Genomic DNA, 57,671 nt, shown 5'->3' on the forward strand with positions numbered 1-57,671 from the left:
GTCCCCCCCCCGCCCACCCCCCCCCCCCCCCGCCGCCCCCGCGGCCCGCCCCCCCCCGGCGCCCCCCCCGCCGGGCCGCCCGGCGCCCCGCCCGTCAGGCCATGGCCTTCTCCAGCGCGGCGAGGTAGCTGCGCATCAGGTGGTCGCGGATGCCCTCGCCGTCCGGCGAGAACGCCGCCGCGCCCAGGCCCTTGGCCCGGTCGGTCAGCCCGACGACCAGCCCGACCTTCTCCTTGATCCGGCCCGAGGAGTCGATGTGCCGCAGCGCCTCGACGTGGGTGAAGGCGGGCTCCGGAGGCAGCTCCGGCACGATGTCGTTGCCGTGGACGAAGCGGAAGGTGCGCCCCCGCAGGCCCTTGTCGTACGCGGCGGCGAGCAGCCGGTCGCAGGTGCGGGGCTGGCCGAAGGTGTAGACGCCGTCGGCCGCGAGCCGGGGATCCTCCAGGTCGAGCCGGGCGGCGACGAGCATGGCGAGGGCGCCGCCGAGGCTGTGGCCGGTGAACCAGACCGTCTGGTCGTCGGTCCGCAGGTCGGAGACGGCCTTGGCGACGTCGGGGTAGATCGATTCCAGGGCCTCGGCGAAGCCGTAGTGCACGTAGCCCGTCCGGGCGGGACCGGGCCAGGGCGGGGTGGTCGCGTCCGTGAGCCAGTCACGGATCCGCGCGGGTTCGGTGCCCCGGAACGCCGTCACGATCATGCCCTCGCCGCCCATGGTGTAGGCCTGGGTGTCCTGCAACGGGAACGGCGGGGTGAACCGCGTCTGGTGGTGACGCACAGTGTCGAAGCCCCAGGCGTGCGCCTGCTCCTCGATGGTGGCCTCGTCCTTGTAGGCGAGGTCGGCGGCCTTCGCCATCCAGTACGCGTGCGGAAGGCTGTAGCCGGTGACGTGCTGGTCGAAGGCGGTGGGCACGGCCATGGGGGATGCTCCTGTCGGTTCCCGGACGGGACAGCGGATCGGCCTCCAGAGCCCGGCCCCCACCCACCCCCGACTGCACACCGTGACACCCTGGCAACCACGGGCGACGCTACCCCGCCCCCACTCCGCCAGCGACCCGACCACCCGCCCCCCGCCGCCGTCCGCTCCCATGACGCTGGCCTCCCGCCGGCGCGCCCCACCGAGGCGTGCAGGAGTCCGCGTTCGTCGCGGGTCGGGCCGCCTCCCCGCACAAGCGGGCTCCCGCCGCCCTCGGGGGCCTCACCGACCGCGGCGTCAGTCGGCCTGCAAGCGGCGGGCGATCCGCTGCCGGGCCGTGATCGCCCGTGGGTCGCCGTAGCCGTCCAGTAGTGCGAGCGCCTCCGTCCAGTGGCGTCGCGCCGCCTGCGGGTCGTCGGTGAGCACGGTCGCCGCCAGGGCGTCGAGAGCGAGCGCCTCGTGCCAGGGGTCGCCGAGTTCGTGCTGGGTGGTGGCGGCGCGGCGGAGGAACGCGGCGGCTTCCGAGGTGCGGTCGAGATCGCGGTAGGTCTCGCCGGTGCCGTGCCAGGCCAGGGCTTCGCGGCTGCGGTCGCCGAGGCGGCGGTGGAGGACGGCGGCACGCTGGTAGGAGTCGAGGGCGTCGGCGGGTTGACCGTCGGACCGTTGGGCGTCGCCGAGGGTGATGAGCCAGAAGCCTTCCAGGCGGTGGTCGCGCAGGTTCAGGGCGATGTCCAGTGCGGCGTGTGCCGAGGCCAGCGCGCCGGCCGGGTCGCCGCCCTCGCGCCGGACGTCGCTCAGCAGGCGCAGGGCGTTCCCCGCGCCCCGCTCGTTCTTCAGCGCGCGGTGGGCCGTCAGCGCCTGGCCGACGGTGGTTTCGGCCTGCGGCAGACGTCCGGCGCGGTAGTGGGTGCTGGCGAGGTTGGAGAGGGTGGTCGCCTCCCAGTGGGCCTCGCCCAACTGCCGGAAGCCGGCGAGTGCCTGCTCGAAGTACCCTGCCGCGTCTTCCAGTTGCCTTCTGTGCAGGTGGACCAGTCCGAGCAGGTTGAGCGAGTGCGCCTCGTCGAGCCGGTCGCCGAGCTCGCGCCACAGCACCAGCGCCGCCCGGTGACATTCCAGGCTGTCGTCGAGGGAGTTGACCCGGGTGTGGGCCATGCCGAGGTCCGTGAGCAGCAGGGCGCGGGCGGTGTCGTCGGCGAGGCGTTCGGCGGCCGCCAGTCCGAGCCGGCCCGCCACCGGCCAGTCCGCGCCCGGGGCGGAGGGGGCCTGGGCGTTCCAGAGGACGGCGGCCAGTTGCCAGGCCCGCCGGTCCTCGCCGGCGGCGGTGGCGGCGTGGACGGCCTGGAGGAGGCTGCCGCGCTCGCGTTCCGCCCAGTCCACGGCGGCGTTGTAGTCGGCGAAGGCCGTCGGCCGGACCCCGCCGGGCGCGGGGTTCAGCGGTAGCCGGGCCTCGGCCGGCCGCAGCCACTGCTGGGCGGCGTCGGCGGTGTGCAGGTAGAAGTCGAGGACGCGGCGCAGGGCGTCCTGGCGCTGTGCGGGCGTCTCCTGCTGCTGGGCCTGGTCGGTGGCGTAGGCCCGCAGGAGGTCGTGGAACTGGTAGCGGTCGGGTGCGCTCTGTTCGACGAGGTGGGCGCCGACGAGGGAGTCGAGGAGCTGCCGGGTGCGAACGGGGGTGAGGTGGGCGAGGGCGGCCGCGGCGTGGAGCCCGAAGTCGGGACCGGGATGGAGGCCGAGCAGCCGGAACAGGCGGGCGACCTGGTCGGGCAGCGCGCGGTAGGACCAGGCGAAGACGGTGCGGACGGAGTCGGCGTCCTCGTCGTCTCCCACGCTCAGGGCGTCCCAGAGGGCGGATTCGTCGCGCAGGTCGTCGATCAGCTCGTCCAGGCCCATGTGCGGCAGGCTGGCGGCGCGTTCGGCCGCGATGCGCAGGGCCAGCGGCAACCGGGCGCAGAGGCGGGCCAGTTCGGCGAGCTCGGCCGGGTCGTCCTGGGGCCGGTGCCCGGCGGTGACGGCGCGCAGCAGGGCGACGGCCTCGGCTTCGGGCAGGGTCCGCAGGGTGAGTCGGCGGGCCCCGTCGCGTACGGCGAGGCCGGAGAGCCGGCTGCGGCTGGTGACCAGGACGAGGCTTCCGGCACTGCCGGGCAGGAGCGGCCGGACCTGGTGCACGCTGGCCGCGTTGTCGAGGACGACCAGGACGCGGCGCTCGGCGAGCAGGGAGCGGTAGAGGGCGGCGGCCGCGTCGGGGTCGTGCGGAACGGACCGGGCGCTGACACCGAGGGACGTCAGGAACCGGTGGAGCGCCTCCTGGGCGGTGACGGGCCGGCCCGGGTCGTAACCGCGGAGGTTGACGTACAACTGGCCGTCGGGGAAGCGGTGGCGGGCCTGGTGAGCCCAGTGCAGGGCGAGTGAGGTCTTCCCGGCACCGGCGGTTCCGGCGATGACCACGACGGCGGCGGAGGTGGCCGCGGCGGTGCCGGCAACGGCGTCGGCCGACGGGTTCGGGTCCTCGCCGGCCAGGGCGGCGTCCAGCTGCTGGAGTTCGTCCCTGCGGTTGACGAAGCCGCGCACGTCCGCGGGCAGTTGGCGGGGCGTCGGGGTCGGGTTCGGCCGGTCGGGTCCACCGTGGAAGTGAATGCCTCCGCTCACGTCCCTGGCCTGCACCACGTCCTGGGCGGAGGACCCGGACACGCTGGAGCGCGTGCTTCCGGGCCCGTCGGCGCTCCCGCCGTACTCGTCTGCCACAGCGCTCCGTTCTGTGCGGGTTCCCGTGTCGGTTCCTACGCGGGCGGGAGGAGGTGTGCCACCTCGCGATCGACGTACGCCAGGACGTCTTCACCTGCCCCGTGGAGATCGGTGATGTAGTTCTCCCACCGGCGGACGAGGTCGGGGTCGGTGTATCTGACCGCCCCGACGGGAATTCCCTTTTCTGAATATCGGACCTGATAGAGCGTACGACCGCCGAGAATGACAATTTCCGGCAGCTGGTCGAATTCCTCGGAATCGGCCAGCATCGCGGCGCCGACGATGCGGATCCGCTCGCCGCATTCGGCTCGGATCCGCAACGAATGCAGCTCCCACTGGAGGTACGTCGTCAGCGGCTGCTCGACCACCCGTACGCGGTGGAAGAAGGACTGCCGCTCCTCGTCCTCCCGGCCGATCTCGCGCAGCGCCTCGCGCCGGCCCTCCAGGAGGCGCAGCGCCTCACGCCAGTCACCCCGCCGGGCGGCCTCCCAACTCGGACTGCCCTGCTCCTCGAAGTGCTGGCGCCGCTCCAATTTCCAGGAATCCCGGCCGCGCACGATCGCGTCCCGCTCACGGAAGTCGCGCTTGTACTCGTCCCGGGTGAGGACCTCGCCCCACTCGGGACGCAGCTCGGGAGCACGTTGAGCCGGCAGCCGATCAGGCATCCGCGATGTCCGCTTTCGCCGCGCTGAGCATGATGCCCGGGATGACGACGAGCCGCTCCCCCGGCCCCAGGGCGACGTCCCCGGGGAGTCGACCGGGTGTCCCTCCTTGAGGTCCCGGCCACGAGGGGCCGACTTCCCATCCACGGTCCATGGCTGCCCCCATTTGGCACTTTCTCGGCACCGAGCTACGTTTCCACATCTTACAGTTGATGGTGAGTCAGAGGCATGCTCAGCACATTCGCCGCATAGTCATAGACGATCATCCTCACGGCACGGAGGGGTCTGCTTGCGACCGGGTGGGGCCTCCTCTCTGCGAAGCCCTGAAGCCCGCGGCCAACCGAGCCCCAAGGCCCCGGAGGTGCCCCCGGCCCGCTGTCCCCGGGCTCAGGGCGTGCGGGTGCCGTTGAGGCAGGCGAGAACGGCGAGGACACGCCCCGGACGCGAGACAATGGTGAACCCCCATGCCACCAGGAGGACGCCGTGAGCGACAGGATCCCGCGTGACCGCCAGGGCCGGTGGCACGGCCGACGAGGCGTCGGTTCCCGCGGGCCCACCAGGGTGCCCACGCATCCCCGGATGCCACTGCCGGATGAGACCGTCGCGCCCGAGGAGCCCGGGCAGCAGCCGTCGGGCGCGGGTGTCAGCGGACGCGGCGGAGCACCGTCACCGCCGCCGGACCACCCGAACCCGCTCGCCGACCCGCACGCCGACCCCTCGGAGTAGCGCGGACCGCCCTCCACCGACCGTACGGTTCGGTTCCGGCACGACCCCGTGCGCCGCCGCGGCTCAGGCCCACGGTGGCCGGCCCCGGCCGTCCGCCCACAGGGCGAGCGCCTGCCGGTCGACGGCGCGGATGCCCACCTGGGTGCAGAACGCGGCGGCGGCCTTGGTGAACGAGCTGGTCGTCACCACGGCGGCCAGGTCGCAGTGGTGGACGTCGCGGTAGGTGCCGTTGACCTTCTGGACGTCCTGGGAGCCGACGGAGGTCCTCGGCCCGTACCGCTTGGCCTGGATGAGGATCCGCTGCCCGGTGGGGGTGGTGGCCAGGACGTCCGCCGCGAGGTCGCCGGCCCCGCCGACCACCTTCACCGTCGTGCAGCCGTCCCGGCGGCACAGGTCGGCCAGCGCGTGCTCGAAGGCCTTCGGGGTCATCGCCAGGAACGGTCCGATGTGCCGCAGTTGGGCGGTCCGCGCCTCCGACTCCCGTTGCCGGGCCCGCATTCGCGAGCGGAGTGCGGCGACGCCCGCGCCCGCGCCGACGGCCAGCACCGCGGCGACCAGCAGGAGGTGTTGGGCCAGCCAGCGGACCACCAGCGAGACCAGAACGACCGCGATCAGCGCGACGGCCCCCAGCAGCGGCGCGTTCTGCTTCATCCGCCGCACTCGGCGGGCGGTGGTCGGCCGGCGTCGCCGAACCGGACTGCGGGCCACGGCACTCCCCCCTCACGCCACGGTGTGCGGACGAGCCTAGAAGCCGCCGTGTCGGTGCGCGTGCGATCCGGGCGAACTCCTGCGGCCGGACGGCCGAGTTGACCGAATCCCGGCAGTCGGCGGCTGAACCCCGGCCGCGCCGCCACTCCGCCCCTCCGCCAGCCCCGCGCCGCCACTCCACCGCGCCCCACCGCGCCGACCTGCGACGCAGTACGGACTTTGCCGTTTCTTGACTATGCTGCACTGCCGAACCGCCGGCTCGGGCCGTGCCCCTGCGGCGGGGGACGGCTGAGGGCCTTCACCCGCGCGGCGACGACCCCTCGCAGCGGATGTCGCCGCGTGGAACCAGCCGCGTGGAACTAGTGGAACGACTGGAAGGCGCCCCCACCATGACCCGTCTCTCCTGGCTGTCGCGGGCCGCGGCGACCGTGCTGCTCTCGCTGGAGACGGTGGCCGTGGTGTTCTACTTCTGCATGGTGGTACCGCTGTTCTACAACGGCATCGGCTTCGAGGACGAAGTGGCGCCGAGGTCGAAGGTGGTGCCGCACCTGATGGCGCTCGGCGGGTTCACGATGGCGGGGATCAACGGGTTCGCGGTGCGCGAGCTCTGGCGCCCGCTGCCCGACGGCGGGCGGGGCCTGGCCCTGGCGACGGCCGGGGTGCAGGTGGTGCTGCTGGGGTACGCGGCGCTGTCGGGCGACTACCTGTTCGCGGTCTTCGCGGTGGCGGTGCTGCTGATGCTGGGGGCGGTGGCCGCGTCCGGGCACCGGAGTGGTGCGCAGCGCGGAGAACGGCGGTGAACGCGTCGAAGGACCCGGACGGCGCGCGGCTCACTCCGGACCGATCCGCCCCCGCACGCGTTCCTCGACGTACTCCTTGAACCGTCGCAGGTCCCCCTTCACCCGCTGGTCGACCACTCCCCTGGCCTCGGCGGCGGCCTGCTTCCCCGGGCCCTCGGGCCGGAAGTCGACGGCCAGGGTGACCCTGGTGTGGCCCGCGTCGAGCCGCCGGAAGGTGACCACGCCGTTCCGGTCCGCCTCCCCGTCCGAGGTCCGCCAGGCGATCAGTTCCTCGGGTTCCTGGTCGACGGTCTCGGTGTCGAACTCGCGGGTGACGCCGTCGACACTGGTGCGCCAGTGGTTGTGGCGGGCGTCCAGCCGGGTCACCGAGTCGACGCCCTCCATGAAGCGCGGGAACTCCTCGAAGTGCGTCCACTGGTGGTAGGCGGTGTGCAGGGGGGCGGCCACGTCCACGGACTCCTTCACCGTGTTCATCAGGGCCTCCTCGTACGGTGCGACCTGCGCGTTCGCGGCCGTACCCTACGCTTTCCCGCCCGGGCCCAGCGCAACCGTCCGGCTCGGCCGCGCCCCACCGGGCCCACCGACCCTGCCAGCCCCGTCAGCCCCGCCGCCGCCACCGACCCCGCTACGAGCCGCCCCGCTCGCCGGGCCCGGGGCGCGGCCCGTCGCCCTCGGCCAGGTGCCGGGCCACCGTGTCGAGGTCCGTGCCCAGCCGCTGGGCGGCGCCGACCAGCAGGCCCAGGGCGGCGTGCGGGGTCACGTCGAACCGCTCGGCGGTGATGCCGATGGCGAGGCCGGTGGCGTGTCGGCGGTCCAGCAGGTCGGCCACGGCCCTGGACAGCGCGAAGCGGTCGAGGGCGGCCGACGCCTGGAGGGCGAGCACCTCCACCAGTCCGAGGGCCGGGGAGCCGGGTTCGACCGGCGTGCGCAGGTAGGCGCTGAACACGGTGCAGCCGTGCGGGTGGGTGCGCAGGTGGGCGGCGGCCACGGCCCGGACGCCGCAGCGCCGGGCCCGGTCGGCGAAGCGGCCCGGTCGCGCCGGGTCCAGCCGGACCACGACCTGCCCCTCGCCCTGGTGCCGGAGCCGCGGCAGCGGGCCCGCGTCGGCCCCGCCCTGCGCGCGTTCGAGGGCGAGCAGGTAGGACGGGGTCGCCGCGAAGGTCTCGACCGAGCCGTCGTCGTGCCAGGTGCTGACGGCCGCGCCCACACAGTCCGGGACCGTGACCCGCGTCAGCTGCACCACGTCGTGCAGGCTCGGGAGGGGCCCGGACCGCAACCGCTCGCGGGCGGCGAGTTCGCCGAGTTCGGCCAGCAGCGCCGCGCGGGCCCGGTCGCCCGCCGGCACCCCGGCCGCCGCGGCGGCGGCGTCGGCCGGGCCCTGCCGTTCCAGCAGCAGGCGGGCCCTGGCGACCGCGCGGACCGCGTCGGCCTCCCCGGTGTAGATGCCGATCGTGTAGCAGACGTCGCGCAGCCGCTGCCCGGCCTCCGGCGAGCTCGACGGGGACAGGGCCTCGTACTCCGCGACCAGCCGGCCGAGTGCAGCGACATCCACCATGGGCATGAGCACCTCCGTGTGTTTACGGAAAGTATGCGCCGATCACGCAGCGAAACCGCGCCGGTGGTCCCCCCACCTGCTGCGGTCGGCCCGGCGACCGACTCCGCGGCCGTCCGGGACACACCCCGGCGACCGGGTTTGCCGGGCCGTCGCCCGGCTAGCCGCCCTGGTATGGACATCACACCCCTGCACACCCACCCGTGGTCCCGCCGGCTGCGCCGGGCCCTGGACGCCCCGGAGCACTGGGACGTCCTCGACGCCGCGGCCCGTCCGCTCGCCGGAGCGGTCGAGGCCCTCCCCCTCGGGCCGTACCGCGACGCCCTGCGCGGCGTCTGGCTCGGCCACCCGCTCCACCCCGCGATGGTCCAACTGCCGATCGGCTTCTGGACCTCCGCCGCTGTGCTGGACTACCTCCCGGGCGGGCACCGGTCCGCCGACACCCTGGTGGCGGCCGGACTGCTGACCGCCGGCCCCACCGCCCTCACCGGCTGGGTGGACTGGGCCCGGCTCGACCCGCCGCGCCGGCGCACCGGCCTGGTGCACGCGCTCGGCAACACCACGGGCGTGCTGCTGTACGGCGGCTCGCTCCTGGCCCGCTGCCGGGGGCACCGGGCCCGCGGGCGGCTGCTCGGCCTGGCCGGGGCGACCGCCGTCTCGGTCGCGGCCGCGCTCGGCGGGCACCTGGCCTACCGGCAGACCGCCGGGCCGGACGAAGCCGCCGCCGCGCCCCGTCTGGCACCGGCCGACTGATTCCGCCTCGGCGCCGAGCCGGACGCCGTGGCGGGCTCAGCCGGCGTCCTCGGGCACTCCCCCGCCCCAGCCGGGGGCGTCCCGGTCCTCGAGTTCCTCGCGCAGCCAGGCCAGGGTGGCGCTGAGCAGCCGGGAGACGTGCATCTGGGAGACGCCGATCCGCTGGGCGATGCGGGACTGGGTCCAGCCGTCCCAGAAGCGGAGCTTGAGGACGGTCTGTTCGCGTTCGGGCAGTCGGGCCAGCAGGGGGCGTACGGCGATGCGGAAGTCGGCGAGTTCGATGCCGGGGTCGCAGCCGCCGAGGCGGTCGAGCAGGGCGCTGCCGGTCTCGTCGGTGTCCTGGTCGCGCAGGGCGTCCAGGGAGTTGGGGCGGTAGACGCGGGCGGCGGTGAGGCCCTCGGTGGCCTGTTCGAGGGTGAGGTGCAGGTCTTCGGCGATCTCCTCGGGCCGGGGCAGGCGGCCGAGCCGCTGTTCCAGGCGGTCCGAGCCGCGGGCGACGGAGAGGTAGAGCTCCTGCATGCCGCGCGGGACCCGGACGGGCCAGGAGGTGTCGCGGAAGAAGCGCTTGATCTCGCCGGTGATGGTGGGGATCGCGTAGGTGACGAACTCGACGCCGCGTTCGGGTTCGTAGCCGTCGACGGCCTTGATCAGGCCGATCGTGCCGACCTGGAGGATGTCCTCCATGTCCTCGGCGCGGTGGCGGAAGCGGGCGGCGATGAAGCGCACCAGCGGCATGTTGAGCTCGATGATCGTGCCGCGCACGTAGCTGTAGGCGTGGCTCTCGCGGGCCAGCCCGGCCAGCCGGCCGAACAGCGCGTCGCTCAGCTGGCGGGCCTCGAACTTCCCCATCCGGCGCAGTTCCGCCGCCGACGGCCTGCGCGGCAGGCCGGGCGGTGCGTCGCGCGGCAGGTCAGGCGGTACGTCGGGCGGCAGGTCAGGCGGTACGTCGGGCGGAACGCCCGGGGGCGGGGCCTCCCGGCCGGCTGCTGCTTCCAGATGGATGGACACTTGATCGCTCCTGGCGTCGGGGTACACGCCCGCCGACACACGCGGATCCGCACCTCGTGCGTCGCGGACTTCTTCCCCAGGACCCGTGCCCGGCTTCCTCAAGCGCGGTCCCGGTGGCACCGTCCAAGGCGCCGGAGCAGCCGGAACGGTCACGGCCGCTGCACCAGTGGTCCTACCCCGGGAAACCCTTCCGACTCACGTTCCGGGTGTCTTCCTGCCCGGGTTCGCGTGATCGCGCATGTGGTTCGGCACGCCCGCTCGCGCCCGCGCAGCCTGGGCTGCGCGGGCGCGCGCGGGTGTGAGCGGGCGCGAGCGGACTCACCCACCGAGCGGGCCCGGCCGTCCCGGCTCGGCCGGCCGGGACGGCTCCTGGGGCCGCCGCGGCTGGACGAGGTCGACCAGCTGCATCATGCCGAGGTCCTCATGCTGGAGCTGGTGGCAGTGCAGGACGGTGCGGCCGGTGAAGTCCTCGAACTTGACCAGGAGGGTGACGGTGTCGCCGGGCCTGCCGCCGGCCAGGTCGACGGTGTCCTGCCAGACCGGCGGGTCGAGCCGTTCGCCGTTGCGGTGGGTGACGAGGACGTGGTTGGTGTGCAGGTGGAAGGGGTGGTGGAAGGCCGGCATGGTGTCGTCGGTGTGCACGGTCCACCGCTCGACGGTGCCGAGTTCCAGGGTGTGGTTGGCGTGTTCGGGGTGGAACAGGCCGTAGGCGCGGTCGCGGGTGAGGTCTCCGCCGGGGTCGGCCGCCGGGGTCGGGTGGCTGCCGAGGATGCGGTAGGCGTGGGGGAACGGCTGCTCGAAGACGTTCGCGTCGACGTGGAAGACCACCTTGCGGTCGCCGCCGGGGTCGGTGATGTCCTTCTCGTCGAGGAACGGCTTGCCCTGCGGGAGCGCGGTGGGCAGCTCCATCGGCGGCTGTACGGCCTCGCCCGCCACCTCGATGGTCATCAGCGGGACGCGCACGCCCTTGGCCCGCAGTTCGTACGTCCCCGCCTCGCCGCCCCGGACCAGTACGTCGGCGCGGTTGCCCACGGCCAGGGACACCGTCTCGGTGGCGACCGGCGCGGGGAAGGTCACACCGTCCATCGCGATCTGATGCAGGGTCAATTTCTTTTCACGACCTACGACTTGGAGTGCGAGGGTGGTGAAGCCGGTCGCCGCGACCAGGCGCCAGCGCTGGACCTCGCCGGGGCGCAGCGCGAGGGTGGGGTTGACCGCGCCGTTGACGGTGAAGGTGGACGGGGTGCCGGTGAGCGAGTTGTCGGCGGTGAACTCGGGGACCTTCCCGTCCCTGAGCTTGAGTTCGTTGACGCAGACGACGAGGTCGGCGGCGGCCTTGATCTGCGGCACCTCGTCGACGTCGCCCTCGACGACGATGACCCCGGCCATCCCGCCGACGATCTGTCCAGCGGTGGCGCCGTGCGCGTGCGGGTGGTACCAGAAGGTGCCCGCCGGGTGGCCGGGCGGGATCTCGACGGTGGTCAGGTAGCGCGGTTCCGGGGCGCCGGCCGCGGCCTCGTCGGCGGTGCGCGGCGGGAACAGGCGCAGGATGTTGTCGGCGTCCCCGGAGGGCGAGACGTGCAGGCCGTGGGTGTGCAGGTTGAAGGTGTTCGGCTGGTGCGGCCGGTTGTGGTCGCCGTGGTGCGGCGGGTTCGGCGGCAGGCCGTTGACCTGGGTCAGCCACAGCGCGTCCCCGGCGCGCACCCGCAGCGTCGGCCCCGGGATGGTGCCGTTGTAGGTGCGGGTGGTGACCGTCCCGTGGCCCGGGACGGCGGTGTCCGTGAACCGTACGTCGAGCACCTGGTCGAGCACCGCCCTCGACCCGTCGGAGGCGGTGCGCGGGCTCCGGACGGCCGGCTGCGGGAAGGGGGCCGCCGCTCTCGCGGGCGCGGCGAGGATCCCGTCGGAGCCCGCCACGAGGACGGCGACTGCGGGAACGGCTTTGAGTACCGATCGTCGACTGATTCCGACTTTTTCTCTCATAGCCGGGCAATCTAGGTCGCCTTCCGCTGGCCCACGGTCAGGCACACCGCAGGCCGACGAGGGGTTGGGCCTTCCGTACCACGCTACGAACGCTCCGGGTGGGTCAGGTTGGCGCCGTCCCGGGGGTCGAAGACGTGGATGCGCGCCGTGTCCACCCACAGCTCCAGCGGGCTGTCCTCGGCGGCCCGGGTGGCGGTGTTCAGCCGGGCCACCACGCGGTGCCCCTGCATGCCGGTGTCGGCCCGGCCCGAGTCGGCGGCGAGCTCGGCGAGTTCCTCGGTCGCCGCCGGTCCGCCCTCCTCCGCGAAGTGGACGTAGACGTCCGAGCCGACCGACTCCCGGACCTCGACGGTCACGGTGACGGTGACCCCGCCGGTGTGCGCCTCGGCCAGGGCCGCGTCCTCGAAGTCCTCGGGGCGGATGCCGACGATCAGTTCGCGCGGCGCGTCCGCGCGCTCCAGGGCGCGCCGGGTGCGGTCGTCCAGCGGCAGGTCCCCCAACGAGGTGCGCAGGGCGCCCTGCTCCAGCGCGGCGCCGAGGAAGTTCATCCCGGGCGATCCGATGAACCCGGCGACGAAGAGGTTCACCGGCTCGTCGTACAGCTCCTGCGGCGACCCGACCTGCTGGACGACGCCGGAGCGCATCACCACCACCCGGTCGCCGAGCGTCATCGCCTCGACCTGGTCGTGGGTGACGTAGACGGTGGTGGTGCCCAGCCGGCGCTGGAGGGCGGCGATCTGGGTGCGCATCTGCACCCGGAGCTTGGCGTCCAGGTTGGACAGCGGCTCGTCCATCAGGAAGGCCTTGGGGTCGCGGACGATCGCCCGGCCCATCGCGACCCGCTGGCGCTGCCCGCCGGAGAGGTTGGCCGGCTTGCGGTCGAGGTGCTGGGTGAGGTCCAGGATGCGGGCGGCCTCCTCGACCTTGGCGGCGACGGTCGCCTTGTCGACCTTGGCCAGGCGCAGCGCGAAGCCCATGTTGTCGCGCACGCTCATGTGCGGGTAGAGGGCGTAGCTCTGGAAGACCATCGCGATGTCCCGGTCCTTGGGCGCGCGGTCGTTGACCACCTCCCCGGCGATCCGCAGGGTGCCCTCGGTGATGTCCTCCAGCCCGGCGATCATGTTGAGCGTGGTGGACTTGCCGCAGCCCGAGGGGCCGACCAGGATCACGAACTCGCCGTCGGCGATGGTGAGGTCGACGTCGCGCACGGCGAGGGCGCCGTCCGGGTAGCGCTTGGTGATGCCCTCGAGGACGATCTCGGCCACGATCCGCCTTCCTGGTCCGCCGGGTGGGGCGGGCTCAACCGTTGAAACCTCAGTGCGGGAACTCGGGTGCTCGGACACGGGAACCCCGTGGGGCCCTCAGCCCTTGACGGCGCCGGCGGTGAGCCCGGCGACGATGCGGCGCTGGAACAGCAGCACGAAGATCACGATCGGGATCGTGATGATCACGGCGGCGGCCGCGATCGAGCCGGTCGGCTGCTCGAACTGGGAGCTCCCGGTGAAGAAGGCGATCGCCGCCGGAACCGTCCGGGCCGAGGTGGTGGAGGTCAGCGAGATCGCGAACAGGAAGTCGTTCCAGCAGAAGATGAAGACCAGGATGCCGGTGGTGAACACGCCCGGTGCCGCCAGCGGCGCGATGACCAGCCGGAACGCCTGCCAGGGCGTGGCGCCGTCCACCTTGGCCGCCTTCTCCAGGTCCCAGGGGATCTCCCGGAAGAACGCCGAGAGCGTGTAGATCGCCAGCGGCAGCGAGAAGGTCATGTACGGGATGATCAGCCCCGCCCAGGTGTCGAACAGGCCGAGCGCCCGCTCGATGTCGAACAGCGGCGAGACCAGCGAGATCGGCGGGAACATCGCGATCAGCAGGGACACCCCGATCAGCAGCCGCTTGCCGGGGAAGCGCAGCCGGGCCACCGCGTACGCGGCCATGGTGCCGAGCACGACCGCGATCGTGGTGGCGATCACGGCGATGCCGATCGAGTTGACCAGGGCGCGGGTGAACTCGGAGGTCTCGAAGATGCCGCGGTAGTTGGCCAGGGTCCACTGGCGGGGCACGAAGGCACCGTCGGAGAGGGTGCTCGGGTCCTTGAAGGAGAGCGCCACGATCCACCACACCGGGAAGAGCGCGTAGAGCACCACCACCAGGTTGGCGATGCCCCAGCCGGTGAGGCTCCGGGCGTGCCGGCCGCTCATCGGTGCTCCGGTTCCGCGCCGGGCGCGGCCGCGCCGAACAGCTTGACGAAGGCCAGCGCGATCAGGGCCACGCAGACGAAGATCAGCACCGAGATCGCCGAGCCGATGCCCAGGTTGAGCGCGGTGAAGAGGTTGTCGTAGCCGAGGATCGACACCGAGCCGGTGCCGTTGGAACCGCCGGTCAGCACGTAGATGTTGTCGAAGATCCGGAAGGCGTCCAGGGTGCGGAAGAGCAGGGCGACCAGGATCGCCGGCTTCATCAGCGGCAGGATCACCAGCCGCAGCCGCTGCCCGAAGCTCGCGCCGTCCACCATCGCCGCCCGGACCGTCTCCTCCGGGACGAGGGCCAGACCGGCGAGCAGCAGCAGCGCCATGAACGGGGTGGTCTTCCACACCTCCGCGAGGATGATCAGACCGATGGCCGGCCACTGCTCCGTCAGCGGGGCGCTGCCCTCCGGCAGCAGGGCGGCCAGGTAGCCGGTGCCCGGCGTCCAGGCGTACTGCCAGGAGTAGGCCGCCACCACGGTGACGATCCCGTACGGCACCAGCACCGCGGTGCGCACCGTGCCGCGCCCGAAGAGCGTCCGGTGCATCACCAGCGCGAGCGCCAGGCCGAGCACCAGCTCGACGGCCACCGACACCACGGTGATCAGCACCGTGACGCCGAGCGCCTGCCACCAGAACGGCGAGGTCAGCACCGCACCGTAGTTGGCCAGCCCGACCCAGTGCGCCTGCGCCGGGAAGCGCAGGTCGTAGCGCTGGAGGGACAGGTAGACGGCGTAGCCGATCGGGTAGGCGGTGACGGCGAGCATCACGATCACCGCGGGGGCGCACAGCAGCAGGCCCAGCCGGCGTTCCTGGCGGGCCCCGCGCGAGGGCCCGGCCGCCGGCGGCGCGGCCGCGGCGGCGGCCTCGGTGGACGGTGTCACGGGATCAGCCCCTTCGAGCCGAGGGCGTCCTCGATCTGCCCGCGGAGGTCGGCCACGTCCTTCTCCGGGTGGATGTCGGCGGGCGGGGAGAGGGTGTGCGAGACGGCGATGGAGACGTTCTGGTAAGCCGGGGTCTGCGGGCGCACGCTGGCGGAGTCGAGGGCGGCCAGCACGTCGGCCGCGAACGGGTAGCTGGCGGTGAGCTCGGCCGCCTCGTACAGGCTGCGCAGCGAGGGCGGCAGGCCGCCCTTCAGCGCGTTGGTGAGCTGGTTGTCGCGGTCGCGCAGGCAGAGGGTGGCCTCGGCGGCGAGGTCGGGGTGCCGGCTGTAGGAGCCCACCGCGAGGTCGATCCCGCCGATGGTCACGCTGGCGGGGCGGTCGGCGCTCACCGCGGGGTACGGGGCCCAGCGGAAGTGCGGGAACAGCTCGGGCTGGTTGGCCTTCATCGAGGGGTAGACGAAGGGGTAGTTGAGTTCGAAGGCGGCCGTCCCGGACTCCATCGCGAGCCGGTTCTGGTCCTCCATCTGGTTCGGCAGCGAGGGGTCGGCGGCCACGGACGTCGCCAGGTCGTGCATCACCCCGGCGGCCGTGACGGCGGGTGCCCCGAGCGAGGGCGCCTGCGCGTCGGGGGTGAGGATCGTGCCGCCCGCGCTGGTGACCAGGGTGTTGAACCAGACCGTCAGCCCCTCGTACTGGGCGCCCTGGATCTCCACGAAGTGCGGCTTGCCCTGGTCGGCCAGCTCCTGCGCCCGGGAGAGCATCTCCGCCCAGGTCCTCGGCGGGGCCGGCACCAGGTCGTCGCGGTACCAGAGCAGCTGGGTGTTGGAGTTGTACGGCACGGCGTACAGCCGGTCCCGCCAGGTCGCGGTGCGCACCGCCGCGTCGAGGGTGTCGGCGGTGGCCCGCTCGCGCATCCCGCCGGTCCACTCGCGGATCCAGCCGGCCTCGGCGAACTCGGCGGGCCAGGTGACGTCCAGGCCCAGGATGTCCACGTCGGCGTCGTGCGCCGCCATCCGGCGCACCAGCTGCTGGCGCTGGCCGTCGGCGCCGCGGGGCAGCTTGTTGTAGTGGATCGTGTAGCGGCCGCCGGACTGCTGCCCGCAGCGGTCGGCGGCCTGCTGGAGGGCGCCCGAGTCGTCCGGGAAGTTGTACCAGTTCAGGGCGACCGGGCCGGTGCTCCCACCGTCACCGCAGCCCACCAGGGCGGAGGCGAGCACGGCCAGTCCGGCGGCGGCGCTCGCCCACCGCGAGCGGAGATCGGGGACCCTCGGCATCGTTCTCCCGCGCTGGGACGGACCGGTCCGGCCGACCCTAGCCGGGCTCCCCCGCCGGGCCCGGGCGTCGCCGCGCCGCGGGCCGGGCGACCAGCCGGACGGCCGAACCGGGCCCGGGGCCGGGAGGCGCGGGCCGGAGCCAGTGCCGGGAAGCGCCGGGAGGATCCTGGCCGCCGGGAGGCGCCGGCCGGGGCCCGCGCGGATACTGGGCGCACACGCAGAGACCTCCGACCGCGCCGGAACCCGAGGAGCCACGCCGTGACCGGACCCGTCGCCGCCGGACCCGTCGTCGTGGGATTCGACGGCTCGCCCGAGAGCCTGGCCGCCGCCGCCTGGGCCGCCCGCGAGGCGCAGCGCCGCGGCCTGCGCCTGGACGTCCTCCAGGCCTGGCCCCGGCCGAAGCACCTCGCGCCCGGCAGCGAGCCGGGCGACCACCCCGCGCTGGCACAACTCGCCGAGCGCGAGGGCGAGTTGCTTGCCATCGCGCCGGAGGTGACGGTCGCCGCCACCTCCGTGGCCGGCGACCCCGTCGAGGCACTGGAGGCCGCCGGGCGCACGGCCTCCGTGCTGGTGCTCGGCTCGCGCGGGCTGGGCACGCTGCGCGGCTTCCTGGTCGGCTCGGTCAGCCAGGAGGTGCTGCGGCGGGCGGCCTGCCCCGTCGTGCTGGTCCGGGCCGGCGGGGACGAACCGGACGGCGCGGTGACGGTCGGCCTGGACCTGGCGCACCCGGCGGACAAGGTGCTGGCCTTCGCCTTCGAGGCCGCCGCGCTCCGCTCGGCGCCGCTGCGCGTCGTCCACGTCTGGTCCCCGCCGGCCGGCAGCGAGTACATGTCCTACGGGGCGATCGGCGGGCTGGAGCGCGAGGTCTCGGCCGTCGAGGACGACGGGCTCGCGCGGGCCCTGGAGCCCTGGCGGGCCCGGTACCCCGAGGTGGAGGTGACCACCGAGCTGATCCGCGGCAAGCCCTCCGTCGACCTGGTGGACGCCACCGCGACGGCCCGGCTGCTGGTCGTCGGCCGCCGGATCCGGCACCTGCCGCTGCGCCACCACCACCTCGGCCCGGTGGCGCACGCCGCGATCCACCACGTGCACTGCCCGGTCGCCGTCGTCCCGTACGGCTGACCGGCCCGGGAGCACGGGAGAGCTCGGCGGCCCGGGACGTCAGCGGGGCCCGGACGTCAGCGGGGCCCGGACGTCAGCGGGCTCGGGGGGCGAGGCCGACCGGGCAGACCACCGGGGTGCCGTGCACCGGGTCGGTGAGGATCACGCTCTCCACCCCGTACAGCTCGCGCACCAGCTCCGGGGTGACGATGTCGCGCGGGGCGCCCTGGGCGGCCACCCGGCCGTCACGCATGGCCACCATGTGGTCGGCGTAGCGGCAGGCGGTACTCAGGTCGTGCAGGACGAGGACGACCGTGCGGCCGCGCCAGGTCAGGCCGCGCACCATCTCCAGCACCTCCAGGGCGTGGCCCATGTCCAGTGCCGAGGTGGGTTCGTCCAGCATCAGGATGTCGGTGTCCTGGGCGACGGCCATGGCGATCCAGGCGCGCTGGCGCTGGCCGCCGGAGAGGGTGTCCAGCGGACGGTCGGCCAGTTCGTGCAGGTCGGCGGCGGTGAGCGCGTGCTCGACCGCCTCGGCGTCGGCCGCGGACCACTGCCGCAGCAGGCCCTGGTGCGGCTGGCGGCCGTAGCGGACCAGGTCACGGACGGTCAGCCCGTCCGGGGCGGTGGCGGACTGCGGCAGCAGGCCGATGATCCGGGCGATCGCGCGGGTGGACAGCGAGGTCAGCGGCCTGCCGTCGAGCAGCACGGCGCCGGAGCGCGGGGCGATCGTCCGGGCCAGGCCGCCGAGCAGGGTGGACTTGCCGCAGCCGTTCGGGCCGACGATGACGGTGACCTGCCGCTGCGGCAGTTCGAGGTCCAGCTCGCGGACGACGACGGTGCGGTCGTGGCCGAGGCTGAGCGCGCTGGCCGCGAGCCGGGGCGCTCCGGCGGTGATCGCAGCGGTCGCAGCGGCCTCGTCGGTCGCGGCGGTCGTGGCTGCGGTCGCGGTGCGGGCGGTCATGCGGTCCTCCGGGGGCGGGTGGTGAGCAGCAGCCAGAGCAGGTACGGGCCGCCCACGACGGCGGTGACCAGGCCGGCCGGCACCTCGATCGGCGACAGGGCGGTGCGGCCGATCAGGTCGGCGAGCAGGGTGAAGGCGGCTCCGGCGGCGGCCGAGGTGAGCACCGGCACGCAGCGCGGTCCGGCGATCCGGCGGGCGGCCTCGGGCGCGGCGAGCGCGATCATGCCGAGCGGCCCGGCGACGGCCACCGCCAGACCCGCGCAGAGCACGGCGACCACCAGGACGCCGGCCCGCAGGCCGCGCACCCGTACGCCCAGCCCGGTGGCGACGGCGTCGGAGAAGCGCAGCAGCGACAGCCGGCGGCCGAGCAGCACGGCGGCGGGCAGGCAGACCAGCAGGCCGAGGCCGAGGTGGCCGACGGCGTCGGCGTCCCGACTGTTGAGGGTGCCGACCGTCCAGGCGTAGGCGGAGTTGGCGGCGTCGATGGCGGCCCGGGAGAGCATCAGGTCGGTCACCGCGCCGAAGACCGCGCCGATGCCGAGGCCGACGACAAGGAACCGGTAGCCGTTGCGGCCGGCCCCGCCGCCGAGGGCGAAGGCGAGCGAGGCCGCGGTGGCGGCGCCCACCAGGGCGGCGGCGGAGGGCAGCAGCTGGGTGGCGACGCCGGTGACGGAGGCGACGGCGAAGGCGGTGGCGCCCTCGTTGAAGCCGACGGTGTCCGGGGTGGCCAGCCGGTTCTGGGCGAGGGTCTGCATCAGGCAGCCCGCGACGCCGAGGGCGGCGCCGACGGCCAGCGCGGCCTCGGCGCGGGGCAGCCGCAGCCGCTCCACCAGCAGCACGTCGCGCGCGGTGCCGTCGCCGAAGGCGGCGCGCAGGGCGGTCACCGGATCGAGGTCGGTCTCGCCGACGGCCAGGCAGACGGCGGTCAGCGCGACGAGTACGAGCAGCAGGGCGGTGCAGCCGAGCAGCGGCCGGACCGGGACGAGCACCGAGCGGCCGCCCAGGGCGAGCAGCCGGGTGCCGGGCGGGGTCGGCCGGCGGGCACCGGGTGTGCTCGGCGGCCGGGTCCCGGCCGACGGCGTGTCAGGGCTCGCGGCGTTCTTCACGGTGTCGGCTTTCACGGTCTTCACGGTGGAGGTCACAGCGCGGGCATCCGGTGCGAGCGGACGACGGCGACCAGGACGGGGGCGCCGCACAGGGCGGTCATCACGCCGAGCGGCATCTCGTACGGGCGGGCGACCAGCCGGGAGGCCACGTCGGCGAGCAGCACGACGGCGGGCCCCAGCAGGGCGGAGACCACGAGCAGTCGGCGCAGGTCCGGGCCGACCAGGGCGCGGGCGGCGAAGGGCACCACCAGGCCGACGAAGGAGACCGGTCCGGCGATCGCGGTGGCGGCGCCGACCAGCAGGGCGACGGCGGTCACCGCGAGGGCGCGGGCCCGGCGGGGCTTGTGGCCGAGCCCGGTGGCGACGTCGTCGCCGAGGCTGAGCGCGGTCAGCGCCGGGCCGGAGAGCCCTGCCAGGACCAGGCCGAGCAGCAACACCGGGAGCACGGCCAGCAGTTGGTCGGTGCCGCGGCCGGCGACCGAGCCGATGGTCCAGAACCGGATCTCGTCGGCGGCCCGGGCGTCGGCCAGCAGCAGCACGGAGGAGCCGGCGTTCATCAGCCCGCTGAGCGCCGCCCCGGCGAGCACCAGTCGGACGGGGTCGTCGCCGGTGCCGCGCAGCCGGGCCGCGCCGAGCGCCAGCAGGCAGCCGGCGGCGGCGCCCAGCACGGCGACGTACGGGCCGACGCCGGCGGCGCTGGCGCCGAGCACGATCGCGATCACGACGGCGAAGGAGGCGCCGGTGCTGACGCCGAGCAGGCCGGGCTCGGCCAGCGGGTTGCGGGCGGCGGCCTGGAGCACGGTGCCGGCCACGCCGAGCGCGAGCCCGACCGCGAGGGCCACGGCGGTGCGCGGGGCGCGCAGGTGGAAGACGGTGAACCGGGAGTCGGAGTCGCCGTCACCGAGCAGGGTGGCGAGCGCACGTGACGGCCCCACGTCGCCCGCTCCGAGCAGCAGGCTCGCCAGGACGGCGGCCAGCAGTATCGCGCCGGCGGGCAGCAGTCCGCGCAGCAGGAGTGATCGGAATGTCACACCGGGCCTCCCCGTCAGGGCCTTACGTATGGTTAGGCTAACCTCAGAAAAACGGTTCGTCCGTAAACTACCATTACTCGGAGAACACCCATGCTTGGCACCCGCTTTACCAGGACCCTGCTCGGCGCGGCCGTCGTCGGCACCCTCTCCCTGGGGCTGACCGCGTGCGGCTCCTCGGGTTCCGGCAGCTCCGCGGGTGACGCCGGCTCCTCGTCCGCCGCCGCCGCGAAGGACGGCAAGCGCAGCATCGACACCGCCTTCGGCGCCGTGGAGGTCCCGGCCGCCGCCAAGCGGGTCGTCGCACTGAACGACACCTCGCTCGACACCGCCCTCTCACTCGGCGTCACCCCGGTGGGCACCAGCTCCAGCCGCGGCGGCACCACCGCCCCCGCCTACCTGAAGGCCGACGCCATCCCGCTGGTCGCCACGGTCAAGGAGCCCAACATCGAGGCCGTCCTGAAGGCCGCCCCCGACCTCATCCTGGCCTCCTCGGGCATCGAGAAGTCCCAGTACGAGAAGCTCTCCGCGGTGGCCCCGACCGTCGTCCCCAAGGCCGGCGACTGGCGCTCGGTGCTCGCCGTGTACGGCGACGCGCTCGGCCACAAGGACGACCTGGCCACCAAGCTGGACGCGCTGGACAAGCGCGCCGCCAAGGCCGGCGAGGGCAGGACCGGCAGCGCCGTCGTGATGCGCTGGATGCCCAACGGGCCGATCGTGATGAACACCACCAACATGCCCGGCGACCTGCTGAAGAAGGCCGGCGCCGGCACCCTGCCGATCGCCGACGGCCTGGGCGCCCAGCCCCACTCGGACCCGCTGTCCCTGGAGAACCTCAACAAGGCCGACGCCGACCGGGTGTTCGTCGCCACCCTGAACGCCGAGGGCGAGAAGGCCCTGGAGACCGCCCGCAAGCAGGAGGCCTTCACCCGCCTCAAGGCCGTCGGCACCGACCAGGTCATGGGCGTCGACGGCCAGGTGTGGAGCAGCAGTTCCGGCCCGATCGCGGCGGAGAAGGTCGTCGAGGACATCGAGAAGGCCTTCGCCCCGAAGTAGTCGCACCGACCGGGGAATTCCCCCCCCGGGGGAAAAGTGAAGGGCTGTCACCGGAGTGGATTCGGCGACAGCCCTTCCGCCATGCCCTGGGTCAGGGACCGGCGGCCCCGGACGACGGTCCGGGGCCGCCGGTCACGCCTCCAGGACCAGCCGCAGGAGTTCGCGCAGCGACGCGCGCTGGTCGGCGTCGAGCCGGGCCAGCGGGTCACCGGCGAAGGGCATGCGGGCCCGCAGGTCGGCGACGACGTCGCGGCCGGCGGTGGTGGCGGCGACGCGCTTGACCCGGCGGTCGTCGGGGTCGACGCTGCGCTCGACCAGGCCGCGGGACTCGAGGCGGTCGACGATCACCGTCACATTGGACGGCTCCGCGTGCAGCCGCTCGGCGATCCGGCGCGTCGGGACCGGGGCCTCGGCGGCGAGCAGCGCCTTGGCCTGCAGCGCGGTCAGGTCGTGGACCGCCGCGGCCGCCTCGGACTCCCGGCCGTAGCGGCGGTTGATGGCCGCGAAGAGTCCGACGATCTCCTGGGTGAGGTCATCCGATGGGTGGGACATGGCCACCAGGGTATCCAGGTGCTTGACAGAGTGAAATGTCAGACCACATAGTTATGAATCATAGTGGTTATGATCAATAAGTATGTGGAGTTCGACGAGATGAGCGACAAGACCGTCCTGATCACCGGCACCTCCTCCGGCATCGGCCTGGCCACCGCCGTCGCCGCCGCCCGCGGCGGCTGGCACGTGATCGCCACCATGCGGAACACCGCGAAGGCCGGCCCGCTGCTGGCGGCCGCGGAGGCGGCCGGGGTCACCGTCGACGTCCGGACGCTGGACGTCACCGACCCGGCGTCGGTCGAGGCCTGCCTGGCCGGCGTCGACCGGCTGGACGCACTGGTCAACAACGCCGGCGCCGGCCACATCGGCACCCTGGAGCAGGAGAGCGTGGACGACGTCCGCGCCGTCATGGAGGTCAACTTCTTCGGGGTGCTGCACGTCACCAAGGCCGCCCTGCCCCTGCTGCGCGCGAGCAAGGGCCGCGTGCTGACGGTGACCAGCGTCGGCGGCGTGGTCGGCCAGCCCTTCAACGAGGCGTACTGCGCCGCCAAGTTCGCGGTGGAGGGCTACATGGAGTCCCTCGCCCCGGTCGCGGCCACCGCCGGGGTGTCCGTCAGCGTCGTCGAACCGGGCGCGGTGGCCAGCGAGTTCGTCGGCAACGTGGGCCTGGCGGACGACGCGGCCGAGCAGGCCGGGCCGTACGCCCCGGCCCTGGCCGCCTACCTGGACCGCACCCGCGGTGCCTTCGCCAACGCCCAGGCCGCCGAGGAGGTGGCCGCCGGCATCCTCGACCTGCTCGCCGCCGAGCGCCCCGCCTTCCGGATGCTCACCTCCGACGCCGCCCGGGCCTTCGCCGGGGTCAAGCTCAAGGACCTCGACGGCTCGGCCGTGCAGGCACTGACCGCGGGCTGGGTCGCCCGCTGATCACCGCCGTACGAGCCCCGCGACCGGCGGGACAGCCGCCCGGATCCCGACCGGCGCCCGCTCTCCGGTGACGGCTCACGCCCCGGCGGCCGGGGCGCCGGTCACCGGGGTGGGCACGCCGCTCCCGCGGGGCGGGGACGCCGCCGGCGACGCGCCGCGGCCCCCGGAGCGGGACGGGCGCCTCAGTCCAGGAGCTTCGCCAGCACCCGGTCGAGCGCGCGGAGGTCCTCCGGCGACAGCGCGAGCAGCGCGTCCGGCGGGGTGGTGAGGATCCCGGTGGCGAGCGCGGCCTTCGCCTCCCCCTCCTCGGTGAGGTGGACCAGCTTGGAGCGCCGGTCGGCCGGGTTGGTGATGCGTTCCGCGAGACCGCGCCGCACCAGATCGTCCACGATGACGGTGGTGTACGGCGGGTCGGCGGTCAGCCGCTCGGCCAGCTCCCGCAGGGTGATCGGGCCGGCGGCGAGCCGGCGCAGCGCCCTGACCCGGCTGAAGCTCATGCCGAGGGCGTCGGCGACGGTCTTGCGGCGGTCGTGGCGTTCCAGCACGAGCGCGTACATCCCCTGCCAGACCCGGGCCGCCGTGGCGGCGGCCGTCCCGCTCGCCGCCGGGTGCCCGCCGGTGTCGAGGCGCTCCATCAGGCGTCCACCGTCTCCTTCGTCTCCGTGCTTCCCTCGGCCGCCTCCTCGGCGGCGAGCCGCTGCGCCGCGCGCTCAGCCGTCGCCCGGGCCCAGCGGCCGGAAGTGAGCGTACCGGTGACCAGCACCGCGGCCCCGCAGCCGGCGATGATCCACCACGCCGTCCGGGCCGCGCCGGTGAAGGCCGCCGGGTCCGCCAGGGCGCTGCCGGCCATCAGGGCACCGGTCACCGCGACGCCCAGGGACTGGCCGACCTGCCGGCTGGTGGAGGCCACGGCCGCCGCCACTCCGGCCTGCGAGCGCGGCATCCCGGAGACGGCGGTGTTGGTGATGGGCGCGTTGACCAGGCCGAAGCCGGTGCCGAAGAGCAGGAAGGCGAGCACCAGCAGCCCGGTCGGCAGGTGCTCGGAGTAGCCGACCGCCTGGAGCACGGCGCTCGCGGTCAGCGCCGACCCGGCCAGCAGCAGCGGCGCGCGCGGCCCCCGGGAGGCCACCATCCGGCCGGACAGCGGCGCGGTGAGCAGCGACATGACCGCCATCGGCAGCATGAACAGCCCGGCGTGCAGCGGGTCGAGGCCGCGGACGTCCTGGAGGTACAGGGAGCTGAGGAACAGGAAGCCGCCGAGGCCGGCGAAGGCGGCGACCGCGATCACGGTGGCGCCGGAGAACGGCGCGGAGCGGAAGAACCGCAGGTCGATCAGCGGGTCGGTGCGCCGGGGTTCGTACCACAGCAGGCCCAGCAGGGCACCGAGGGCGGCCGCGGCGCAGCCGAGCACCACGGGCGAGGTCCACCCGAGCTCCGGCGACTCGATGATCGCGTAGGTGAGGGCGGCGAGCAGCGCGACGACCAGCAGCTGGCCGACCGGGTCCACCCGGCGGGTGCGGGCCGCCCGCGACTCCGGCACGTAGCGGGTGGTGAGGAAGAGCGCGGCCAGGCCGATCGGGACGTTGATCCAGAAGATCGCCCGCCAGCCGGCCGACTCCACCAGCGCCCCGCCGATGATCGGCCCGGCGGCCATGCTGATGCCGACCACGCCGCTCCAGACGCCGATCGCCCGGGCGCGCTGCCGGGAGTCGGTGAAGGTGTTGCTGATGATCGACATGGCGACGGGGTTGAGCATCGATCCACCGACCGCCTGGAGCATCCGGGCGGCGATCAGCCAGCCGAGTCCGGGGGCCAGGCTGCACAGCAGGGAGGCGGCGGTGAACACCACCAGTCCGATCCGGAACACCCGGCGGCGGCCGATCCGGTCGGCGGTCGAGCCGGAGAGCATCAGCAGGCTCGCCAGCACCAGGGTGTAGGCGTCGACCGTCCACTGGAGGCCGGACACCGTGGTGTCCAGGTCGCGCCGGACGGCGGGCAGGGCCACGTTCAGGATGGTGTTGTCGAGGCTGACGATCAGCAGGCTCATGCAGCAGATGGCGAGCACGAGCCATGGCCGCGGTCGAGCGGCATCGGGCATGACGAACGCTCCAGATTTATTTGTGTTGTTGTAATCATTGTGAGCATACAACTAACTCGCCGGGCAACTCCACCCACGTCCGACCGTCGGCAGCCCCTCGACCCGCGCCTGTGCCTCCCCTCCGGCCCCGGACGACGAAACGGCCGCGCCCCGCCGATGTCCTCGGCGGGGCGCGGCCGTTCGGGCCTGCGGGGGTCAGGCCTTCTTGACCACGCTGGACTTGAGCTGCATGGCGCCGAAGCCCTCGATGCGGCAGTCGATGTCGTGCCCGTCGACGCCGTCCACCAGGCGGATGTTGCGGACCTTGGTGCCGGCCTTGATGCCGGAGACGCTGCCCTTGACCTTCAGCGCCTTGACCACCGTCACGGTGTCGCCGTCGCTCAGCACGTTGCCGACGGCGTCCTTGATCACGCGCTCACCGGCCGGCGCGCCGGCCTGCCCGTCGCCGCCGGGCACCCACTCGTGGGCGCACTCAGGGCAGACCATGAGGGCGTTCATCTCATAGGTGTACTCGCTGGAGCACTGCGGGCACGGGGGAAGGTTGTCGCTCATGTGTTCAGGATATCCAGGTGTTCGAAGGCGGTCTGCGGACGAATGAGGAGGTCGGCGGGGGTTCCGGAACCGGTCAGCCGCCGCTTCCGGCGGGTGCGAGGCCGTGGTCGGCGGGCGCCTGCCGGTCGTGCAGGTGGGTACGGGCGTGGGCGATGGCCTCGGGGGTGGTGGCGAAGACATGGCCGTCGGCGCGCAACCGGTCGAGCACGCCGAGGGCGTCCAGCGGACGGTGGTGCTCGTCGCGGATGCCGGAGACCAGGACGAGGGTGCCGCGCCGCCGGAGCTCGGCGATGGCGTCACCGAGGACGGTCGCGCCGCTGGCGTCGATCGCGCTGACCCGCGACATCCGCAGGATCGCGACCTCGACCTCGGCGGACCCGGTGAGTTCGAGCAGGAAGCGGTGCGCCGCCGCGAACAGCAGCGGCCCGTCGATCCGGTAGGCGACGATGTGCTCGGCGAGCAGCGCCTGCTCCTCCTCGTGGTGGTCGGCGGGCGGCAGGTCGGCGTGCAGCGGGACCTGCTCGACCTTGGCCGCGCGGGCGACCGCGGCCAGCGCCAGGGCGCCGGAGACCAGCATGCCGACCACCACGGCGGTGACCAGGTCGAAGGCCAGGGTGGCGACGGCGGTCAGCGCCAGCACCGCGGCCTCCCCGCGCCCGGTCCGGGCCAGCGCCCGCAGCGAGCCGACCTGGACCATCCGGAGGGCGGTGGCGATCAGCACCCCGGCCAGCGCGGCCAGCGGGATCCCCGCGACCAGCGGCGCGGCGGCGAAGACGATCACCGCGAGGACGGCGGCGTGGACGAGGGCGGCGAGCCGGGAGGCGGCACCCGAGCGCACGTTGACGGCGGTACGGGCGATCGCGCCGGTCGCGGCGACGCCGCCGAACAGCGGGGCGGCCAGGTTGGCCAGGCCCTGGCCGAACAACTCGCGGTCACTGTCGTGCCGTTCCGACACGCTCATCGCGTCCGCGGCCGTCGCGGACATCAACGACTCCAGCGCGGCCAGCGCGGCGACGGCGAACGCGGAGGGCAGCAGCGCCGGGACGGCGGAGAGGTCGAGGAAACCGAGCGAGGGGGCGGGCAGGCCGGTGGGCAGGTGGCCGATCGTGGCCACCGGCAGGTCGGCGAGCCTGGCGACGACCGTGACGGCGACGACGGCGAACAGCGAGAACGGCAGCGCGGGCCGCAGCCGCACGCCGACCAGCATCACGGCCGCCACCGCGAGCGCCACGCCGACGGCCGCCCAGTGCGGGGCGGCGGCGAACTCGCGGGCGGCCCTGGCGGCGACGAGTGCGGGATTGTCGCCCTCGGGCTTCGTGACGCCGAGCGCGCCGGGCACCTGCTGGAGGGCGATGACCCCGGCGATGCCGACGGTGAAGCCCTCCACCACGGGCACCGGCACGTACGCCATCCAGCGCCCGGCCCGGACCAGGGCGAGGACCACCAGGACCACCCCGGCCAGCAGGCCGACGGTCAGCACGCCGTCGGTGCCGTAGCGGGCGACGATCGGGACGAGGACGACCGTCATGGCACCGGTCGGCCCGGACACCTGGAGGTTGGAGCCGCCGAAGACGGCGGCCAGCGCCCCGGCCACGACGGCGGTGGCCAGTCCGGCCTCGGCGCCCGCCCCGGAGGAGATGCCGAACCCGAGGGCCAGCGGCAGCGCCACGATCGCCACCGTGAGGCCGGCGAGCAGGTCCTTGCGCGGGGAGCGTCCCATGGTGGCGAGGAGCGCCCGGGTGGGCAGGACGGCCCGTATCCGTTCGCCCGCGACGGTGGCGAGACTCATGCCGCGCCCTCCCCCGACCGGCCGGCTGCCGGCCGTCGTTCGCCGATTGCCGCGGTCACGACCGCCCCTTCCTGCGTCCGCCGGTGGCGCCCGGACGCGCCTCGTACCGGTCCAACGGCTCGCCAGCATGTATGAACTTGAAGAATTTTTCAAATCACTTGTTTCGCATGTGGTGGATCCCGACGGTAGTGGCCTCCTGCGGTCGAAACGGGTGCGGGCGCCGGTTCCGGCGCGGGCGCGGGTGGGGGTGCCGGTTCCGGCACGGGTGCGGGTGCGGGTGCGGCCCGCGCTCGGTGAGCCGCACCCGCCCGGCAGGCGGTCGCGCTACGACGTGTAGGTGAACGTCACCAGGCCCGGGCCGCTGGTGCCACCCGCCGTGGTCACCGTGACGTCCACCGGGCCGGGCCGGTCGGCCGCCGGGGCGGTGGCGGTGCACAGCTGCGGGCCGCAGGAGTGGCGGGCGGCGGGCCGGCCGCCGAAGGAGACCGCGCCGCCGGCCAGGTCGGCGCCGGTCAGGACGACCGCGGTGCCGCCGCCGACCGGGCCCGAGGGGGCGTTCAGCCCGGAGAGCGAGGGGGCCGACGGGGGCGCGGGCGGGGCGCCGGTGTAGTCGAACGCCGCCGGGGCCACGGCCGTCCCGCCCGGTCCGACCACCGTGACGGCGGCGCTGCCCGAGCCGCCGGGCGTGGTCACCGCACAGGCGGTGTCGGTGCACCCGCCGGGCGCCGGGACGCCGCCGATCAGCACCATCGCTCCGGCCAGGCTCTCACCGGTGACGGCCACGGGGGTGCCGCCCGCGCCCGGGCCGGTGGTGGCGCTGACGGAGTCGATCCGCGCCGTCGAGGCGAACAGCGGAGGCAGCGGACCGATGCCGAGCAGATGGGTGCGGACGTGCCCGGTGGGGATGGTGTCGTTGGCGTTGGCCACCCGCGCGGTGATCGCGCCGGCGACCGGACCGGCCCCCTCCGCGACGACCGGGATCCTCATGGACTCCTCCGCCCCGGGTCGGCGGTTGCCCTCCAGGACGGCCTCCAGGTGGCGGCCGTCGGGCGAGACGGTCTGGGTGAAGCCCGGACCCGCACGGCATGTGGCGCGATCCCGCGCTCCCCCGTCGCGCCGTCACCCGCCCAGCGGCGCGGGCAGCGGGCGCGAGTGCAGGACGTCCAGCCGGGACACCGCCCTGGTCACCACCACGTACAGCCGGTGCAGACCGCGCGCCTCGGCCTCCACGATGGCGGCCGGCTCCAGCACCACCACGTGGTCGTACTCCAGCCCCTTCACCAGCGAGGCCGGCAGCACCGTCACCCGGGCCGTGGTGCCGACCTGCTCGGCCGCCCCGGTCGGGATTCCCGCGGCGAGCAGCGCCTGGGCGGCCTCCGTCGCCACGCCGTCCGCCGCGATCACCGCGATCGAGCCCTCCCGCCCCAGCGCGGCCCGCACCGCCGCGACCGCCGCTGTGCCCAGGCCACCCCCGGCCACCCGCCGCACCGTCAGCTCGCCGTCCTGCCGCAGCGAGACGGCCGGCGGCACGTCCACGTCCAGCGCGCCCAGCAGGGTGTTGGCGAGGGCCGTCACGGCGGCCGGGACCCGGAATCCGGTGGTCAGCGGAACCACCGCGGCCTGCGGCTTGCCCAGGTGGGCGAGCTGTTCGGGCCAGCTGCGGGCGGCCCACGGGGCGGTCGCCTGGGCGAGGTCGCCGAGGACGGTCAGGGAGCCGAAGGCGCTGCGGCGGGCGATCGCCCGGCACTGCATCGGGGAGAGGTCCTGGGCCTCGTCCACCACCACGTGGCCGAAGCCGGCCGGGCGTTCGATCAGGCCGGCGACCTCGTCCAGGAGCATCAGGTCGTGCTCGGACCACGTGGCGCTCTTCTCCGAACGCGGCGGCCGGCGCCACAGGATCGCCGCCTGTTCCTCGGGGCCGAGCACCCCGCCGGCGGCCTCGGCCAGCAGGGCGGGGTCGCTCAGCAGGGCGGCGACCACGGTCTCCGGGCGCAGATTCGGCCAGGCGGCTTCGAGGAAGGCCGCGACCGGCCGGCAGCGGCCGATCTTCCGCGACCAGGCGCCGGAGCGCACGCCGGTCCGCCGCTCGGCCTGGTCCTGGAGCATCGCCACCACCCGGGTGCGCAGGCTCTCCCGGCCGATCGCGTACGGCGGCGCCTGCTCGCGCAGTTCGGCGACCGTCCGGTCGAGCCGCTCCGGCGACACCCGCCACCGGTAGGAGCCGTCCGGCACGACCAGCGGCTCCGAACCCTCCGTCCGGATACGGCCGTACAGCGCCCGGCGCAGCACCGTCGCCATCCGCGCGTCCTGCTTGACCGCGGCGGCCCGCTCGTCGTCCACCGAGGTGACCGGCCGGGTGGCGACCAGGTCCTCGACGGTGCGCTGGGTGACGTCCATCTCGCCGAGCGCGGGGAGCACCTCGGCGATGTAGCGCAGGAAGGTCCGGTTGGGGCCGATGACCAGCAGGCCGCTGCGCTGGATCCGCTGCGGGAAGCTGTAGAGCAGGTACGCGGCGCGGTGCAGCCCGACGGCCGTCTTGCCGCTGCCGGGCGCGCCCTGCACGCAGATCGACTCGCTCAACTCGCCCCGCACCAGCGCGTCCTGCTCGGGCTGGATGGTGGCGACGATGTCCCGCATCGGGCCGGTGCGGGGCCGCTCGATCTCGGCGGCCAGGATGCCGCCCGCACCGCCGTCCGGGCCGTTCCCACTGTCCGCGCCGTTCCCGCCGTTCCCGCTGCCCGCACCGTCCACCGAGCCGTTCCCGCTCTCCGCGCCGAGGGGCTCGTCCTCCAGCCCGGTCAGCTCCCCCGGCGCGCCCTGGCTCCACGGCGCCCAGCCGAACCGGCGGCGGCGCGCGAGCCCGAGCGGGGCGTGGGCGCTCGCCTGGTAGAACGTCCGGGAGACCGGGGCCCGCCAGTCGACCACCAGCGGCGGCACCGTCGGGTCCTCGGAGATCCGCCGGCGGCCCACGTAGTAGCGCTGCCGCCGGTGGTCCCCGGCCTCCGCCGTGTCGGCGAAGTCGAGGCGGCCGAAGAAGGACGGACTCGGAGGCAGCTCCTTCATCCGCTTGGCGCGGGTGCGCAGGTACCGGCCGAGTGCCTCCGCGCTGGCACCGTCGCCGGAGACGTCCTCCGCGGCGACGACCTGGTGGCTCGCGTCCTCGACCTGCCGGGCCGTCGCCACCCGGCAGACCTCGACGTAGGCCCGCTCCCGCTCCAGTTCGCCGTCGAGGTTCCGGGGTTCCGAGGTCATCGTTCGCGTCCCTTCCCACACAACGGGCTCACCTGCTCTCGAAGTCCAGCATAACTTAACTCAGTAAAAATACTGACCTGGTTGCTTCACTGAGAGCGGGGTTCGGCCCAGGGGCACCTCAGGACACCAGGGGTGCCTCCTCCAGCTCGGTCAGCGTCACGGTGCACAGACCGCCGCGCTCGGCCCGCACCTCCGTGACCTCCAGCTGGGTGCCGGGCAGCAGGATGAACTCCTCCTCGCCGGTGAACGCCGAGAAGTTCTGGATGCCGGCGGCCCGCACCGGGCGCACCTCGAAGAGCGTCCGCTTGCCCCGGCTGCCGAGGAAGGACCGCGCCACCCCGAGCTTGGAGGTGCAGGAGGACACTCCCCACCACGTGACCGTCTTCCCGAGCGGGTACTGCCGCCGCAGGTCCAGCGACACCCCGCGCCACAGCGGCGCGGTGCGCGCGGGCAGCCGCGACACCGCCGCGAACAGCAGCCGCAGGTACGGCAGGTACGGCACCAGCCGGTCGCGGTCCGGCGAGCGCAACACCGCGTTGATCTCCCGGTAGAACGCGGACTCGCAGGTGTACAGGTGCAGCGCGGCGATCTCGTCGGCGGACAGTCCGGTGGCCGCCTCGTCCGCCCGCCGCTTGCCGAAGTCGTGCGACAGCGACACGTGCCCGTCCAGGCCACGCAGCAACCCGGCGACCGGCGCCACCGCCTCCCGGAAGCCCGTCAGCGGGGTGTCGAACACGCCGGTGATGGCGGGCAGGACGAGGCCCTCGTCCTTCACCCCGGCGAGTCGGTCCAGGTAGAGCTGGTGCAGCTCCATGGTGGAGGCGATGAAGGCGCCCATCCGCTCGGCGACCCCGTCCTGCGCCCCGCCGCCCTGCGCCGCGGCCGCGTCCCACCCGACGCTGGGCAGCCAGTCGACCTCGTCGGCGCCGAGCGAGGCGAGGGCGGCGTTCACCGTGGCGAAGTGCTCACCGTCGCAGAAGATGTCGCCCTGGGCTGCCGGGTTGGCGTGGTCGATGTGGCGGACCTCGACCTCCGGGTACTTCTTCTGCAGCCGCAGCACGACGTTCTTCAGGCTGCGCGCGTGCGCACCCCACCAGGCGAAGACGACGTAGCGGTCCTCCTCGGCGGCCTGCTGCTTGGCGCGGAGGATCTCCTCCACGATCCGCTCGGCGACCGGCCGCCAGAACCCGGTGTGCTGGTCCGGCCCCATCGCACCGTCGCTGCTCGCGGTGAGCGCCGCGTTCAGCAACAGCACTCCCTGGGTGAGCATCGCCTGGAACCACTCCGGCGGCTGGACCGTCTCCTGCTCCTTCAGCAGCGCCCGTATGTCGGCGATCGGCGTCTTCTTGGGGATGCCGTACTTCCACATCGCCGCGGCCTTGATCAGGCAGCGGATGCTGATCACCCGGCCGAACTGGCTGTCCTTCCAGTCGTGGAAGGTGTTGTCGAACATCGCGATGCCGGTGGCGCTCTCCGGCCTCGGGTACGGGTTCTGGCCGAAGACGACGACCTTCCACTCGTGCGGCGCGTGCGGCTTGAGCGCCTGGAAGGTCAGCTCGCGGACCGGGACGACCTCCGGGCCGCGGCCGGGGCCGATGAAGGAGGCCGCACCGGGCTGCGCCTCGATGACCGGCTTCAGCAGCGGCAGCCACGGCTCGCCGCCGCCCGTGAAGAGCTCCGCGAGGGCGAGCGGGTCGTTCGGATCGGGCTGGGTGGCGGGGGTGTCGACGGCGCTCATGGTGGTGCGACTCCGGCTGGTCGGGACCGTACGCGTGGCAGACGGACGGCAGGTGACGGCCCGTCAGCTTTCCTGGCGGACACCACAGTCCTACCAGCCGGGTCTGACAGTCCCGGCCGCCCCCGCACTCCGCCGACCAGGGCGGACGCTCCCGGACGGATTGTCAGTGCCGGGCGCTAGCTTCGTCGGTGTCGCCGAGGAACCGGCCGACCGGGCCCGCCCGACCGCCGGTCCGCCGCCCGGTCGCACACCCCGCCGCAACCCGGCCGCACAGCCGTCCCCCACACCCGACCGACAGGAGCCCAGCATGACCACGGACCGCACCCCGTCGCCGCTCAAGGTGGTGCTGACCGACCTCAACGCGACGGTCGTGGAGTCCTGGCGCGCGGCCTTCGCCGACGTCCCCGGGATCGAGATCCGGCACGCCTCCCTCCTCACCGCGAAGGTCGACGCCTGGGTCAGCCCCACCAACTCCCGCGGCCGGATGGACGGCGGCACGGACGCGGCGATCAAGCGCCACCTGGGCGCGGGCATCCAGCTGCGGGTCCAGAAGGCGATCCGCGAGCAGCACGCCGGCAGCCTCCCGGTCGGCAGCGCGGTCTGCGTGCCCTCCGGCGCCGTCAACCCCGCGTTCCTGATAGCGGCCCCGACCATGCGGACCTCCTCGCAGAACGTCAGCGAGACCTTGAACGTGGCCCTGGCCTGCGCCGCCGCGTTCCAGGCCGTCCACCGCCAGAACCGGCTACGGCCGGGCTCCGTCCGGTCCGTCGCCCTGGTCGGCCTGGGCGCCGCGACGGGCAAGGTCCCTCCCCGGGTCTGCGCCAACCTGATGTGGTCCGGCTACACCCTCTTCAACGACCACCACTTCGAGGACGACGACGACCTGCGCGCCACCGTCCTCGCCCAGTTGGACGACCTGGAGAAGGCACCCCCCACCCAGCGGGTCCGCATCACGCCGCCCGCCCGCGGAGGTTCGGCCGCCCGTCGGGCCTGACCTCGGCCCCGCCGTACCTGACCTCGGCCCCGAGGGGCCAGGCGCGGCCCGGGAGCTGGGGGCCCGGGGCCCTGGGCCCGGCCGTGCTCTCAACCCGCCGTGAGCACGAGCCGGATCCACCGCTCCGACTCCGCGACCGCCACGCCCACGTCGAAGGCCGCCGGCGCGGCCGCGGCCTGCACCACCAGCCCCTTGATCAGCCCCACGAAAGCCAGCGCGAAGGCCCCCGGATCCACGCCGGGGCGCAGCTCGCCCTCCCGCTGCCCCTGCCCGACCACCTCGGCCGCCCACTCCCGGGTCCGGGCGTCCAGCTCCGCCACCGCGGCGGTCAGCTCCGAGGCCCCGGCGAGTGCCTCCGCTCCGAGCACCACGAAGGCCCGCCCCAGATCGGTCGGGTTGCGCACGCCCTCCAGGCAGCCGCGCGCGAACCCGCACAGCTCGTCCACCGCCCCCGCCCCGCTGCGCTCCGGCGCGGCCGCCGCCATCGCCTCGGCCAGCGCCGCCTCCTGGAGCCGGGCCAGCAGCGCGGCCTTGGAACCGAAGTAGTGGGTGGCCAGGCCCCGGCTGAAGCCCGCCTCCTCCCCCACCCGGGCGAGGGTGACCCCGGTGCTGCCGTGCTCGGCGATCAGCCGGGCGGCGGCGGCGATCAGCGCGGACTCCGCCCGGGCCCGCCGTTCGGCCTGGGTGCGGCGCGCCGGTGCCTCCCGGAGCGTCCCGGGTCCGCCGGTTCGGCCCTCATCGTGCGTAGACATAACACCATGCTACGGTGAACTTGCTTGTTGAATAACAAGTAACTTCCGGAGCGGCGGGCACCCCCTGACCCGCCGCCCCCGCGAGAAGGGAAGTCCCGATGACCGCCACGATGCTCGCCGGCCGGCTCGACGTCGCGAAGGGCGCCTTCGCCGTGGAGGAGGTCCCCGTCCCGGTGCCCGGTCCGGGCGAGGTGCTGATCAAGGTGGAGGCCGCCGGGGTCTGCCTCTCCGACGTCCACCTGATCGAGGGCATGCTCAAGCCGCTCTTCCTCAAGGGCGACAAGGTCACCCTCGGCCACGAGGTCGCGGGCACCGTGCACACCCTCGGCGAGGGCGTGACCACCGCGGCCGTCGGTGACCGGGTGCTGCTCCAGGCCGGCGAGACCCGCGGCGGCGTCGTGCACACCCGCGGCGTGGACTACGACGGCGGCTGGGCCGAGTACGCGCTCGCCACCGCCACCACCCTGGTGCCCATCCCGGACGCGCTCCCCTTCGAGCAGGCCTGCTTCATCCCCGATGCGGTCTCCACCCCGTGGGCGGCCATCACCACCACCGGCGCCGTGCGTCCGGCCGAGGCGGTCGGCGTCTGGGGCGTCGGCGGCCTCGGCGCCCACGGCGTCCAGCTGCTGCGGACCGTCGGCGCCTTCCCGATCGTCGCCGTCGACCCGCTGCCGGCCGCCCGCGAACGCGCGCTGGCCTTCGGCGCCGACGCCGCCCTCGACCCGACCGATCCGGCGTTCGCCGAGCGGCTGCGCGAGGCCACCGGCGGCCGCCCGCTGTCCGTCGCCTTCGACTTCGCGGGAGTCGCCCCGGTGCGCGAGCAGGCCATGGCCACCCTCGGCGAGCACGGCCGCCTGGTGCTGGTCGGCCTCACCGACAAGCCGCTGACCGTCACCAACGGCACCCTGCTGAGCTACCTGCGCCAGCAGATCCGCGGCCACTACGGCTCCGAGGGCCAGGACGTCGTCGACCTGGTCAACCTGGTCCGCGGCGGCCGGCTCGACTTCTCCCGCTCGGTGAGCGGCACCTTCCCGCTGGCCGAGGCGGCCCGCGCGGTCGAGGCGCTGGAGCGCAAGGAGGGCAACCCGATCCGCCTGGTGCTCAAGCCCTGACCCGACGGCCCCACCAACCCGACGGCCCACCAGCCCAACGGCCCACCAACCCGACGGCCCCACCGACCCGGCGCCGCACCTCCGGACTGAGCCCGGCAGGCGCGGCGCCGCCCCGCACCAGGCGACCCGCGGACCCCCCTGCCCCCAACTCCGCTCCCCCGCACGGAAAATGGCATGCACGCCACTAGCCAACCGGCCAGTAGCGCCCCTACCGTCGACTCTTCCGTGAGACTTCGACGGAGGAGTCCGCCTTGCGTTCACGCCAACGCCAACGCCCCCGCCCCCGCTCCCTCCGACTCCCGGCCGCCGCCCTCGCCTCGGCCCTGCTCGTCACCGCCGCCCTCACCACCACCCCCACCGCCAACGCCGCACCCACCCCCGCGACGACGGCCGCCGCCAACGACTACTGCGCCGGCCGCTGCTCCGACATCCTGCCGCCCGGCGAGAACGGCAACGCCACCCTCGCCGACATCCTGCTCAACCGGGCCTTCGGCACCCGCCCCGCCCACACCGACGACCAGCTCGGCCCCTACGCCGCCCTCGCCTCCGGCTACCCCGGGCTCACCGAGGCCAAGCTGCGCGACTTCTTCAACGACGCCTCCTTCGGCGTCCCCGCCGACCAGGTCGCCAGCAGCACCAGCCCGCGCCCCGACGTCACCATCGTGCGCGACAAGGCCACCGGCGTCCCGCACATCACCGGCACCACCCGCTACGGCACCGAGTTCGGCGCGGGCTACGCCGCCGCCCAGGACCGGCTCTGGGTGATGGACCTCTTCCGGCACGTCGGCCGCGGCCAGCTGTCCGGCTTCGCGGGCGGCGCCGCCGCCAACCGCCAGCTGGAGCAGACCTTCTGGCAGGCCGCGCCGTACACCGAGGCGGAGCTCCAGCAGCAGATCGACGCCATCGCCGCCCGCGGCGGCCGGGCCACCCAGGCACTCGCCGACGCCAACGCCTACCTCGACGGCATCAACCAGTACGCCAAGGAGTCCTACAACGCCCGCACCTTCCCCGGGGAGTACGACCTCACCGGCCACATCGACCCGATCACCAACGCCGGCTCCATCGAGCCGTTCAAGCTGACCGACCTGGTCGCCCTGGCCTCCGTGGTCGGCGCGCTGTTCGGCTCCGGCGGAGGAGGCGAACTGGCCTCCGCCCAGGTCAAGTCGGCCGCCGAGGCCCGGTACGGCAAGGACGCCGGGGACGCGCTCTGGAAGTCGCTGCGCGAGGCGGACGACCCGGAGGCCGTCCAGACCCTGCACGACGGGCAGAGCTTCCCGTACGCGACCGTCCCGGACCAGCCGCAGGGCGCGGCGCTGCCGGACCCCGGCTCGGTGGTGCCCGAGCGGGTCGTCTACGACGCCACCGGATCGGCCGACTCGGCGACCACCACGGCGAACGGCCTCCTGCCCGGAAACCTGCTGACCGCCAAGCACGGCATGTCCAACGCCCTGCTGGTCTCCGGCGCGCGCACCGACGACGGCCACCCGGTGGCCGTGTTCGGCCCGCAGACCGGCTACTTCGCCCCGCAGCTGCTGATGCTGGAGGAGATCCAGGGCCCCGGGATCAGCGCGCGCGGCGCCGCCTTCGCCGGCCTGAGCTTCTACGTGCAGCTCGGCCGCGGCCAGGACTACGCCTGGAGCGCGACCTCCGCCGGCCAGGACATCACCGACACCTACGCCGTCCCGCTCTGCACCACCGACGGCTCGCCGGTCACCACCGCCGCCAACTCCTACCTCTGGCACGGCCAGTGCCTGCCCTTCGACCGGTTGGAACGCAAGAACGCCTGGAACCCGACCACCGCGGACTCCACCCCGGCGGGCTCCTACACCCTGGTGATGTACCGCTCCAGGTACGGCCTGGTGAGCGCCCGGGGCACCGTCGGCGGCGCCCCCGTCGCCTTCACCTCGCTGCGCTCCACCTACCGGCACGAGGCCGACTCCATCATCGGCTTCCAGGAGTTGAACGACCCGGGCGCGGTGCGCGACGCGGCGGGATTCCAGCAGGCCGCGCAGGACATCAACTACACCTTCAACTGGTTCTACGCCGACTCGCGCGACATCGCCTACTACAACTCCGGCAGCAACCCGGTCCGCGCCCCCGGGGTGGATCCCGGGCTGCCCGTCCAGGCCCAACCCGCCTACGAGTGGGCCGACTTCGACCCCGTCGCCAACACCGCCCGGTACACCCCGGCGGCCGAGCACCCGCAGTCCGTCAACCAGGACTACTACATCTCCTGGAACAACAAGCAGGCCGACGGCTTCACCTCGGCCGGCTTCGGCAACGGCTCGGTGCACCGCGGCAACCTGCTGGACGACCGGGTCAAGTCCCTGCTCAGGAACGGCGGCAAGGCGAGCCGGGTCTCGCTCACCCAGGCCATGGAGAGCGCCGCCCTGGCCGACCTGCGGACCGAGGACGTGCTGCCCGACCTGATCCGCGTGCTGCGCAGCGCCCCCGTCACCGACCAGACCGCCCTCACCGCCCTGCAGCAGCTGGAGGCCTGGCTCGCCAACGGAGCCCAGCGGAAGGAGACTTCACCGGGCAGCCACGGCTACGTGGACGCCACCGCGATCCGGGTGATGGACGCCTGGTGGCCGCTGGTCGCCGACGGCGTCATGCGGCCGGGCCTCGGTGACCCGCTGTTCGGCGCGCTGACCGGCGCCCTCCAGATCAACGAGTCCCCCTCGGGCGGGCAGACCGGCCCCGCCGGCGGCCCGGTGAGCGCCAACGAGGCCATCCCGCACAAGGGTTCGGCCTTCCAGTACGGCTGGTGGAGCTACCTGGACAAGGACCTGCGCGCCGTCCTCGGCGACCAGGTGGCCGGCCCGCTCGCCCGCCCGTTCTGCGGCGGGGGCGACCTCGCGGCCTGCCGGACCGTCCTGCTGAACACCCTGAAGCAGGCCGCCACCCGGACCTCGGCCCAGGTCTACCCGGGCGACGCGGACTGCGCGGCCGGCGACCAGTGGTGCGCCGACACGATCATCCAGCGCCCGCTGGGCGGCGTGACGGACGCCAAGACCACCTGGCAGAACCGCCCGACCTACCAGCAGGTGGTGCAGTTCCCGAGCCACCGCTGACCGAAGCCGCCGGTGACCGAAGCCACCGCTGGCCGAAGCAGCCGGTGCCCCGGCCAGGGGCACCGGCTGCCGGTCACTCCGCTCCGCCCACCCGCTTCGCGACCTTCGCCGCGTCCTCCCGCAGGTAGCGGGGCTGGTCCCGCAGCCGCTTGGCCACCTGGTGGTAGGCCGTGCCGCTGTCGATGGTGGTCATCCGGTCCGAGGCAGCGGCGGCCAGCTCGACGAAGACCTCCATCAGCCCGGCGAGAGCCTTCAGCAGCTCGGCCTCCTCCTTCTCCGGCACCCTCTCCCGGCTGCTGTCCCGCGCCTTCGGCAGCGCGTTCTCCCGCAGCTGCCGCCGCGCCTCGCCGACCGCCTCGACCATCGCGCCTATCCCGCTGTCCAATCCGGCCTCCCGGTCCTTCCGTCCTCCGACGTACCCCGCGAGCCTTCCCACCCCGAACCCCGCCTAGGCCCCCCGCTCGGGCCCAGCCCGACGCGCGGCCCGGGACGACTGCCCCTAGCGTGGTCCGGGGACCGCCCGACCACCCCCGGGCCCAGACCCGGGCCCGCACCAGGAGGCATGCCGACCATGACCGCCAAACTCTCCGAGCTCACCGGCGACTACGTCCTCGATCCCGCCCACACCCGGATCGGCTTCGTCGCCCGTCACGCCATGGTGACCAAGGTCCGCGGCGCGTTCCACGAGTTCGAGGGCAGCGCCCACCTGGACGGCGGCGACCCGTCGCGCTCCTCCGGCCAGGTGGTGATCAAGGCCCAGAGCATCGACACCGGCGTGGAGCAGCGCGACCAGCACCTGCGGACCAACGACTTCCTGGACGCGCCGAACTTCCCCGACATCACCTTCCGCTCCACCGCGGTCGAGGTGCGCTCCGAGACCGACTACCGGGTCACCGGCGACCTCACCATCAAGGACACCACCCGCCCGGTCACCATCGACTTCGAGTACACCGGCAACGCCGTCGACCCGTACGGCAACCTGCGGTTGGGCCTGGAGGGCTCGGTCACCATCAGCCGCAAGGAGTACGGCGTCACCTGGAACGCGGCGCTGGAGGGCGGCGGCGTCCTGGTCGGCGACAAGGTCGTCCTGGAGTTCGACATCTCCGCGATCCGCCAGGGCGGCTGAACAGGCCCGCCCCGACCGGCCCGGCCCCCCTGCCGGGTTCCCGTCGCCGGCCCCGGCAGGCGCCGGACCGCACGGCGGCCGCGCGGCTAGTCTCCTGCCATGCCCGCAGAAGACTCCCTCGCGACCGGCCAACGCTCCCTCGGCGACCCCGCCCTCGACTACCCGCTCTGGCCCCCGCTCACCGCCGGGTGCCCGCGCACCGGCACCGGCACCGGGGATGTCTCCTACCCGGTCGAGGTCGACTACGCCTACGACGAGGCGGACCCGGCGGGCCTGTTCGCCCCCGCCCCGGTGCGCGGCGGCCTGGAGCGCTGGGCCCCGCTGCTGCCGCCGCTGCTCGCACCGGGTCTGGGCGAGGGCGCCACCGCGACGGTGGAGATCGAGCCCGGGGTGTACGTCAAGGACGAGTCCCGCAACCCGACCTGGAGCCATAAGGACCGGCTGAACCGCTGCACCACCAGCGCGGCCGTGGGCGTCGGCGCGCCGGGCCTCGCGGTCGCCTCCTCGGGCAACCACGGCGCGTCGGCCGCCGCCTACGCCGCCCGCGCCGGACTGCGCTGCGTGGTGTTCACCGGCCCGGACCTGCCGCCGAACGTCGACGCCTTCCTCAACGCCTACGGCGCGGTGGTGCTCCCGGTGCCGTGGGAGGACCGCTGGCCGCTGCTGCGCCTGGCGGTCGACCGGCTGGGCCTGCACCCGGTGAGCAACCTGACTCCCACCCACACCGGTCACGCGTACGGCCCCGAGGGCTACAAGACCGTCGCGTACGAGATCTTCCAGGACGTCGGCCTGCCGAGCGCGGTGTTCGTCCCGACCGGCTACGGCGAGCTGCTGTTCGGTGTCTGGAAGGGCTTCACCGAGCTGCGCCGGCTGGGCCTGACCGACCGCGTCCCGCGCATCCACTCCTGCGAGACGGCCGCCTCCGGGCCGCTCGCCCGGGCGATCGCCGAGGGCCTGCCGGCCGCCCACGTGACGGTCCGCCCGAGCGACGCGTACTCGATCACCTCGCCGGTCAGCGGCTACCGGGGTGTGCTCGCGGTCCGGGAGAGCGGCGGCCGGGCGCTGACCCTGAGCGACGGCCAACTCGCCGACGCCCAGCGGGAGCTGGCCCGGGCCGGGCTCTGGGCGGAGCTGTCCTCGGCGGCCGGCCTGGCCGGGCTGCGCAGCCTCGGTGAGCCGGACCTCTCCGAGGGTCCGGTGGTCTGCGTGTCGACCTCCAGCGGCTTCAAGGACCTGGGCGTCGGCACCCGCCGCACCGAGCCGGTCGCCCCGGACTGGGAGACGGTGGCCCGTCGCCTGCGCGCGGCCGGCATCACGGCCTGATCCGCTCCGCGCGCTCGCGGGCCCTTCGGCACATCCGCCGAAGGGCCCGCGAGCGTCGTGGAACAGCGCGACGGCCGCGCTCAGAGTTCGACCAGCACCTTCCCCTTGCTCGCCGACCGGTCCAGGTAGAGCCCGCGGTAGGCCGCCGGGATGCTGTCGAACCCCCGGTGCACGGTCTCCTGGTACGTCAGCTCGCCGCTGCGGACCAGCGCCCCGAGGTCCCGCCGCAGCGCGGCCCAGTTGTCCTCGGTGAACCACTCCAGCGAGAAGATGCCGCGGATCGTGGTGCGCGGGAACATGATCATCGGCAGCAGCCGCGGCCCGGCCCAGTCACCGCCCACCTGGCTCCCCCACTGCCAGCAGACCGCCACCCGGCTCTCCACCGCGAGCATCCCGAAGACCACGTCGGTCAGCGTCCCGCCGAGGCTGTCGAAGTAGCGGTCGATGCCGCCCGGCGCCAGCTCGGCCAGTTCCTTCTCCAGCCGCTCCGGGGCGTCGCCGTCGCGGTACAGCACCACCCCGTCGAAGCCCAGCTCCCACAGCCGCGCCGTCTTCTCCGGCGACGCTGTGGTGCCGATCACCCGTGCGCCCCGGTGCTTGGCCAGCTGCCCGACCAGCGAGCCGACCGCCCCGGAGGCGCCGCCGACCAGCACCGTCGACCCGGGGCGCACGTCGAGGAACTTCTCGACCGTCCCCCAGGCCGTCATCCCGGGCCCGCCCAGGATGCCGAGCGCCGTGGTCAGCGGCAGGTCCTCGTCGTAGTCGGCCGGGTCCAGCCGGCGGAAGACCGGGAAGACCATGGGGAAGGTCCCGGTCTGCCAGAGCCGGGGCGCGCCGTTGGTGACCAGGTGGCTGCGCCAGCCGCCGAAGCCCTGCACCAGGTCGCCGACCTGGAAGCGCGCGGCCGGCCCGGCGTCCAGCACCTCCATGATCGAGTCCGCGCCCATGTAGTCGCCGATCGGCGTGTCCAGCGCGATGCCCTGGAGGTACGGGTCGACCGAGACGTACCGGGTGCGCAGCAGCATCTCGTCCGCGGCGAGCCGGACGTCTACGTCCTCCACGACCTTCCGGTACATCCGGTCGACGTCCGGCACTCCGTCCACGTGCTCGGCGACGACCCACTTCTCGATTCTCACGAGGTGACTCCAAACTGGCGGTCGGCCGGGCCGACCGGTTCGATGAGCAGGGTGGGCAGCGGTGCACTGTCGTCCACCTCGGCGGTGAAGGGCTTGCCGTCGTCCCGGCAGATGAACTGGACGACGTGCCGGCCGGCCGCCGCCGCCCGGATCAGCCCGCCGGTGGTCGCCCAGACGCCGGAGAGGTAGAAGTTGGCCAGGCCGGGCAGCCCCGGGCCGTTGCGCTTGACCTCCTCCTCCAGGGTCTCGCCGCTCTCCACGAAGGGCTGCCAGCCCAGCACCGTCCCGTTGTAGTTGCCGGTGTAGCGGACCTGGGTGAGCGGGGTGGAGACGTCCTTGACCGACACCGCCTCCCGCAGCCCGGGGTGGTGGCCGTCCAGGAACTCCACGATGGCGTCGCGCACCCGCCGCTTCTCCCGCTGGTACTCCCGCCCCCGGCCGACCGGCAGGGTGTGGAGCTCCTCGCCGCGCCGCACCCGGGGTTCCTGCTCCGGCCCGGTGCTCAGCTCCCGCCAGGGCTCGATGTCGCAGAAGTAGCTGGCGTACACCACCGTGGTGTCGGTGGGCGACAGCTCCGGGTAGTGGCGGCTGCGGAACTGGACGTTGATGCTCGGGTGCCGGATGCCGGTGAGCCGTTCGGCGACCTCGTCCTCCAGCAGGTAGGTGGTGCACGGGTCCCCGGCCGGGAAGGGCCGGCGCAGTCCGAGGAAGACGGTCACGTAGCCGGGGAAGACCATGCCCGGCTCGGTGATGGTCTGGGTGTACAGCCGGCGGTAGGTGTCGCTCAGGTAGCGGCCCTTGAGCAGGTCCATCATGGTGGTCCGGCCGTCGCAGGCCGCCACCACGATGTCGGCCCGAACCTCCTGGCCGTCGCTCAGCCGCACCCCCACCGCCCGGTGGTCCTCGATCAGGATCTCGGTCACCTTGGTGTTGTACGTGATCTCGCCGCCCAGCCGCCGGTAGCGCTGCTCGATCGAGTTGGCCAGCCCCAGTGAGCCGCCCTCCGGCACCCCGGCCGACTGGCCGGCGTGGCAGGCGAGTTGGAAGTAGTTGGGCAGCACCGGGAAGTTGGGGTGCTTCTCGTACAGGATGAAGTTGAAGGCCTCGCGCAGCAGCGGGCTCCTGAACTTCGCCGAGTAGTCGCTCATCAGCACCGTGATCGAGCGCCGGATCACGTTGAAGTAGGGCAGGAAGGAGGCGAGCATCCGCATCCGCTCCCACCGGCCCATCAGCCCGACCGGCTTGAGGAAGGGGTAACGGGCCAGCGCCAGGCGGAACTTGCGCAGCCCCGTGCAGAACTGCCGGATCTGCCGGGCGTCCTCCGGAGCCAGTTCCAGCAGGTGGGCCTCCAGCCGGTCGGGGTCGGAGTAGAAGTAGACCGCCCGGCCGTCCCGGGTGCGCACCACGTTGAAGACGTCGAAGTTGCGCATCCGCTTGCCCTGCAGCGCGCCGAGTTCGAGCCAGATCTGGTGCATCTCGTTGCCCGGGCCGCTGCCCAACAGCCAGCTGACGCAGCAGTCGAAGGTGAACTCGCCGCGGTCCCAGCCGGTGCAGCAGCCGCCGGGGATCTCGTGCATCTCCAGGATCCGGGTCCGGTAGCCGTTCATCTGCGCGAAGCAGCCGGTGGACAGGCCGCCGAGTCCTCCGCCGATGATGACCATGCTCTGCCGGCCGCCGGTCGTCGTCCCGCTCACTCCGCCACTCCCACTTCCGGCGCTCCCACGGTGGCCCGGCCCAGTTGCGGCAGGCGGCCCCACTTGCCCGCGTGCCAGGGTTCCCGGTTGTCGCTCGGCCAGGCCCGGAACGGCCGGCCGAGCTCCCGGCAGAGGTACTGCGCGGCGAACCGTCCGCTGGTGGCGGCCCGGATCAGCCCGCCGAGCGAGGTCCACTGGCCCGCCATGGAGAAGCCGGTCAGCCCGGGCAGCCGCATCCGGTCCCGGTTGACCAGCCGGTTGGCGGCGTCCTCGGCCTCGGAGAAGGCCTGCCAGGCGAGGATGCTGCCGTAGGTGTTGCCGGTGAACCGTTCGGTGGTCACCGGCGAGGCCACGTCGACGAGTTCGATCCGCGGGCCCAGCTCGGGGTAGGTCCGCTCCAGGAACTCCCGGACGAACACGGCGACTTCCTGCTTGCGCGCCCGGTAGGCCCGACGGTCACTGCTCCGCAGGTCCTTCCAGGAGCGGTAGTCGCTGAAGTAGGTGCAGTGCAGCACCGACTTGCCGGGCGGCGCGAAGCCGTCGGCGTAGGAGGAGCGCAGCTGCACCACCAGGCTGTTCTGGAGCGAGCCGGGCAGCCGCTTGCCCTCCCCGGGCGGCAGCAGGTAGGTGGTGCTGTGCGGCTCGCCCTCCGGCAGCGGGCCGTCGATGCCGACGAAGGCGGAGACCACGGCCGGGTACAGGTTGCCGGGCTTGTCGAGCAGTTCGCCGTACAGCTTCTCGGTCGCGGGGCTGGAGTAGCGGCCCTCCAGCAGCCGCTCCAGCACCGTCGGGCCGTCGCAGGCGGCCACCACGTGGTCGGCGAAGTGCCGCGAACCGTCCTTGAGTTCCACCCCGATCGCGCGCCCGTCCTCGATCAGGACGCGCTCCACCCGGCAGCGGTAGCCGATCACCCCGCCGAGCGAGGTGTAGCGCTCCTCCACCGAGCGGGCCAGCCCGAGCGAACCTCCCTCCGGGAAGCCCGCGTTGCCGTTGTGGGCGGCCGCCAGGGTGTACAGGTACGGCAGCAGCGGGAAGCCCTCGGGCTCCTGGAGGAACATGTTGGGGAAGGCCCGCCGCAGCAACGGGTCCTGGAACCGCTCGGCGAAGCCGCTCATCGGGGTGGTCGCGGTGCGCCAGAACAGCCGGAACGCGGGCAGGACGGTGCGCAGGGTGCGCAGCCGTTCCGCCGTGGTGCGCAGCGGCGGCGGGGTGAGGTCCCAGGGCAGCTCGATCGCGGCGTAGCGGCGCAGATCCCGGCAGAAGGCCCGGATCGGCTTGGCGTCGCCGGGTGCGAGGGCCAGCAGGTGGGCCTCCAGCCGGTCAGGGTCGCCGTAGAAGGTGACGGCCCGTCCGTGTTCGTCGACCACCCGGTTGAAGGTGTCGAAGCGGGTCACCGACTTGCCGTCCAGGGCGCCGAGTTCGCTCCAGACCTGGTGCGCTCCGGTGCCCTCGGCGGTGCCGATCAGCCAGTCGATGCAGTAGTCGAACAGGTAGCCGTGCCGGGACCACGCGGTGCAGCAGCCGCCGGGCAGCACGTGCTTCTCGAAGATCCTGGTCTCCAGGCCGCTCATCTGCGCGTAGCAGCCGGTGGCGAGGCCGGCCAGGCCGGCCCCGATCACGATCACCCGGGGCGGGCCGCCGTCGGCCCGCTCCCTGGTGGACCAGTCCGGTCCGCGGTCAGCCGCGGACATCGGCGGTCCCTCCGGCCAGGATGGCGCCCACCAGTTCGGCGTTGCGGGCGGCGAAGTCCCCGTCGAGCATCTCGGCGTGGGCGCCGTTCCCGACGTACACCGCGGTGCCCGTGGTGGAGGCGCCGTGCCAGGAGCCCGGTTCGCCGCCGACGTGCACGGAGAGCCGGTCGCTCTCGCAGACCACGTCCAACTGGGCCTTGACGGTGCCCGTGTTGGGCGTGCGGCTGCTGAACTCCAGGTAGTCCCTGGCCTGTTCGAGGGTCTCCCGGGCGACGATCCGCGAGCCGGTGTGGCGGTGCAGGTGCTCGTGGAGTTCGCGTTCGAAGACGGCCAGGTGCTCCTCGCCGAGGTCGAAGGCCTCGGTGACCCGGTAGGCGTCCACCAGCAGCACCGAGGCCACCCTGCGTCCGCGCCGCTCCAGCTCCTTGGCCACCTCGAAGGCGAGGTTGCCGCCGAGCGAGTAGCCGAGCAGGACGTACGGCCCGCCGGCGTGCAGTTCCTCGACCAGGTCCGCGTAGCGGGCGGTCTTGTCGTCGCCGGTCAGGTAGTTGAAGGAGGCGATCCGGTGCTCCGGCAGGTGCGCGGCGAGCTGCCGGTAGACCAGCCCGTGGCCGCCGGCCGGCGGGAAGCAGAAGACGGTGCGGTCCTCGGGCACCTCGGCGTTGAACCAGAGGTAGGGCTCGCCGCCGGCCACCTCGCCGGTGATGATCTGCTCGATGGTGCGGGCCATGCCGTGCAGGGTGGTGACCTTGAACAGCAGGCCGACCGGGATGCTGATGTTGAACTCGCTCTGGAGGTGGTGGATCAGCTCGATGAGCCGGATCGAGCTGCCGCCGAGTTCGAAGAAGTCGTGCTGGAGGCCGACTTCGTCCAGGCCGAGCAGGTTCTGCCAGTGCTCGGCGACCCTCGTCTCGTAGAGCGTGACGGGTGGTTCGTGCTGGGCTCCGGCGGTGTCGGCCTTCGGTTCGGGCAGGGCCACGAGGTCCACCTTGCCGTTCGGGGTGAGCGGCAGGGCCGGCAGTTCGGTGAGGTAGGAGGGGATCATCACGGTGGGCAGGTGCTCGGCCAGGTGGCGGCGCAGTTCGCGGCGGTCCAGCACGGTGCCCTCGGCGGGCACCACGTAGGCGGCGAGGACGGCCTCGCCCCGGGCGTCCTGGCGGACCGCCACGCAGGCCTGGGCGAGTTCCGGGCGGGCGGTGAGGTGGGCCTCGATCTCGCCCAGCTCGATCCGGTGGCCGCGGACCTTGACCTGGTTGTCGATCCGGCCGAGCAGGTGCACGGTGCCGGCGGTGTCCCAGTGGCCGAGGTCGCCGGTGCGGTAGAGCCGCACGGGATCGCCGTCGAGCTCCAGGGTGACGAAGCGCCGGGCGGTCTGCTCCGGGTCGTTGGGGTAGCCGGCCGCGACGCCCGCGCCGCCGATCCACAGCTCGCCGGGCACGCCCACCGGGACGGGCTCGCCGTACGGGTCCAGGACGTACACCGCGCTGTTCGGGAACGGGCGGCCGATCGGCACCATCCGGCCGGGTTCCAGCTGCTCGGTCGCGCCCTCGTAGTAGGTGCTGTCGACGCTGGCCTCGGTCAGCCCGTAGGAGTTGACCAGCCGGGTCCCCGGGCCGCACAGGGCACGCACCCGCTGGTGCTCGGCGGCCTTCCAGGAGTCGGAGCCGACGATCAGCAGCCGCAGGAAGTCCAGCGTCAGGCCCTCGCGCTCGCAGTGGGCCAGCAGCGCGCGGGCCACGGCGGGCACGAACTCGCCGCCGTCCACGGCCTCCTCGCGCATCACCCGGTACAGCCGGGCGGTGTCGAAGAGCAGCTCGCGGTCGACCAGGACGAGGGTGCCGCCGGTGCTGAGCGCCCGGGCGAAGTCCCCGGAGAAGACGTCGAAGGCGGTGCCGGCCATCTGGAGGTGCACCCGGACCTCGGTGTCCAGCCGGTACTCGGCGCGCCAGCCGGCCGTGACGGCGGCCAGGTTGCGGTGGTCGACCCGGACGCCCTTGGGGCGGCCGGTGGAGCCCGAGGTGTGGATCAGGTAGGCGGCCCGGTCCGGGTCGGTGGCGGGCAGCGGCACGGCGCCGCCCAGCACGGGCCGGTCCAGCTCTTCCAGGGTGACCGCCTCGGCGGGCAGGTCGGCCGCGAGCGGGCGCCGCTGGTCGACCACCACCAGCGCCGCTCCGGCGTCGGCCACCTGGTAGGCGATCCGGTCGGCCGGGTGCCCGGGGTCCAGCGGGAGGTAGGCGGCGCCGGCCCGCCAGATCCCCAGCAGGGTGGTGATCAGCTCGGGCGACTTGTCCAGGCAGACCGCGACCACCGAGCCGTCGCCGACGCCGAGTTCGCGCAGCCGTACGGCGGTGCGCTGGGACTGCCGGTCGAGTTCGCCGTAGGTCAGCCGGCGGACGCCGTCCCGGCCGGGCGCGACGACCGCGACGGCCTCGGGACGCTCGGCGGCGGCCTTGGCGATCAGCTCCGGCACCGGGGTGTCGTGCTCGATCCGGCGCTCGGCGCCGCTGAACCCGGTGAGGATCTCCCGCCGTTCGGCCTCGCCCAGCATCCGCAGCCGGCCGACCGGCCGGTCCTCGGCGGCGCGGGTCATGGCGTCCAGCAGGTTGCGGTAGTGCGCGGCCAGCCGCTGGACGGTGGCGGGCTCGAAGAGGTCCGAGTTGTACTTGAAGACGCAGTGGAAGCAGCCGTCCGAGCGGTCCTCGTAGGCGGACAGCGTGAGGTCGAACTGGCCTTCCTCCTCCGGGAGTTCGATGTACTCCAGGCGGTAGCCGAAGCGCTCCACGGCGACCTTGTGGGTGAGCAGGATGAACATCGCCTGGAACACCGCGGAGCGGCTCGGGTCGTGCTGGAGCCCCAACTGCTCGACCAGCAGCGGGAAGGGGTACTCCTGGTTGTCCAGCCCGCCGAGCACGCTCTCCCGCACCCGGGCCAGCAGCTCGGCCACGGTCGGCTCCCCGGCCAGGCTCACGTGCAGCGGCAGCGGGTTGACGAAGTAGCCGTAGACGGAGGCGAACTCCTCCTGGGTGCGGCCGGTGACGGGGCTGCCGACCACGATGTCCGGCTGCCCGGACCAGCGGTGCAGCAGCAGGTAGTAGGCGCTGAGCAGCACCATGAACGGGGTGGCGCCGTGGGCGCGGGCCAGCTCGTGCACCCGGGCGGTGAGGTCGGCGTCCAGCCGGAAGAACTCGGAGGCGCCGTTGTGGGTCTGCACGGCCGGGCGCGGCTTGTCGGTGGGCAGCGCCAGCACCGGCATCTCGGCCGGCAGGTGGCCGCGCCAGTAGTCGAGCATCCGGCGGGCCTCGGTCCCGGCCAGGAAGCGGTTCTGGCGGTTGAGGAAGTCCAGGTAGCGGGCGGGCACCGGGGGCAGTTCCGGGGTGCGGCCCTGGCGCAGTGCCTCGTAGACCTCGAACAGCTCCTCGATGAAGGTGAAGGTGGAGATCGCGTCCGAGACGATGTGGTGGACGGCCTTCATCAGCACCCAGCGGTCCGGCCCGCGCCGGAACAGCCTCAGCCGCACCAGCGGGTCCTCGGCGAGGTCGTAGGGCCGCCGGTACTCGTGGACGATCAGGTCGTGGATCTCCTCCCACGGCCGGCCCTCCACGTCGAACAGCCCGGTGTCGGCCTCGGCCTCCTCCCGGATGCGCTGGACCGGGCGGCCCTCCTCGGCGGTGAAGGCGGCGCGCAGCTCGGGGTGCCGGGCCACGAGGTGGCGGAAGGCCCCGAACATCAGCTCCGGATCGATCTCCGCGCGGACCTCGACGGCGCCGCCGATGTTGTACGCGAAGCCGTCCGGGTGCAGCAGGCGCAGGAACCAGAGCGCCTGCTGGTTGTGGGTGAGCGGGAAGCGGGACTCGTCGGTGTACAGCTCGACCTCGGCCTCGGCGGGGCCGCCGTCGGCGGCGAGCCGCTCGGCCAGGCCCTCGGTGAGCAGGTCGACCAGGTCGCCGACGGAGCCGTTGCTGAGCAGGGCCACCACGGGCAGGGCGACGCCCAGTTCGCCGTGCACCCGGGCGCGCAGCTCCATCGCGAGCAGCGAGTCCAGGCCGTGCGCGCCGAGCCTGGTCCCGGTGTCGATCCGTTCGGCGCCGATCCGCAGCACGGCCGCGGCGGCGGCGCCGAACCGTTCGACGACCAGCTCCCGGCGGGCCTGCGGGTCGGCCGCGCGGTAGGCGTCCAGGAAGCCGCCGGTCTCGGCCGGGGCCTGCTCGGCGGCGTTCGCCGCGAGGTCCGCGACCAGCGGCGGCGGCGCCGGGTACCAGGCGAGGAAGGTCGGCCAGTCGACCACGGTGGCGACCAGCAGCTGGGCGCGGTCCTGGCCGAGGACGCGCTCCAGGACGGCCGTACCGGCGTCGGGCGGCAGCGAGCTCATGCCACGGGCGTCGCGGTAGTGGGCGACCAGGCCCAGTTCCTCGATCATGCCGGTGGCCCAGGGGCCCCAGTCCAGGCTGAGCCCGGGCAGTCCCTCGGCCCGGCGGTGGTGGGCCAGGGCGTCCAGGAAGGCGTTGCCGGCCGCGTAGTTGGTCTGCCCGGCGGTGGTGAGCAGCGAGGCGACGGAGGCGAACAGCACGAAGTGGTCGAGCGGTTCGTCCCGCAGCAGCCGGTGCAGCAGGTGGCCGCCGATCACCTTGGGGGCGTAGCCGGCGTCGAAGGCCGGCCGGTCCATCTGGGCCAGCAGGGTGTCCTTGACCTGTCCGGCGAGGTGGAACACGCCACGGATCGGCGGGAGTTGGCGCTGCCGGTAGTCGGCGAGCCAGTCGGCGAGGGCGGCCTCGTCGGTGACGTCGACCGAGGCGAGCAGCGGTTCGGCGCCGAGCGCCTGGAGCTCGCGCAGGAAGGCGATCCGCTCCCCGACCGGGGTGTCCGGGTCGGTGTACGCCCACGCGGAACGCTCGGGCAGGGCGGTGCGGCCGACCAGGATCAGCCGCCGGGCGCCGCGCCGGACGAGGGTCCGGCAGAGCAGCCGGCCCAGGGCGCCGAAGGCCCCGGTGACCAGGTAGCTGCCGTCGGGGCGCAGGACGGGCGGCAGCGGGCGGGTGAGGCCCTCGGCCTGCCGCAGCCGGCTGGTGAGCCGGGCGCCGGCCCGCAGGGCGATCTCCTGCTCGTCCCGGGCGGCGAGTTCGGCGAGCAGCGCCTCGGCCTGGTCGGCGGCGTCGGCGGCCAGGTCGAGGTCGATCAGGGTGCCGCGCTGGGCGACCAGTTCCTGCTGCCACAGCACCCGGCCGATGCCCCAGGCGGGGGCGCCGAGCGGTTCGACCCGGTCGCCGGGGGCGGCGGGCTGGGTGCCCCGGGTGACGATGTGCAGCCGGCCGTCCGGGCGGGCGTCGGGCAGGGCCTGGGCGAGGGCGATCAGGGAGTAGGCGCCGAGGGTCGCGAGCGGGCCGAGCCGGTCGGCGGTGGTGGCGGCCAGCGCGGGCTGGTCGAGGTTCCAGAGGTGGACGACGGCGGTGAAGCCTGGGTCGAGGTCGGCGAGCAGCCGCCGGACGTCCTCGGCGGAGTCGGGCCGTACGGTGGAGTGTCCCTCACCGTGCCGGTACTCGGTTCCGGGCCGGACCAGGTGGCAGCGGGCGCCGCGCCCGGTGGCCAGGGCGGCCAGCCGCTCGGCGAGCCCGCTCTCGTCGGCGAAGAGCAGGAGGTCACCCGGGGCCTCGTCGACGGCCGGTTCGGCGGCCGGCACCCAGTCGACCTCGGTGAGCCAGCCGTCGATGGTGGCCAGCCCGACGGAGGCGGGGGCCTGGGCGACGTCGGCGACCCGGAAGCCGGTGACCCTGCCGACCGGGGTGCCGTCCTCGGTGTAGAGCGCGAGGTCGCCGACGAGTTCCTCGCCGCTGTCCCGGGTGACGGTGGCGTGCACCCACAGCGGGCGGTCGCCGATCTCGTCGAGCCGGACCTCGGCGATCGAGACGGGGAGCCGGACGCTGCCGCCCTCGGGCGCCTCCAGCTGGGTGGTGAGCAGGGTCTGGAAGCAGCCGTCCAGCAGCACCGGGTGCAGGTGGTGGTCGGCCGCGTCCGGACCGAGCTGCGCGGTCGGCCGGATCCGCGCGAGCGCCTCGCCGGGGCCGGTCCACACCTCGGCGATGGCCTGGAAGGCGGGCCCGTAGTCGTAACCGCGCTCGGCCAGCCGCCGGTAGCAGTCCGGGCCGTCGAGGTGCCGCCCCCGGGCGCGGAGGGCGTCGGCGTCCAGCGCGGGCCCGTGGCCGCGGCGCTGGCCGGTGCGGACCCGGCCGCCGGCGTGCACGCTCGGCTCGCCGCCGGCGGGGGTGGAGGCGATGGTGAAGCGGGCGTCCTCGGTGGCGTAGGTGAGCTGGACGGGGACGGGCTCGGTCTCGGAGAGGAACAGCGCCCGGTTCAGCTCGATCTCGGCCAGCGTCACCTCGGTGCCGCCGGTCAGGGTGCGGACGGCCTGGGCGGCCATCTCCAGGTACCCGGCGGCCGGGAAGACGACCTGGCCCTCGATCCGGTGGTCGGTCAGGTAGGGCAGCCGCTCGGGGTCGAGCGCGCTGGTCCAGCCGGGCTGGGCGCTCGCGGTGCGGCGGCCGAGCAGCGGGTGGTCCAGCCGGCCGAGCCGGACCTGCTCGACCGGCTTGGGCTCCACCCAGTACCGGTCTCGCCGCCACGGGTAGGCCGGCAGCGGCACCGGGCGGCCCGCCGGGTGCAGCGCTTCCCAGCTCAACTCGACGCCGAGGGTGTGCAGTTCGGCAAGGCTGCGGGCGAAGCGCTCGGGCTCGTCCTGCTGCCGGCGGATCGACGGCAGGGTGTGCGCCTGCTCGGCGCACTCGCGGATCGCGTGGCCGAGCACCGGGTGCGGGCCGAGCTCCAGGAAGAGTCCGTGGCCGTCCTCGGCCATCCGCTCGACGGCGGCCCGGAAGCGCACCGGGTTGCGGACGTTCTGCCACCAGTACTCGCCGTCCAGCTCCGGCCCGCGGGCGAGCCCCTCGCGGGCGGTCAGGTAGAGCGGCAGCCGCGCCTCCTGGGGCTTGATGACGGCGAGCGCGGCCACCAGCTCGTCCCGGATCGGGTCCATCCGCACGCTGTGGTACGGGACTTCGACGTCCAGCGGGCGGGCGAAGACGCCCTGCTGCCGCAGCTCCTCGGCCAGCTCGGCGAGCGCCTCGGCGTCCCCGGCCAGGGTCACCGCGGAGGGGCTGTTGATCGCGCCGAGCGAGATCCGGTCGCGGTACGGGCGGATGCGGCGCTCGGCCTCGGCCTCCGGCAGGCCGACCGCGAGCATGGTGCCGGTGCCGGCCAGCCGCTGCTGGAGGCGGCTGCGGGCGAGCACCACCCGTACGGCGTCGGCCAGGTCGTACACCCCGGCCTCGTGGAAGGCGGCGACCTCGCCGGTGCTGTGGCCGACCACCGCGTCGGGGCGCAGGCCGTGGCTCCGCCAGAGTGCCGAAAGCCCGACCTGGACGGCGAAGTTGGCGGGCTGGGCGAGCCAGGTCTCGGCCATCCGGGAGTCCGCTTCGTCCCGGGCCAGCTCGCTCAGCAGCGACCACCCGGCCTGGGCGCGGATCTCCTGGTCGACGGCCTGCACGGCCTCCCGGTAGACCGGCTCGTGCTCGTACAGCCCTCGGCCCATGCCCCACCACTGCGGGCCCATGCCGGTGAACACCCAGGCCAGCCTGCGCTGCCGGCGCTCCCGGGCGCGGCCCTGGACCACCCGCGGGTGCTGCTCACCGCGCTCGCAGGCGGCCAGTGCCTCGTCCAGGTCCTCCCGGGTGGAGTAGACCACCCCGAGCCGCTCGGGCAGGTGCTGGCGGCGGTGCGCCAGGGTGTGGCCGAGGTCGGCCAGCGGCGTCCCGTCGGCGAGCTCCCGCCGTACGGCGGCGGCCAGTTCGGGCAGCCCGGCGGAGTCCTTGGTGCTCAGCGGCAGCACGGTGCGGGCCGGCTCGGCGGCCGGCGCGGCGGGCGCGGGCAGCGGCGGCTCCTCCAGCAGCACGTGGGCGTTGGTGCCGCCGAAGCCGAAGGAGTTGACGCCCGCGCGGGCCGGCCCCTGGTGCTCGGGCCAGTCCACCGCGGCGGTCGGGATCTCGAACGGCAGCGCGTCCAGGTCGATGCCGGGGTTGGGCCGTTCCAGGTTGAGGTGCGGCGGGATGCGGCGGTGCTTGATCGCGAGCGCGGTCTTGATCAGTCCGGCGACGCCGGCCGCCGCCTCGGTGTGCCCGATGTTGGTCTTGACCGAGCCGACGTAGCAGCGGTCCCCGGCGCGGCGGCCGATGCCGAGCACCCGGCCGAGGGCGGCGGCCTCGATCGGGTCGCCGACCGGGGTGGAGGTGCCGTGCGCCTCGACGTACTGGAGGCTGCCGGGCACGACCCCGGCCTCGGCGCAGACCCGCTCGATCAGGGTGACCTGGGCGTCCGCGCTGGGGACGGTGATGCCGTTGGTGCGCCCGTCCTGGTTGACGCCGGTGCCGAGGATGACGGCGTGCACCGGATCGCCGTCGCGCAGTGCGTCGGAGAGCCGCTTGAGCACGACCACGCCGACGCCCTCGGCCCGGACGTAGCCGTCGGCGGAGGCGTCGAAGGCGCGCGAGCGGCCGTCCGCGGAGAGGAAGCCGCCCTTGGTCTCGGCGATCGTGTACTGCGGCGCCATGTGCAGCAACGCGCCGCCGGCCAGGGCGAGTTCGGTCTCGCCGCGGAGCAGGCTCTGGCAGGCGAGGTGGACCGCGACCAGCGAGGAGCTGCACGCGGTGTCGATCGAGACGCTGGGCCCGCGGAAGTCGAAGCAGTGCGAGATCCGGTTGGAGACCATCGTCATCATGGTGCCGGTGGCGGTGTGTGCCGCGATGGTGCCGAAGTCGAGGTCGGCGAACTGGAGGATCTTCCAGTCGAGGGTGAAGGCGCCCATGTAGACGCCGACTTCACGGCCGGCCAGCTCGCCGGGGCGCAGGCCGCCGTCCTCCAGGGCCTCCCAGCTGACCTCCAGGAGCTTGCGCTGCTGGGGGTCCATGTGTTCGGCCTCGCGCGGGCTGATGCCGAAGAAGTCCGGGTCGAAGGTGTCGAAGCCGTCGATGTAGCCACCCCGGCCACCGATCAGCCGCCCCGGCTTGGCCCGGTCCCGGCTGCCCAGGGTGCCGGTGTCGTAGCGGTCGGCGGGCGTCTCGGTGAGACAGTCCCGGCCCTCGATCAGGTTGCTCCAGTAGGACCGGTGGTCGTTGGCGTGTCCCGGCAGGCGGCAGCCGATACCGGTGATCGCGATTCGTTCGCGGGGCACGGCGAAGGGCGAGGAGGTCATGATCCAATCCGGGGGTTCTGGCGTGACGCGGGGACACGGAAGTGGGAGCGGCCGCTCGGGCCGGGGCTCAGACGGACTGCTCGGTGGTCTTCGCCCGGCGCCAGGGGTGCAGCAGAGTGGCGCCGAGTTCCCCGGTGGCGGGGAACGCGGCCGGGTCGGTGAGGCCGACGGACTTCGGCACTCTGCCGGGCCGCCAGGTGAAGCTCCCGAACACGTGGTCCCAGAGCGAGAGGTCGGAGGCGTAGTGGCCGGCTTCGGCGAGGTCGGTGCTGTGGTGCAGGCGGTGGAGTTCCGGCCCGGCCAGGACGTGGCCGAGCGGGCCGATGCGGACTTCGATGTTGGCGTGGACGAAATACCCCTGAGCCAGGACGAATATTCCGACCACGAACACTGAATCCGGCGAGAATCCGATCAGCGCCAGCGACAGTTGGACCACGGACTGCGCGACGAACACGTCCAGGAAATGATTCACGCCGTTGTTCGCGACGTTCACCTTGTCCGGGACGTGGTGCACCCCGTGCAGCCGCCAGAGCCACCGGTTGCGGTGGGACCAGCGGTGCACGAGGTAGTCGCCGAGCGAGCCGACCAGCAGCGCGAGTGGGATCTCCACCGCGAACGGCAGCACCGGGTGGGCCGGGCCGAGCACCTCCACCAGCGTCGCCACCAGCCCCTGGGCCAGTGCTCCGCCGACCATGCTCAGCACGAAGTAGACGCTGTACCAGCCGAGTTCACGTCGGCTCGGATGCCAGTCGGTCCGGTACGGGATCACCCGCTCCAGGACCGCCAGATAGCCGAGGACGGCGATCAGGAAGAGCGGGGAGACCTTGTCCGGCGCCCAGTGGAAGTGCAGGGACGCGACGGCCGTGCACAGCACACCCAGGAGCAGAAGCGGATGGGCGAGCCGGCGGGCAATGGCTGACAGCACGCGCCCCCCGTTCTTCGCGAACTAACGACTGGAAACGTCAGAGACTCTAAGCGGCACGCGCCCGCCGTGACAGTCATTCGACGTGTTAACTCGACGAATGACCCGATCGGCGGACTATACGCGCACGAAGTTGACGTCTGAGCGGCGTGAAGGGGGCGCATTTTCGAGTAGATGTCGGAGAGGACGGCGCGCGAAGGCAGCAGTGCACACTGTCGGGCGCTGTCGTGCGCCCCTTCTGCGCTGCCCCGCACGGCTACTGATCCGGCCAATCGGGCGGCCCTCGCCGGGAGCCGCGGCGAGGGCCGCCCGATCAGGAGCGGACCGGCTCCGCCAACCGGTGCGCGGCACGGGGCGCGTGCGCCGCGAGACGGTCGCGCAGACCGCGCAGCTCGTACTCGACCAGCGCGGGCAGCGCGGTCACGCCGGTCGCCTCGAGCGCGGGGCCGAGCAGCTCGACGGCCGTCGCCGGGTCGTGCGCGCAGACGTGGCAGTCGGCCGCCCGGACGATGAAGAGCAGTCGGCTGGACGGCAGTTGGTCCGGACCCAGCAGGCCGAGGGCGGTCTCCGTGGCGTCCAGCGCGCGGCGGGCCAGCCGGGGGTCGTCGGCGGCCGCGGCGAGGTCGCGCAGCGCGGCGGCCGCGGCGGACTCGACCCGCATCCGCATCGAGGCGATCGAGAGCCAGGGCACGTCGACCTCGTCCTGTGCGCCGATGTGGTCCAGGTGCGCCCGCGCCAGCCCGATCTGCCGGACGGTCGCCCGCACGTCACCGGTGAGCGCGTACGCCCGGGCCCGGCTGATCCGGCCCATCGCGCCGGCCCAGTGCCGGTCCGGGGCGACCCGCTCGATCTCGCGGGCGTAGCCGAGCGCGGCGACCGGGTCACCGTCCAGCCGGGCCAGGATGCTCATGTCGCTGAGCGTGCCGACCTGGGTGGCCCGGTCCGCGGCCAGCCCGGCCCAGGTGAGGGCGCGGTCGTAGCAGGCCATCGCGGTGGCGTTGCGGCCGTCCTGCATCCGCAGCGCGCCGGCCGCGTGGGCGTGCTCGGCGGCCAGCCGGACCAGCGGACCGCGCTGCGCGGCGGGGGCGGAGGCCAGCCGGGCGAGCACGGCGTGCAGGGTGCGCTCCACCGCGGCGGCCAGGGCCGGCCGGTCGCCGGTCTCGCCGGAGCGCAGGCGGGCGGCGAGCAGCCCGGTCAGGGCGTGCGCGGTGACGGCGTCCAGCGGGGGCCCGGCGGCCGGATCGGCGATCCCCACCGGGGCGCAGAACTCGGCGTGCAGGGCGGCGAGTTCTCCGGCCTCGGGGACCGCACAGCCCTCGGCGCCGTGCAGCGGGCAGAGCAGGCCGTAGTCGGGCAGGCGCAGTGGGGCGGCGGCCGGGGGCGTGCCGGCGGCCGGAAGCGGGTCGGGCGCACCGGGCGCCGCCCCGCCCGGCAGCGGCGGTCGGAGCAGGGCGGGCGAGAAGGCGTCCAGGCCGCACAGTTCGGCACTCTCGGCACGATGGCAGGCGGCGCTCAACTCACCGGCGGCACCGAGGAGCTCGTCGATCCGGTCGGCGACCCGGGGGGTGACCCGGCGGGCGCCGTGCTCGATCTTGCTGACCGCGGTGTGGTCGTAGCCGATCCCGGCGCCGAGCTGCGCCTGGGTGAGGCCGGCCCGGCGCCGCCAGTGCCGCAGCCGGGCGCCGAACTCGCGCCAGGCGTCCTGCCCCCGGCCGGTCGGCGGTGCCGGCACCGCCACCGCAGGGGCCACACGGTTGCGCTGCACGGCTGCCTCCCCGGGCGCGTCGTCCTCGGCCGGTCGCAGGGACTGCCGACGGCTCCGGTGATTCCGACGACTCCGATGACTCCGACGACGAGACGGTACTCGATCGCCACCGGCTCGTACATGAGGTGGTCTCAACCACTTGAAGGAAAGCCCAGCTTGACGCAAAGCCGGACCGGCGGGCTTGACGGAATTTGCCAACCACTCGCCTGGCGCGCATCGAGCATTGACCTGGGCATGACGCCGTGTGAGGGTTCGGGCACCCGAGCGCGGACGGCCCGCACGGCCGTCCCCCGACACGGCCCCGCGGTGCGCCACCAGCCCTGCCGTCCGCGGTCGAGGACCCCCACATGCGAGGAGCTTCGATGCAACGCAGGATTTCCGCAGGAAGGTTGCTGACCACGGCGACCACCCTGACCGTGCTGGCCGGCATGATCGCCGCCGCCGCGGG

General features: G+C 73.9%; 43 protein-coding genes (1 of these 43 cut by a window edge). 12 read left to right on the forward strand and 31 right to left on the reverse strand.

Going from position 1 to position 57,671, the window contains the following annotated elements:
* Window positions 1-94: 94 nt before the first annotated feature.
* From ACFWP2_RS16435 to ACFWP2_RS16445, 3 genes are all read right to left on the reverse strand, one after another.
* Window positions 95-916 carry a lipase family protein gene (locus ACFWP2_RS16435; RefSeq protein ID WP_380451597.1) on the reverse strand — a complete coding sequence of 274 codons (822 nt, stop codon included), beginning with the start codon at window positions 914-916 and terminating at the stop codon, window positions 95-97.
* Window positions 917-1,210: 294 nt separating this feature from the next.
* Complete coding sequence (locus tag ACFWP2_RS16440; RefSeq protein ID WP_380451599.1) at window positions 1,211-3,598, reverse strand: ATP-binding protein; 2,388 nt, start codon at window positions 3,596-3,598, stop codon at window positions 1,211-1,213.
* An 89-nt stretch (window positions 3,599-3,687) separates the two neighbouring features.
* Window positions 3,688-4,317, reverse strand: a complete 630-nt coding sequence (locus ACFWP2_RS16445) for a DUF6879 family protein (RefSeq protein ID WP_380451601.1) — start codon at window positions 4,315-4,317, stop codon at window positions 3,688-3,690.
* Window positions 4,318-4,893: 576 nt separating this feature from the next.
* On the opposite strand from ACFWP2_RS16445, the gene ACFWP2_RS16450 reads away from it, so the two are divergent.
* A complete protein-coding gene (locus ACFWP2_RS16450) occupies window positions 4,894-5,040 on the forward strand; it encodes a hypothetical protein (protein ID WP_380451603.1) in 147 nt (48 codons plus the stop codon).
* A gap of 63 nt (window positions 5,041-5,103) precedes the next feature.
* On the opposite strand, the gene ACFWP2_RS16455 is transcribed toward ACFWP2_RS16450, so the two are convergent.
* Window positions 5,104-5,691, reverse strand: a complete 588-nt coding sequence (locus ACFWP2_RS16455) for a restriction endonuclease (protein ID WP_380451605.1) — start codon at window positions 5,689-5,691, stop codon at window positions 5,104-5,106.
* A gap of 446 nt (window positions 5,692-6,137) precedes the next feature.
* On the opposite strand from ACFWP2_RS16455, the gene ACFWP2_RS16460 reads away from it, so the two are divergent.
* Window positions 6,138-6,548, forward strand: coding sequence for a hypothetical protein (locus tag ACFWP2_RS16460; protein ID WP_380451607.1), 411 nt, complete (start codon window positions 6,138-6,140; stop codon window positions 6,546-6,548).
* A 30-nt stretch (window positions 6,549-6,578) separates the two neighbouring features.
* On the opposite strand, the gene ACFWP2_RS16465 is transcribed toward ACFWP2_RS16460, so the two are convergent.
* Both ACFWP2_RS16465 and ACFWP2_RS16470 read right to left on the reverse strand, forming a co-directional pair.
* Window positions 6,579-7,022 (reverse strand): SRPBCC family protein, encoded by a 444-nt coding sequence (locus ACFWP2_RS16465; protein WP_380451609.1) that lies wholly within the window; start codon window positions 7,020-7,022, stop codon window positions 6,579-6,581.
* Between the two features lie 151 nt (window positions 7,023-7,173).
* A complete protein-coding gene (locus ACFWP2_RS16470; RefSeq protein WP_380451612.1) occupies window positions 7,174-8,103 on the reverse strand; it encodes a DUF5133 domain-containing protein in 930 nt (309 codons plus the stop codon).
* 171 nt (window positions 8,104-8,274) lie between these two features.
* On the opposite strand from ACFWP2_RS16470, the gene ACFWP2_RS16475 reads away from it, so the two are divergent.
* Window positions 8,275-8,853, forward strand: a complete 579-nt coding sequence (locus tag ACFWP2_RS16475) for a DUF2231 domain-containing protein (protein WP_380451614.1) — start codon at window positions 8,275-8,277, stop codon at window positions 8,851-8,853.
* Window positions 8,854-8,889: 36 nt separating this feature from the next.
* Here ACFWP2_RS16475 and ACFWP2_RS16480 read toward each other — a convergent pair whose 3' ends face one another.
* The 6 genes from ACFWP2_RS16480 to ACFWP2_RS16505 form a co-directional block, all read right to left on the reverse strand.
* Window positions 8,890-9,861, reverse strand: a complete 972-nt coding sequence (locus ACFWP2_RS16480) for a SigB/SigF/SigG family RNA polymerase sigma factor (protein ID WP_380451616.1) — start codon at window positions 9,859-9,861, stop codon at window positions 8,890-8,892.
* A gap of 318 nt (window positions 9,862-10,179) precedes the next feature.
* On the reverse strand, window positions 10,180-11,778 hold the full coding sequence (locus ACFWP2_RS16485; protein WP_380451618.1) for a multicopper oxidase family protein: 1,599 nt from the start codon (window positions 11,776-11,778) through the stop codon (window positions 10,180-10,182).
* Between the two features lie 149 nt (window positions 11,779-11,927).
* Entirely contained in the window at window positions 11,928-13,109 is a 1,182-nt protein-coding gene (locus tag ACFWP2_RS16490) for an ABC transporter ATP-binding protein (protein ID WP_380451620.1), read from the reverse strand.
* Between the two features lie 96 nt (window positions 13,110-13,205).
* Window positions 13,206-14,039, reverse strand: coding sequence for a carbohydrate ABC transporter permease (locus ACFWP2_RS16495; RefSeq protein WP_380451622.1), 834 nt, complete (start codon window positions 14,037-14,039; stop codon window positions 13,206-13,208).
* Window positions 14,036-14,968 (reverse strand): carbohydrate ABC transporter permease, encoded by a 933-nt coding sequence (locus tag ACFWP2_RS16500; RefSeq protein WP_380451624.1) that lies wholly within the window; start codon window positions 14,966-14,968, stop codon window positions 14,036-14,038. Before ACFWP2_RS16500 ends, ACFWP2_RS16495 begins: the two co-directional genes overlap by 4 nt.
* Complete coding sequence (locus tag ACFWP2_RS16505; protein ID WP_380451626.1) at window positions 14,965-16,242, reverse strand: ABC transporter substrate-binding protein; 1,278 nt, start codon at window positions 16,240-16,242, stop codon at window positions 14,965-14,967. The genes ACFWP2_RS16500 and ACFWP2_RS16505 overlap by 4 nt, the downstream gene beginning before the upstream one ends.
* 258 nt (window positions 16,243-16,500) lie before the next feature.
* Between ACFWP2_RS16505 and ACFWP2_RS16510 the strand changes: the two genes are divergently transcribed.
* Window positions 16,501-17,364 (forward strand): universal stress protein, encoded by an 864-nt coding sequence (locus tag ACFWP2_RS16510; RefSeq protein WP_380451628.1) that lies wholly within the window; start codon window positions 16,501-16,503, stop codon window positions 17,362-17,364.
* Window positions 17,365-17,437: 73 nt separating this feature from the next.
* On the opposite strand, the gene ACFWP2_RS16515 is transcribed toward ACFWP2_RS16510, so the two are convergent.
* From ACFWP2_RS16515 to ACFWP2_RS16525, 3 genes are read right to left on the reverse strand one after another with little or no spacing between them, the layout of a single operon-like run.
* A complete protein-coding gene (locus tag ACFWP2_RS16515) occupies window positions 17,438-18,307 on the reverse strand; it encodes an ABC transporter ATP-binding protein (RefSeq protein WP_380451631.1) in 870 nt (289 codons plus the stop codon).
* Window positions 18,304-19,428: a FecCD family ABC transporter permease gene (locus ACFWP2_RS16520; RefSeq protein ID WP_380451633.1), complete on the reverse strand. Its 1,125-nt coding sequence runs from the start codon at window positions 19,426-19,428 to the stop codon at window positions 18,304-18,306. Before ACFWP2_RS16520 ends, ACFWP2_RS16515 begins: the two co-directional genes overlap by 4 nt.
* Before the next feature lie 17 nt (window positions 19,429-19,445).
* Window positions 19,446-20,444 (reverse strand): FecCD family ABC transporter permease, encoded by a 999-nt coding sequence (locus ACFWP2_RS16525; protein WP_380451635.1) that lies wholly within the window; start codon window positions 20,442-20,444, stop codon window positions 19,446-19,448.
* 90 nt (window positions 20,445-20,534) lie between these two features.
* Between ACFWP2_RS16525 and ACFWP2_RS16530 the strand changes: the two genes are divergently transcribed.
* Window positions 20,535-21,497 (forward strand): ABC transporter substrate-binding protein, encoded by a 963-nt coding sequence (locus ACFWP2_RS16530; RefSeq protein ID WP_380451637.1) that lies wholly within the window; start codon window positions 20,535-20,537, stop codon window positions 21,495-21,497.
* Window positions 21,498-21,629: 132 nt separating this feature from the next.
* Here the strand turns inward: ACFWP2_RS16530 and ACFWP2_RS16535 are convergent, their stop codons facing one another.
* Window positions 21,630-22,049 carry a MarR family winged helix-turn-helix transcriptional regulator gene (locus tag ACFWP2_RS16535; protein ID WP_380451639.1) on the reverse strand — a complete coding sequence of 140 codons (420 nt, stop codon included), beginning with the start codon at window positions 22,047-22,049 and terminating at the stop codon, window positions 21,630-21,632.
* 69 nt (window positions 22,050-22,118) lie between these two features.
* Between ACFWP2_RS16535 and ACFWP2_RS16540 the strand changes: the two genes are divergently transcribed.
* Window positions 22,119-22,973: an SDR family oxidoreductase gene (locus ACFWP2_RS16540; RefSeq protein WP_380451642.1), complete on the forward strand. Its 855-nt coding sequence runs from the start codon at window positions 22,119-22,121 to the stop codon at window positions 22,971-22,973.
* 182 nt (window positions 22,974-23,155) lie between these two features.
* Here ACFWP2_RS16540 and ACFWP2_RS16545 read toward each other — a convergent pair whose 3' ends face one another.
* The 7 genes from ACFWP2_RS16545 to ACFWP2_RS16575 form a co-directional block, all read right to left on the reverse strand.
* Window positions 23,156-23,608 (reverse strand): MarR family winged helix-turn-helix transcriptional regulator, encoded by a 453-nt coding sequence (locus tag ACFWP2_RS16545; RefSeq protein WP_380451644.1) that lies wholly within the window; start codon window positions 23,606-23,608, stop codon window positions 23,156-23,158.
* The gene (locus ACFWP2_RS16550) at window positions 23,608-25,071 is read right to left on the reverse strand and encodes an MFS transporter (RefSeq protein ID WP_380451646.1); all 1,464 of its coding nucleotides are present in this window, start codon (window positions 25,069-25,071) and stop codon (window positions 23,608-23,610) included. The genes ACFWP2_RS16545 and ACFWP2_RS16550 overlap by 1 nt, the downstream gene beginning before the upstream one ends.
* Before the next feature lie 195 nt (window positions 25,072-25,266).
* The gene (locus ACFWP2_RS16555) at window positions 25,267-25,623 is read right to left on the reverse strand and encodes a zinc ribbon domain-containing protein YjdM (RefSeq protein ID WP_380451648.1); all 357 of its coding nucleotides are present in this window, start codon (window positions 25,621-25,623) and stop codon (window positions 25,267-25,269) included.
* Window positions 25,624-25,696: 73 nt separating this feature from the next.
* Complete coding sequence (locus ACFWP2_RS16560) at window positions 25,697-27,412, reverse strand: SulP family inorganic anion transporter (RefSeq protein ID WP_380451650.1); 1,716 nt, start codon at window positions 27,410-27,412, stop codon at window positions 25,697-25,699.
* A 324-nt stretch (window positions 27,413-27,736) separates the two neighbouring features.
* Window positions 27,737-28,399 (reverse strand): IPT/TIG domain-containing protein, encoded by a 663-nt coding sequence (locus ACFWP2_RS16565; RefSeq protein ID WP_380451652.1) that lies wholly within the window; start codon window positions 28,397-28,399, stop codon window positions 27,737-27,739.
* Window positions 28,400-28,531: 132 nt separating this feature from the next.
* Window positions 28,532-30,664, reverse strand: coding sequence for a HelD family protein (locus tag ACFWP2_RS16570; protein ID WP_380451654.1), 2,133 nt, complete (start codon window positions 30,662-30,664; stop codon window positions 28,532-28,534).
* A 118-nt stretch (window positions 30,665-30,782) separates the two neighbouring features.
* Complete coding sequence (locus tag ACFWP2_RS16575) at window positions 30,783-32,402, reverse strand: ADP-ribosyltransferase domain-containing protein (RefSeq protein WP_380451656.1); 1,620 nt, start codon at window positions 32,400-32,402, stop codon at window positions 30,783-30,785.
* A gap of 307 nt (window positions 32,403-32,709) precedes the next feature.
* Between ACFWP2_RS16575 and ACFWP2_RS16580 the strand changes: the two genes are divergently transcribed.
* Window positions 32,710-33,396 carry a macro domain-containing protein gene (locus ACFWP2_RS16580; protein ID WP_380451658.1) on the forward strand — a complete coding sequence of 229 codons (687 nt, stop codon included), beginning with the start codon at window positions 32,710-32,712 and terminating at the stop codon, window positions 33,394-33,396.
* A gap of 89 nt (window positions 33,397-33,485) precedes the next feature.
* Here the strand turns inward: ACFWP2_RS16580 and ACFWP2_RS16585 are convergent, their stop codons facing one another.
* Complete coding sequence (locus ACFWP2_RS16585) at window positions 33,486-34,148, reverse strand: TetR/AcrR family transcriptional regulator (RefSeq protein ID WP_380451660.1); 663 nt, start codon at window positions 34,146-34,148, stop codon at window positions 33,486-33,488.
* A gap of 98 nt (window positions 34,149-34,246) precedes the next feature.
* On the opposite strand from ACFWP2_RS16585, the gene ACFWP2_RS16590 reads away from it, so the two are divergent.
* Together ACFWP2_RS16590 and ACFWP2_RS16595 are read left to right on the forward strand one after the other, a co-directional pair.
* On the forward strand, window positions 34,247-35,260 hold the full coding sequence (locus ACFWP2_RS16590; protein ID WP_380451662.1) for a zinc-binding dehydrogenase: 1,014 nt from the start codon (window positions 34,247-34,249) through the stop codon (window positions 35,258-35,260).
* Between the two features lie 251 nt (window positions 35,261-35,511).
* Entirely contained in the window at window positions 35,512-38,334 is a 2,823-nt protein-coding gene (locus ACFWP2_RS16595; RefSeq protein WP_380451664.1) for a penicillin acylase family protein, read from the forward strand.
* Between the two features lie 73 nt (window positions 38,335-38,407).
* Here the strand turns inward: ACFWP2_RS16595 and ACFWP2_RS16600 are convergent, their stop codons facing one another.
* Entirely contained in the window at window positions 38,408-38,719 is a 312-nt protein-coding gene (locus ACFWP2_RS16600) for a hypothetical protein (protein WP_380451666.1), read from the reverse strand.
* A 186-nt stretch (window positions 38,720-38,905) separates the two neighbouring features.
* Here ACFWP2_RS16600 and ACFWP2_RS16605 point away from each other — a divergent pair, with 186 nt between their 5' ends.
* Together ACFWP2_RS16605 and ACFWP2_RS16610 are read left to right on the forward strand one after the other, a co-directional pair.
* A complete protein-coding gene (locus ACFWP2_RS16605) occupies window positions 38,906-39,460 on the forward strand; it encodes a YceI family protein (protein ID WP_380451719.1) in 555 nt (184 codons plus the stop codon).
* Between the two features lie 99 nt (window positions 39,461-39,559).
* A complete protein-coding gene (locus ACFWP2_RS16610; RefSeq protein WP_380451668.1) occupies window positions 39,560-40,783 on the forward strand; it encodes a pyridoxal-phosphate dependent enzyme in 1,224 nt (407 codons plus the stop codon).
* 80 nt (window positions 40,784-40,863) lie between these two features.
* On the opposite strand, the gene ACFWP2_RS16615 is transcribed toward ACFWP2_RS16610, so the two are convergent.
* The 6 genes from ACFWP2_RS16615 to ACFWP2_RS16640 all read right to left on the reverse strand — a co-directional run bounded on the left by ACFWP2_RS16615 (window position 40,864) and on the right by ACFWP2_RS16640 (window position 57,223).
* Window positions 40,864-41,919, reverse strand: a complete 1,056-nt coding sequence (locus ACFWP2_RS16615) for a zinc-binding dehydrogenase (protein ID WP_380451670.1) — start codon at window positions 41,917-41,919, stop codon at window positions 40,864-40,866.
* Window positions 41,916-43,580: a phytoene desaturase family protein gene (locus ACFWP2_RS16620; protein WP_380451721.1), complete on the reverse strand. Its 1,665-nt coding sequence runs from the start codon at window positions 43,578-43,580 to the stop codon at window positions 41,916-41,918. Before ACFWP2_RS16620 ends, ACFWP2_RS16615 begins: the two co-directional genes overlap by 4 nt.
* A gap of 29 nt (window positions 43,581-43,609) precedes the next feature.
* A complete protein-coding gene (locus ACFWP2_RS16625) occupies window positions 43,610-45,304 on the reverse strand; it encodes a phytoene desaturase family protein (protein ID WP_380451672.1) in 1,695 nt (564 codons plus the stop codon).
* Window positions 45,291-54,536, reverse strand: a complete 9,246-nt coding sequence (locus ACFWP2_RS16630; protein WP_380451674.1) for an amino acid adenylation domain-containing protein — start codon at window positions 54,534-54,536, stop codon at window positions 45,291-45,293. The genes ACFWP2_RS16625 and ACFWP2_RS16630 overlap by 14 nt, the downstream gene beginning before the upstream one ends.
* A gap of 67 nt (window positions 54,537-54,603) precedes the next feature.
* Entirely contained in the window at window positions 54,604-55,461 is an 858-nt protein-coding gene (locus ACFWP2_RS16635; RefSeq protein ID WP_380451676.1) for a sterol desaturase family protein, read from the reverse strand.
* A gap of 310 nt (window positions 55,462-55,771) precedes the next feature.
* A complete protein-coding gene (locus tag ACFWP2_RS16640) occupies window positions 55,772-57,223 on the reverse strand; it encodes a helix-turn-helix domain-containing protein (RefSeq protein ID WP_380451678.1) in 1,452 nt (483 codons plus the stop codon).
* Between the two features lie 362 nt (window positions 57,224-57,585).
* Between ACFWP2_RS16640 and ACFWP2_RS16645 the strand changes: the two genes are divergently transcribed.
* Window positions 57,586-57,671, forward strand: the 5' portion of a protein-coding gene (locus tag ACFWP2_RS16645) for a M28 family peptidase (protein ID WP_380451680.1). The gene runs 3,124 nt beyond the window's last position; the window shows 86 of its 3,210 coding nt (coding positions 1-86); its start codon is at window positions 57,586-57,588; its stop codon lies beyond the right edge, outside the window.

The organism is Kitasatospora sp. NPDC058444 (assembly GCF_042721415.1).
Taxonomy (GTDB): Bacteria; Actinomycetota; Actinomycetes; order Streptomycetales; family Streptomycetaceae; genus Kitasatospora.

What these genes read in the sequence shown, in the direction of transcription:
- ACFWP2_RS16435 (WP_380451597.1), bottom strand. Translation starts at nt 916, where the DNA reads ATGGCCGTGCCCACCGCCTTCGACCAGCACGTCACCGGCTACAGCCTT.
- ACFWP2_RS16445 (WP_380451601.1), bottom strand. Translation starts at nt 4,317, where the DNA reads ATGCCTGATCGGCTGCCGGCTCAACGTGCTCCCGAGCTGCGTCCCGAG.
- ACFWP2_RS16450 (WP_380451603.1), top strand. Translation starts at nt 4,894, where the DNA reads ATGCCACTGCCGGATGAGACCGTCGCGCCCGAGGAGCCCGGGCAGCAG.
- ACFWP2_RS16455 (WP_380451605.1), bottom strand. Translation starts at nt 5,691, where the DNA reads ATGAAGCAGAACGCGCCGCTGCTGGGGGCCGTCGCGCTGATCGCGGTC.
- ACFWP2_RS16460 (WP_380451607.1), top strand. Translation starts at nt 6,138, where the DNA reads ATGACCCGTCTCTCCTGGCTGTCGCGGGCCGCGGCGACCGTGCTGCTC.
- ACFWP2_RS16465 (WP_380451609.1), bottom strand. Translation starts at nt 7,022, where the DNA reads ATGAACACGGTGAAGGAGTCCGTGGACGTGGCCGCCCCCCTGCACACC.
- ACFWP2_RS16470 (WP_380451612.1), bottom strand. Translation starts at nt 8,103, where the DNA reads ATGGTGGATGTCGCTGCACTCGGCCGGCTGGTCGCGGAGTACGAGGCC.
- ACFWP2_RS16475 (WP_380451614.1), top strand. Translation starts at nt 8,275, where the DNA reads ATGGACATCACACCCCTGCACACCCACCCGTGGTCCCGCCGGCTGCGC.
- ACFWP2_RS16495 (WP_380451622.1), bottom strand. Translation starts at nt 14,039, where the DNA reads ATGAGCGGCCGGCACGCCCGGAGCCTCACCGGCTGGGGCATCGCCAAC.
- ACFWP2_RS16505 (WP_380451626.1), bottom strand. Translation starts at nt 16,242, where the DNA reads ATGCCGAGGGTCCCCGATCTCCGCTCGCGGTGGGCGAGCGCCGCCGCC.
- ACFWP2_RS16515 (WP_380451631.1), bottom strand. Translation starts at nt 18,307, where the DNA reads ATGACCGCCCGCACCGCGACCGCAGCCACGACCGCCGCGACCGACGAG.
- ACFWP2_RS16530 (WP_380451637.1), top strand. Translation starts at nt 20,535, where the DNA reads ATGCTTGGCACCCGCTTTACCAGGACCCTGCTCGGCGCGGCCGTCGTC.
- ACFWP2_RS16535 (WP_380451639.1), bottom strand. Translation starts at nt 22,049, where the DNA reads ATGTCCCACCCATCGGATGACCTCACCCAGGAGATCGTCGGACTCTTC.
- ACFWP2_RS16540 (WP_380451642.1), top strand. Translation starts at nt 22,119, where the DNA reads ATGATCAATAAGTATGTGGAGTTCGACGAGATGAGCGACAAGACCGTC.
- ACFWP2_RS16545 (WP_380451644.1), bottom strand. Translation starts at nt 23,608, where the DNA reads ATGGAGCGCCTCGACACCGGCGGGCACCCGGCGGCGAGCGGGACGGCC.
- ACFWP2_RS16550 (WP_380451646.1), bottom strand. Translation starts at nt 25,071, where the DNA reads ATGCCCGATGCCGCTCGACCGCGGCCATGGCTCGTGCTCGCCATCTGC.
- ACFWP2_RS16555 (WP_380451648.1), bottom strand. Translation starts at nt 25,623, where the DNA reads ATGAGCGACAACCTTCCCCCGTGCCCGCAGTGCTCCAGCGAGTACACC.
- ACFWP2_RS16560 (WP_380451650.1), bottom strand. Translation starts at nt 27,412, where the DNA reads ATGAGTCTCGCCACCGTCGCGGGCGAACGGATACGGGCCGTCCTGCCC.
- ACFWP2_RS16565 (WP_380451652.1), bottom strand. Translation starts at nt 28,399, where the DNA reads ATGAGGATCCCGGTCGTCGCGGAGGGGGCCGGTCCGGTCGCCGGCGCG.
- ACFWP2_RS16570 (WP_380451654.1), bottom strand. Translation starts at nt 30,664, where the DNA reads ATGACCTCGGAACCCCGGAACCTCGACGGCGAACTGGAGCGGGAGCGG.
- ACFWP2_RS16575 (WP_380451656.1), bottom strand. Translation starts at nt 32,402, where the DNA reads ATGAGCGCCGTCGACACCCCCGCCACCCAGCCCGATCCGAACGACCCG.
- ACFWP2_RS16580 (WP_380451658.1), top strand. Translation starts at nt 32,710, where the DNA reads ATGACCACGGACCGCACCCCGTCGCCGCTCAAGGTGGTGCTGACCGAC.
- ACFWP2_RS16585 (WP_380451660.1), bottom strand. Translation starts at nt 34,148, where the DNA reads ATGTCTACGCACGATGAGGGCCGAACCGGCGGACCCGGGACGCTCCGG.
- ACFWP2_RS16590 (WP_380451662.1), top strand. Translation starts at nt 34,247, where the DNA reads ATGACCGCCACGATGCTCGCCGGCCGGCTCGACGTCGCGAAGGGCGCC.
- ACFWP2_RS16605 (WP_380451719.1), top strand. Translation starts at nt 38,906, where the DNA reads ATGACCGCCAAACTCTCCGAGCTCACCGGCGACTACGTCCTCGATCCC.
- ACFWP2_RS16610 (WP_380451668.1), top strand. Translation starts at nt 39,560, where the DNA reads ATGCCCGCAGAAGACTCCCTCGCGACCGGCCAACGCTCCCTCGGCGAC.
- ACFWP2_RS16620 (WP_380451721.1), bottom strand. Translation starts at nt 43,580, where the DNA reads ATGGTCATCATCGGCGGAGGACTCGGCGGCCTGTCCACCGGCTGCTTC.
- ACFWP2_RS16625 (WP_380451672.1), bottom strand. Translation starts at nt 45,304, where the DNA reads ATGTCCGCGGCTGACCGCGGACCGGACTGGTCCACCAGGGAGCGGGCC.
- ACFWP2_RS16630 (WP_380451674.1), bottom strand. Translation starts at nt 54,536, where the DNA reads ATGACCTCCTCGCCCTTCGCCGTGCCCCGCGAACGAATCGCGATCACC.